At 74.1% G+C, this 57,671-nt stretch carries 26 protein-coding genes (1 of these 26 cut by a window edge); 10 read left to right on the top strand and 16 right to left on the bottom strand.

All coding sequences use genetic code 11. The features are described from left to right. Positions 1-24,230, top strand: partial view of an SDR family NAD(P)-dependent oxidoreductase gene (locus ACZ6Z8_RS11510; protein ID WP_465608532.1) — the 3' portion only. 6,601 nt of this gene lie to the left of the window's left edge; 24,230 of the gene's 30,831 nt are visible here — the last part of the coding sequence; the start codon falls outside the window, past its left edge; the stop codon is at positions 24,228-24,230. A gap of 425 nt (positions 24,231-24,655) precedes the next feature. Here ACZ6Z8_RS11510 and ACZ6Z8_RS11515 read toward each other — a convergent pair whose 3' ends face one another. Next, positions 24,656-25,519 (bottom strand): helix-turn-helix transcriptional regulator, encoded by an 864-nt coding sequence (locus tag ACZ6Z8_RS11515; protein WP_465608533.1) that lies wholly within the window; start codon positions 25,517-25,519, stop codon positions 24,656-24,658. A 103-nt stretch (positions 25,520-25,622) separates the two neighbouring features. On the opposite strand from ACZ6Z8_RS11515, the gene ACZ6Z8_RS11520 reads away from it, so the two are divergent. The 4 genes from ACZ6Z8_RS11520 to ACZ6Z8_RS11535 all read left to right on the top strand — a co-directional run bounded on the left by ACZ6Z8_RS11520 (position 25,623) and on the right by ACZ6Z8_RS11535 (position 29,347). Further along, entirely contained in the window at positions 25,623-26,054 is a 432-nt protein-coding gene (locus ACZ6Z8_RS11520) for a VOC family protein (protein ID WP_465608535.1), read from the top strand. A 4-nt stretch (positions 26,055-26,058) separates the two neighbouring features. After that, positions 26,059-27,162: a hypothetical protein gene (locus ACZ6Z8_RS11525; RefSeq protein WP_465608536.1), complete on the top strand. Its 1,104-nt coding sequence runs from the start codon at positions 26,059-26,061 to the stop codon at positions 27,160-27,162. Positions 27,163-27,388: 226 nt separating this feature from the next. Beyond that, positions 27,389-28,408, top strand: coding sequence for a recombinase family protein (locus ACZ6Z8_RS11530; RefSeq protein WP_465608538.1), 1,020 nt, complete (start codon positions 27,389-27,391; stop codon positions 28,406-28,408). A 78-nt stretch (positions 28,409-28,486) separates the two neighbouring features. Next, positions 28,487-29,347, top strand: coding sequence for a N5-glutamine methyltransferase family protein (locus ACZ6Z8_RS11535; RefSeq protein ID WP_465608540.1), 861 nt, complete (start codon positions 28,487-28,489; stop codon positions 29,345-29,347). Between the two features lie 100 nt (positions 29,348-29,447). Here ACZ6Z8_RS11535 and ACZ6Z8_RS11540 read toward each other — a convergent pair whose 3' ends face one another. The 10 genes from ACZ6Z8_RS11540 to ACZ6Z8_RS11585 form a co-directional block, all read right to left on the bottom strand. Continuing rightward, entirely contained in the window at positions 29,448-29,861 is a 414-nt protein-coding gene (locus ACZ6Z8_RS11540; RefSeq protein WP_465608542.1) for a GNAT family N-acetyltransferase, read from the bottom strand. Between the two features lie 124 nt (positions 29,862-29,985). Further along, positions 29,986-30,852, bottom strand: coding sequence for an ABC transporter permease (locus ACZ6Z8_RS11545; protein WP_465608544.1), 867 nt, complete (start codon positions 30,850-30,852; stop codon positions 29,986-29,988). Beyond that, on the bottom strand, positions 30,849-31,826 hold the full coding sequence (locus tag ACZ6Z8_RS11550; protein WP_465608546.1) for an ATP-binding cassette domain-containing protein: 978 nt from the start codon (positions 31,824-31,826) through the stop codon (positions 30,849-30,851). The genes ACZ6Z8_RS11545 and ACZ6Z8_RS11550 overlap by 4 nt, the downstream gene beginning before the upstream one ends. A 53-nt stretch (positions 31,827-31,879) precedes the next feature. Continuing rightward, the gene (locus tag ACZ6Z8_RS11555) at positions 31,880-37,432 is read right to left on the bottom strand and encodes a type I polyketide synthase (protein WP_465608548.1); all 5,553 of its coding nucleotides are present in this window, start codon (positions 37,430-37,432) and stop codon (positions 31,880-31,882) included. A gap of 33 nt (positions 37,433-37,465) precedes the next feature. After that, the gene (gene pabB / locus ACZ6Z8_RS11560) at positions 37,466-39,772 is read right to left on the bottom strand and encodes an aminodeoxychorismate synthase component I (protein WP_465608550.1); all 2,307 of its coding nucleotides are present in this window, start codon (positions 39,770-39,772) and stop codon (positions 37,466-37,468) included. 56 nt (positions 39,773-39,828) lie between these two features. Further along, the gene (locus ACZ6Z8_RS11565; RefSeq protein WP_465608552.1) at positions 39,829-40,578 is read right to left on the bottom strand and encodes a thioesterase II family protein; all 750 of its coding nucleotides are present in this window, start codon (positions 40,576-40,578) and stop codon (positions 39,829-39,831) included. A 26-nt stretch (positions 40,579-40,604) separates the two neighbouring features. Then, positions 40,605-40,799, bottom strand: a complete 195-nt coding sequence (locus ACZ6Z8_RS11570) for a ferredoxin (protein ID WP_465608554.1) — start codon at positions 40,797-40,799, stop codon at positions 40,605-40,607. 105 nt (positions 40,800-40,904) lie between these two features. Further along, the gene (locus tag ACZ6Z8_RS11575) at positions 40,905-42,083 is read right to left on the bottom strand and encodes a cytochrome P450 (RefSeq protein WP_402820663.1); all 1,179 of its coding nucleotides are present in this window, start codon (positions 42,081-42,083) and stop codon (positions 40,905-40,907) included. 66 nt (positions 42,084-42,149) lie between these two features. Continuing rightward, positions 42,150-43,208 carry a DegT/DnrJ/EryC1/StrS family aminotransferase gene (locus ACZ6Z8_RS11580; RefSeq protein ID WP_465608556.1) on the bottom strand — a complete coding sequence of 353 codons (1,059 nt, stop codon included), beginning with the start codon at positions 43,206-43,208 and terminating at the stop codon, positions 42,150-42,152. A 106-nt stretch (positions 43,209-43,314) separates the two neighbouring features. Then, the gene (locus tag ACZ6Z8_RS11585; RefSeq protein WP_465608558.1) at positions 43,315-44,718 is read right to left on the bottom strand and encodes a glycosyltransferase; all 1,404 of its coding nucleotides are present in this window, start codon (positions 44,716-44,718) and stop codon (positions 43,315-43,317) included. An 811-nt stretch (positions 44,719-45,529) separates the two neighbouring features. Here ACZ6Z8_RS11585 and ACZ6Z8_RS11590 point away from each other — a divergent pair. Both ACZ6Z8_RS11590 and ACZ6Z8_RS11595 read left to right on the top strand, forming a co-directional pair. Then, positions 45,530-46,225 (top strand): LuxR C-terminal-related transcriptional regulator, encoded by a 696-nt coding sequence (locus ACZ6Z8_RS11590; RefSeq protein ID WP_465608559.1) that lies wholly within the window; start codon positions 45,530-45,532, stop codon positions 46,223-46,225. 127 nt (positions 46,226-46,352) lie between these two features. Continuing rightward, on the top strand, positions 46,353-47,225 hold the full coding sequence (locus ACZ6Z8_RS11595) for a nucleoside hydrolase (RefSeq protein ID WP_465608561.1): 873 nt from the start codon (positions 46,353-46,355) through the stop codon (positions 47,223-47,225). 139 nt (positions 47,226-47,364) lie between these two features. On the opposite strand, the gene ACZ6Z8_RS11600 is transcribed toward ACZ6Z8_RS11595, so the two are convergent. From ACZ6Z8_RS11600 to ACZ6Z8_RS11610, 3 genes are all read right to left on the bottom strand, one after another. Further along, complete coding sequence (locus tag ACZ6Z8_RS11600; protein ID WP_465608563.1) at positions 47,365-48,864, bottom strand: phosphatase PAP2 family protein; 1,500 nt, start codon at positions 48,862-48,864, stop codon at positions 47,365-47,367. 117 nt (positions 48,865-48,981) lie between these two features. Further along, positions 48,982-50,082: a YihY/virulence factor BrkB family protein gene (locus ACZ6Z8_RS11605; protein ID WP_465608565.1), complete on the bottom strand. Its 1,101-nt coding sequence runs from the start codon at positions 50,080-50,082 to the stop codon at positions 48,982-48,984. A 103-nt stretch (positions 50,083-50,185) separates the two neighbouring features. After that, the gene (locus tag ACZ6Z8_RS11610) at positions 50,186-50,356 is read right to left on the bottom strand and encodes a hydrophobic protein (protein ID WP_465608567.1); all 171 of its coding nucleotides are present in this window, start codon (positions 50,354-50,356) and stop codon (positions 50,186-50,188) included. A 213-nt stretch (positions 50,357-50,569) separates the two neighbouring features. Between ACZ6Z8_RS11610 and ACZ6Z8_RS11615 the strand changes: the two genes are divergently transcribed. From ACZ6Z8_RS11615 to ACZ6Z8_RS11625, 3 genes are all read left to right on the top strand, one after another. After that, entirely contained in the window at positions 50,570-51,037 is a 468-nt protein-coding gene (locus tag ACZ6Z8_RS11615) for a MarR family winged helix-turn-helix transcriptional regulator (RefSeq protein WP_465608569.1), read from the top strand. Continuing rightward, a complete protein-coding gene (locus ACZ6Z8_RS11620; RefSeq protein ID WP_465608571.1) occupies positions 51,034-51,453 on the top strand; it encodes a hypothetical protein in 420 nt (139 codons plus the stop codon). Before ACZ6Z8_RS11615 ends, ACZ6Z8_RS11620 begins: the two co-directional genes overlap by 4 nt. A gap of 180 nt (positions 51,454-51,633) precedes the next feature. Beyond that, on the top strand, positions 51,634-52,107 hold the full coding sequence (locus tag ACZ6Z8_RS11625) for a hypothetical protein (RefSeq protein ID WP_465608573.1): 474 nt from the start codon (positions 51,634-51,636) through the stop codon (positions 52,105-52,107). A 65-nt stretch (positions 52,108-52,172) separates the two neighbouring features. Here ACZ6Z8_RS11625 and ACZ6Z8_RS11630 read toward each other — a convergent pair whose 3' ends face one another. Both ACZ6Z8_RS11630 and ACZ6Z8_RS11635 read right to left on the bottom strand, forming a co-directional pair. Next, positions 52,173-53,081, bottom strand: coding sequence for a hypothetical protein (locus tag ACZ6Z8_RS11630; protein WP_465608575.1), 909 nt, complete (start codon positions 53,079-53,081; stop codon positions 52,173-52,175). After that, positions 53,078-57,514, bottom strand: a complete 4,437-nt coding sequence (locus tag ACZ6Z8_RS11635; protein WP_465608577.1) for a hypothetical protein — start codon at positions 57,512-57,514, stop codon at positions 53,078-53,080. Before ACZ6Z8_RS11635 ends, ACZ6Z8_RS11630 begins: the two co-directional genes overlap by 4 nt. Between the last annotated feature and the right edge of the window lie 157 nt (positions 57,515-57,671).

Raw genomic sequence — 57,671 nt, forward strand, 5'->3', positions numbered from 1 at the left:
CCTCCGCTGATGTGGCGTTCACTCTGGCGGGCCGGTCGCGGTTCGCGCACCGGGCGGTGCTGGTGGACGGTGTGGAGGTGGCCCGGGGGGTGGCGTCGGAGGGCAAGCGTGCCTTCCTGTTCTCGGGTCAGGGGTCGCAGCGGTTGGGGATGGGGCGGGAGCTGTACGAGCGCTTCCCCGTGTTCGCGGAGGCCTTCGACGCGGTCTGTGCGGAGTTTGGGCTGCCGGTGCGGGAGGTGGTGTGGGGTGAGGACGCGGAGCTGTTGAACCGGACGGACTTCGCTCAGGCGGGGCTGTTCGCGGTGGAGGTGGCGTTGTTCCGGCTGGTCGAGTCACTCGGCGTGCGGCCGGAGTTCGTGGCCGGTCACTCGATCGGTGAGGTGGCCGCCGCGCACGTGGCCGGTGTGTTCTCGCTGGCGGACGCGTGTGCGCTGGTCGCCGCCCGTGGCCGGCTGATGCAGGCGCTTCCGGAGGGTGGCGCGATGCTTGCCGTGCAAGCCACCGAGGAGGAGGTCCGGCCGCTGTTGGGCGAGTCGGTGTCGATAGCCGCCGTGAACGGGCCCACCTCGGTGGTCGTTTCCGGCACGGAGGACGCCGTCTCGGCGATCGAGGCGCACTTCGCCGACCGGAAGACCAGCCGCCTGCGGGTCTCGCACGCCTTCCACTCGCCGCTGATGGACCCGATGCTGGACGAGTTCCGTACCGTTCTCCACGGGCTGACCTATCACGAGCCGTCGATCCCGCTGGTCTCCAACCTGACCGGCGAGCTGGTCACCGGCACGACCGACGCGGACTACTGGGTGCGCCACGTCCGGGAGACCGTCCGCTTCGCCGACGGCCTCCGCGCGCTGGAGACGGCCGGCGTCAGCCGCTTCCTGGAGTTCGGCCCGGACGGTGTGCTCACCGCGATGGCGGCCGACTCGCTCACCGGTGACGCCGTGACGGCCGCGCTCCTGCGCAAGGGCCGTCCCGAGGACACGAGCGTGCTGACCGCCCTGGCCCGTCTGCACGTCGCCGGAGCCGACGTCGATTGGGCGGCCCTGTTCACCGGGACCGCTGCCCGTACCGTCGAGCTGCCCACGTACGCCTTCCAGCACCGGCAGTACTGGCCGGCAGTCACCCTCACCCGCGGCGGGGACGTCCGGCTCGCCGGACTCGGCGCCGCCGAACACCCGCTGCTCGGCGCTGCCGTCGAGCTCGTGCACACCGACGGGTACGTCTTCACCGGCCGGCTGTCGGCCGGGACGCACGGGTGGCTGGCGGACCATGTGGTGCTGGGTTCGGTGCTGGTGCCGGGGACGGCGCTGGTGGAGCTGGCCGTCCGGGCCGGGGACCAGGTCGGCTGCGACCGGGTCGAGGAGCTGACCTTGGCGGCGCCGCTGGTCCTGCCCGAACGAGGCGGTGTCCTGGTCCAGGTGTGGGTCGGTGAGCCGGACGCGTCCGGGCGGCGCGCCGTCACCGTGCACGCCCGGCCGGAGGCGGAAGAGGGGACGGACTGGTCCCTGCACGCGAGCGGCATCCTGGGGACGGGTGCCGTGCCGGTGGCGTTCGATGCCTCGGTGTGGCCGCCGGCCGGTGCCGAGGCAGTGGATCTGAGCGGTCTGTACGAGGGGCTGGCCGAGGCCGGGTTCGGTTACGGTCCGGTGTTCCGGGGCCTGCGGGCGGCCTGGCGGCGCGGTGACGAGGTGTTCGCCGAGGTTGCGCTGCCCGAGGGCACCGAGGGTGCCGGTTTCGGCCTGCATCCGGCGCTGTTCGACGCCTGCCTGCACGGCTTCGCGCTGACCGGGTCCGAGGTTGAGGCCGGGGTGCCGTTCGCCTGGGAGGACGTGGCGCTGCACGCCGCGGGCGCGTCGGCGGTCCGGGTCCGGCTGACCCGGACGGCGGCCGGTGCGGTGTCGTTGGCGATCGCCGACACCGAGGGACGGCCGGTGGCCTCGGTCGGGTCGCTGGTCGTCCGCCCGGTGGCGCTGGGCGCGGTGGCCTCGGTCGACCGGAACGCGCTGTTCCGGGTGGACTGGGTGCCGGTGGAGCCAGTGGTGCCGGTTGTCGGGGCGTTTGTGGAGGTCGGGTCGCTGGCGGAGGTGCCGGCTGAGGTGCCGCCGGTGGTGGTGGTGCGGTCGGTGGCCGGTGGTGGGGTGCACGAGCGGTCGGCGTGGGCTCTGGAGTGGGTGCAGGGCTGGTTGGCGGAGGAGCGGTTCGCCGGTTCCCGGCTGGTGTTCGTGACGCGTGACGTGGTGTCGGGTGGTGACCTGGCGGGGGCGGCGCTCTGGGGTTTGGTGCGGTCGGCGGTTTCGGAGGAGCCGGGTCGGTTCGGTCTGGTGGATCTGGCGGGGGAGGAGGAGCTGCCGGCGTCGGCGCTGGGTGTGGATGAGCCGCAGTTGCTGGTGCGGGAGGGTGAGGTCCTTGCGGCCCGGCTGGTGCGGGCGGAGCCGGCGGTGGTGCCGGTGGTGTGGCCGGGTGAGGGCACGGTCCTGGTGACCGGGGGGACGGGTGGTCTGGGCCGGATCGTTGCCCGGCATCTGGCCCGTGAGCACGGCGTGCGGAGCCTGCTGTTGGTGAGCCGCCGGGGTGCGGAGGCCGAGGGTGTGGAGGCGCTGCTGGCGGAGCTGGAGACGCTGGGCGCGCGGGCGGTGGTCGAGGCCTGTGATGTGGCGGACGAGGTGGCGGTGGCGGGTCTGTTCGCCCGGCACGAGATCCGTGCGGTCGTGCACACGGCCGGGGTGATCGATGACGGGGTGGTCGGCTCGCTGACCCCGGACCGGGTCAGCGCCGTGCTCCGGCCGAAGGCGGACGCGGCGTGGAATCTGCACCGGGCGGCCGAAGGTGTGGATGTGTTCGTGCTGTTCTCGTCCATGGCTGGGGTGTTCGGCAGTGCGGGGCAGGCGGCGTATGCGGCGGGCAACGCCTGTCTGGACGCGTTGGCGGTGCACCGGCGTGCGCTGGGTCTGCCGGCGGTGTCGCTGGCCTGGGGTCCGTGGTCCGGGGTGGCGGGCATGACCGGCACCCTCACCGACGCCGAGTCCGACCGCATCGCCCGTCACGGCCTCCTGGCGATCTCCCCGGAACAGGGCACCGCACTCCTCGATGCGGCGCTCTCCACCGGGCACGCGGCCGTGCTGCCGGTCCGGCTCGACCCCGCGGCGGTGGCGGCGCACGGCGACGTGCCCGCGCTGCTGCGCGGCCTGGTACGGGGGCGGGTGCGGCGTGCGGTCGTGGCGCGGTCGGCCGTGACGGCGGGGCTGGCGCAACGCCTGGCCGCGCTGGGCGGTGACGAGCGGCGCGCGGTGGTGCTGGAGTTGGTGCGCGACCAGGTCGCGGTGGTGCTGGGGCACGAGGGCGGGTCGGTGGTCGATCCGTCGCGGGCGTTCCAGGACCTCGGGTTCGACTCGCTGACGGCGGTGGAGCTGCGGAACCGGTTGCGGTCCGTGACGGGTCTTCAGCTGCCGTCCACGGTGGTGTTCGACTACCCGACGGCGGCCGCGTTGGCCGGCTTCCTGCTGGAGGGCCTGTTCGGGGCTGAGAGCGCGGTCCATGCCCCGGAGGTCCTGCCGTCAGTGACGGACGACCCGGTCGTGATCGTGGGGATGGCCTGCCGCTACCCGGGCGGGGTGACGTCTCCGGAGGACCTGTGGCGGCTGGTCGCCGACGGGGTGGACGCGGTGTCGGACTTCCCGGCGGACCGCGGCTGGGACGTCGAGTCGCTGTACCACCCGGACCCGGACCACACCGGCACCTCCTACACGCGATCGGGCGGATTCCTGCACACCGCAGGGGAGTTCGACCCCGAGTTCTTCGGGATGAGTCCGCGGGAGGCCTTGGCGACGGATGCGCAGCAGCGGTTGCTGCTGGAGACGTCCTGGGAGGCGTTCGAGCGGGCGGGTATCGATCCGGTGTCGCTGCGGGGCAGCCGTACGGGTGTGTTCGCGGGCGTGATGTACGCCGACTACGCCGGCTTGCTCGGTGGTGGTGAGTTCGAGGGTTACCAGGGCAGCGGCAGCGCGGGGAGTGTGGCCTCGGGCCGGGTCTCCTACACGCTGGGCCTGGAGGGCCCGGCCGTCACCGTCGACACGGCGTGTTCCTCCTCGCTCGTGGCGATGCACCTGGCCGCCCAGGCGCTGCGCAGCGGTGAGTGCTCGTTGGCGCTGGCCGGTGGTGTGACGGTGATGTCGACCCCCAACACCTTCGTGGAGTTCTCGCGGCAGGGTGGGTTGTCGGCGGACGGGCGGTGCCGTTCGTTCGCGGAGGCGGCGGACGGGGTCGGCTGGGGTGAGGGCGTCGGTGTGGTGGTGCTGGAGCGTCTGTCGGACGCCCGGCGCAACGGTCACCGGGTGCTGGCGGTGCTGCGGGGCAGTGCGGTGAACCAGGACGGTGCGTCCAATGGTCTGACGGCGCCGAACGGTCCGTCGCAGCAGCGGGTGATCCGGCAGGCGCTGGCGAGCGCGGGTCTCGCACCCGCCGAGGTCGACGCGGTGGAGGCGCACGGGACCGGGACGACGCTGGGTGACCCGATCGAGGCGCAGGCGCTGCTGGCGACGTACGGGCAGGACCGTGAGCTGCCGCTGCTGCTCGGTTCGATCAAGTCGAACATCGGGCACGCCCAGGCGGCGGCCGGTGTCGCGGGTGTGATCAAGATGGTGCTGGCCATGCAGCACGGCACGCTGCCGAAGTCACTGCACATCGACGAGCCGTCCTCGCACGTGGACTGGACGGCGGGGGCGGTGGAGCTGTTGGCGGAGGGTGCCGAGTGGCCGGCCACCGGTCACCCGCGCCGGGCGGGCGTGTCGTCCTTCGGGATCAGTGGGACGAACGCCCACGTGATTCTGGAGCAGGGTGAACCCGAGGCCGTGCTACGCGGTTCGGTCGCCCCGGCCTCGATGCCCTGGGTGGTATCGGCCAAGTCCGCCGCCGCGCTCGACGCCCAGACCGCGCGACTCGTCCGGATGGACGGCCCGTCCGCCCTCGACGTGGGCCTGACGCTCGCCGGCCGGTCGCGGTTCGCGCACCGGGCGGTGCTGGTGGACGGCGTGGAGGTGGCCCGGGGGGTGGCTTCGGAGGGCAAGCGCGCCTTCCTGTTCTCGGGTCAGGGGTCGCAACGGCCCGGCATGGGGCGGGAGCTGTACGAGCGCTTCCCCGTGTTCGCGCAGGCTTTCGACGCGGTCTGCGCGGAGCTGGACCTGCCCCTGCGGGAGGTGGTGTGGGGCGAGGACGCGGAGCTGCTGAACCGGACGGACTTCGCCCAGGCCGGGCTGTTCGGGGTGGAGGTGGCGCTGTTCCGGCTGGTCGAATCACTCGGCGTGCGGCCGGAGTTCGTGGCCGGGCATTCGATCGGTGAGATCGCCGCCGCGCACGTGGCGGGAGTGTTCTCGTTGGCGGACGCGTGTGCGCTGGTCGCCGCCCGTGGTCGGCTGATGCAGGCGCTGCCCTCCGGTGGCGCGATGCTGGCGGTGCAGGCCACCGAGGACGAGGTCCGGCCGCTGCTCGGCGAGTCGGTGTCGATAGCCGCCGTGAACGGGCCCACCTCGGTGGTCGTTTCCGGCACGGACGACGCCGTCGCGGCGATCGAAGCGCACTTCGCGGACCGCCGCACGACCCGCCTGCGGGTGTCCCACGCCTTCCACTCCCCGCTGATGGACCCGATGCTGGACGACTTCCGGCAGGTCCTCGACGGCCTGACCTACCACGCGCCCTCGATCCCTCTCGTCTCCAACCTCACCGGCGAGCTGCTCACCCGCACCACCGACGCGGACTACTGGGTACGTCACGTCCGCGAGCCCGTCCGCTTCGCCGACGGCCTCCGCACCCTCCACGACCAGGGCGTCCGACGCTTCCTCGAACTGGGCCCCGACGCCGTCCTCACCGCCCTCACCGCGAACGCACTGCCCGAGGCCGACGACACCGTCGCGACCCCGGCCCTGCGCCGCAACCGCCCCGAGGAAGCGGCCTTCGTGGAAGCCCTCGCCCGACTCCACGTCCACGGCACCGACGTCGACTGGCGCGCCTTGTTCGCCGACACCGGCGCCCGGGGCGTGGACCTTCCGACGTACCCCTTCCAGCGGCGCCGTTTCTGGCCGGCCGTGCGCCCCGTACACAGCGGTGACGTCCGCTCCGCCGGCCTCGCGGCCACCACTCACCCGCTGCTGGCCGCAGCCGTCGACCTGGCCGACGAGGACGGGCTGGTGCTCACCGGTCGCCTGTCGACGGCCGCCTTCCCGTGGCTGGCCGATCACGTGGTCCAGGGCCGGGTCCTGCTGCCCGGTGCGGGCCTGCTCGAACTCGCTCTGCGTGCCGCGGGCGAGACGGGCTGCGGGCTGGTGGAGGAGCTGACGCTGGCCGCGCCGCTCGTGCTGCCGGAGCAGGGTGCCGTCCAGCTGCAGCTCAGGGTCGGAGCGCCCGATGCCGCCGGTCGTCGGGAGCTGGGGATCCACTCCCGGCCGGACGGTGATCCGGAGGCCGGCTGGGTGCAGCACGCGGCGGGTTCGCTGGCCGTTGCGGCGCCGCCCGGAGAGCCGTCCTTCGACGCCTCGGTCTGGCCGCCGGTGGGCGCGGAGAGCCTGTCGGTGGAGGGTGCGTACGAGCGGATGGCGGAGGCCGGGTTCGGTTACGGTCCTGCCTTCCGGGGGCTCCGCGCGGCCTGGCGCCGTGGCGACGAGCTGTTCGCGGACGTCGAACTCCCGGAGGGCGCCGCGCCCGACGGCTTCGGCGTCCACCCCGCCCTCCTGGACGCCGCCCTGCACGTCGCCATCGTGGACGCGGCGAGCGACGACACCGTGGTCCCGTTCGCGTGGACGGGTGCGACGCTCCGTGCCGTCGGTGCTTCGGCCGTGCGGGTGCGGATCGTCCGGCTGGACGGCGGCGGGCTGCGGCTCGACCTGGCCGACCCGGCGGGTGGCCCGGTGCTGACGGTGGAGGCCGTGCAGGGCCGGGCGGTGTCCGCGGAGCAACTGGGCTCGGCCGACCCGCTCTACGCGGTCGACTGGTCGGAACTGCCTGGTTCCCCGGACCAGGGCTCCGAGTGGACGGCCTGGGACGACCTGCCCGCCGAGGGCCCGGCTCCCGACACGGTCGTGCTGGACTGCTCGACCTTGTCCGCCCCTGCCGACGACCTCCCGGGCGCCGTCCGTGCGGTGACGCACGGCGTCCTGCGCGTGGTGCAGGAGTGGTTGGCGGAGGAGCGGTTCGCGGGTTCGCGCCTGGTGGTGGTGACGCGGGGTGCGGTGGCGGTTCGTGCGGGTGAGCCGGTGGGGGTGGCGCAGGCTCCGGTGTGGGGTCTGGTGCGGTCCGCGTCGGCGGAGAACCCGGGCCGGTTTGCGCTGGTGGACACGGACGGGGAGGTGGTGGTGTCGGCGGAGCCGGAGTCGGCGGTGCGTGCCGGGGCGGTCTTCGTGCCGCGGCTGGTGCGACTGCCGTTGCCGGACGGGCCGTTGTGTGTCGGTGGCGACGGCACGGTTCTGATCACCGGTGGTACGGGTGGTCTTGGTGCGGTGGTGGCCCGGTACCTGGCCGGTGAGTGCGGGGTGCGCAGGCTGCTGCTGACGAGTCGTCGTGGCCCGGCGGCCGCGGGTGCGGCCGAGTTGGTGGCGGAGCTGGCCGGGTTGGGTGCGGTGGCCGAGGTCCGGGCCTGTGACGTGTCCGACCGTGCCGCGGTGGCGGCGCTGGTCGAGGCGGTTCCGGACCTGTCCGCGGTGGTCCACGCCGCCGGGGTCGGTGACAACGGCCTGGTGGGTGCGTTGACGCCGGAGCGGATGGACGCGGTCCTGGCTCCGAAGGCCGATGGCGCCTGGTTCCTGCACGAGCTGACCCGCGAGCGCGACCTCGCTGCTTTCGTGCTGTTCTCTTCCGCCGGTGGCCTGGTGCTGACCGCCGGCCAGGGCAACTACGCTGCGGCGAACGTCTTCCTGGACGCTCTGGCCGCCCACCGCCACGCGCTCGGGCTGCCCGCCACCTCCCTGGCCTACGGCCTGTGGGACGTCGGCGCCGGCCTCGGCCGTGACCTCGCCGAGGTCGACCGCCACCGGATGGCCGTCCAGGGCGTCCCCGTCCTGGATCACGCCACGGGCCTCGCCCTGTTCGCGGCCGCCCTGCGCAGCGAGCGTGCGGCCGTCGTCCCGATCCGGGTCGACCGGGCGGCCCTGCGCACCCGCACCGACGAGCTCCCGGCGCTGCTGCGCGGCCTCGCCGTCCCGCGTGGCCGCTCAGCGCTCCCGGTGAGCGGCCGCGCCGCCGGCACCGGCCTCGCGCAGCGCCTCGCCGGGCTGGGGGAGACCGAGCGCCGCCGCCTGGCGCTGGAGATCGTGCGGACGGAGGTCGCGGCCGTGCTCGGTCACGCCTCCTCCGAGGAGGTCACACCCGAGCGCGCGTTCCAGGAACTCGGCTTCGACTCCCTCGCCGCGACGGACCTGCGCAACCGCCTCAACCAGCGCACCGGACTGCGGCTGCCCGCCACCCTCGCCTTCGACCACCCCAACGCGCGGGCCGTGGCGGCCCACCTCCTCGACCTGGCCGGGTCCGGTGGGACCCCGGCGCAGGCAGACGGCGCGCACCGCCGCCCGGACGCCTCCCCGGACACCTCCGGCGAACCGATCGCGATCGTCGGGATGGCCTGCCGCTACCCCGGCGGCGCGGCCTCGCCCGAGGCACTGTGGCAGCTCCTGACGGACGGCGTCGACACCGTGACCGAGTTGCCGGCCGACCGCGGCTGGGACCTCGGGAACCTCTACGACCCCGAGCCCGGGAAGGAAGGCCACAGCTACACCCGGCACGGGAGCTTCCTGCACGACGCCGGAGACTTCGACCCCGGCCTGTTCGGGATCTCCCCGCGCGAGGCGCTCTACATGGACCCGCAGCAGCGGCTGCTGCTGGAGACCTCGTGGGAGGCGCTGGAGCGGGCCGGCATCGACCCGCTGTCCCTGCGGGGCAGCCGGACCGGCGTCTTCGCCGGGGTCATGTACCACGACTACGCGCTCCACACGAACCCCTCCGGCACCAGCGGCGGCAGTGTGGTCTCGGGCCGGGTGTCCTACACGCTGGGCCTGGAGGGCCCGGCGGTGACGGTGGACACCGCCTGCTCGTCCTCGTTGGTCGCCCTGCACCTGGCCGTCCAGGCCCTGCGCAGCGGTGAGTGCTCGATGGCCCTCGCGGGCGGTGCCACCGTGATGTCCACGCCGGGCATGTTCATCGAGTTCTCCCGGCAGCGGGGGCTGTCGGCGGACGGCCGGTGCAAGGCGTTTGCGGGCGCGGCGGACGGAGTGGGCTGGTCCGAGGGCGTCGGGGTACTGCTCGTGGAGCGGTTGTCCGACGCGCAGCGTCACGGTCACCGGGTGCTGGCGGTGATCCGTGGCACGGCCGTGAACCAGGACGGCGCGTCCAACGGCTTCTCGGCGCCGAACGGGCCGTCGCAGCAGCGGGTGATCCGGCAGGCGCTGGCGAGTGCGGGGTTGTCGGCGGCCGAGGTCGACGCGGTGGAGGCGCACGGGACCGGGACGACGCTGGGTGACCCGATCGAGGCGCAGGCGCTGCTGGCGACGTACGGGCAGGACCGTGAGCTGCCGTTGCTGCTCGGTTCGATCAAGTCGAACATCGGGCACGCCCAGGCGGCGGCGGGTGTCGCGGGTGTGATCAAGATGGTGCTGGCCATGCAGCACGGCACGCTGCCGAAGTCGCTGCACATCGACCGGCCTTCGCCGCACGTGGAGTGGTCCGAGGGCGCTGTCGAACTGCTCGCCGAGGCCCGGGCCTGGCCGGAGACCGGCCGGCCCCGGCGCGCGGGCGTGTCCGCGTTCGGGATCAGCGGGACCAATGCGCACGTGATCGTCGAGCAGGGGCCCGCGCTCGCGCCCGCCCTCGTACCCGCGTCGGCGTCCGGACCCGCCGCCGAGCGGCCGGAGCCGGACACGACGGGACCGGACTCGCTGCCCTGGCTGCTCGCCGCAGCGACACCGGAGGCCTTGCGGGCCCAGGCCGGTCGGCTCGCGGCCTTCCTCGGCTCCCGTCCGGAACTCGATGTTTCCGACGTCGCACACTCGTTGGCGACCACGCGGGCGGCACTGGAGCACCGCGCGGTGGTGCTGGGTGCGGACCGTGCCGAGCTACTGGCCGGACTGGACGGGCTGGCCCGGGGCGAACTCCTCCCCGGTGTGGCGGTCTCCTCGGCCCGGGCCGGTGGGGCGACGGCGTTCCTGTTCTCGGGGCAGGGGTCGCAGCGGATCGGTATGGGGCGGGAGTTGTATGCCCGGTTCCCGGTGTTCGCGCAGGCTTTCGACGCGGTGTGCGCGGAGCTGGACCTGCCGGTGCGGGAAGTCGTCTGGGGTGAGGACGCGCAGCTGCTGAACCGGACGGACTTCGCCCAGGCGGGGCTGTTCGCGGTGGAGGTGGCGCTGTTCCGGCTGGTCGAATCACTCGGCGTGCGGCCGGAGTTCGTGGCCGGTCATTCGATCGGTGAGGTGGCCGCAGCGCATGTTGCCGGTGTGTTCTCGTTGGCAGACGCGTGTGCGCTGGTCGCCGCCCGTGGCCGGCTGATGCAAGCGCTGCCCTCCGGTGGCGCGATGCTGGCGGTGCAAGCCACTGAGGACGAGGTCCGGCCGCTGTTGGGCGAGTCGGTGTCGATAGCCGCCGTGAACGGGCTCACCTCGCTGGTCGTTTCGGGCGCGGAAGCTGCCGTCGCGGCGATCGAAGCGCACTTCGCCGACCGCCGTACGACCCGCCTGCGGGTCTCGCACGCCTTCCACTCCCCGCTGATGGACCCGATGCTGGACGAGTTCCGTACCGCCCTCAACGGTCTGACCTACCACGCGCCCTCGATTCCCCTCGTCTCCAACCTGACCGGCGACCTGCTCACCGGCATGACCGACGCGGACTACTGGGTGCGCCACGTCCGCGAGGCGGTCCGCTTCGCCGACGGCCTCCGCACCCTCCACGCCGCCGGCGTCCGCCGGTACCTCGAACTGGGCCCCGACGCCGTCCTCACCGGTCTCGCGCAGGGCGTCCTCGACGACCCGGATGCCACCGGAACCTGTGTCGTCCCCGCCCTGCGCGCGGACCGGGGCGAGTCGGCGTGCCTGGCGGCCGCGCTCGGCCGGCTGCACGCGGCCGGGGCGGAGGTGGACTGGTCCACCGTCTTCGCGGGCCGCGGCACCCGGACGGTCGAGCTGCCCACCTACGCGTTCCAGCACCGCCGTTTCTGGCTCGACGCGGCGGCCCCGCTCGCTGATCTGGGCGCGCTGGGCGTCGGCGCCGTCACCCACCCGCTGCTCGGGGCATCCGTCGACCTGTCGCACACGGACGGCTTCCTGCTCACCGGCCGGCTGTCGCTGGACTCGCACGCCTGGCTGGCGGACCACCAGGTCCTGGACACCGTCCTGGTGCCGGGCGCGGCGCTCGTCGAGCTCGCCCTGCGTGCCGCGGGCGAGACAGGCTGCGGGCTGGTGGAGGAGCTGACGCTGGCCGCGCCGCTCGTGCTGCCGGAGCAGGGTGCCGTCCAACTGCACGTCCGGGTCGGCGGGCCGGACGCCGCCGGTCGTCGGGAGTTGGGGATCCACTCCCGGCCGGACGGTGATCCGGAGGCCGGCTGGGTGCAGCACGCGGCCGGTTCGCTGGCCGTTGCGGCGCCGCCCGGAGAGCCGTCCTTCGACGCCTCGGTCTGGCCGCCGGTGGGCGCGGAGAGCCTGTCGGTGGAGGGTGCGTACGAGCGGATGGCGGAGGCCGGGTTCGGTTACGGTCCTGCCTTCCGGGGGCTCCGCGCGGCCTGGCGCCGTGGCGACGAGCTGTTCGCCGAGGTCGCGCTGCCGGAGGGTGTCGAGGCGGACGGCTTCGGGGTGCACCCGGCGCTGCTCGATGCGGCGATGCACGCCGCGATCCTGGTCGGGGGTGAGCGGGAGACGACGATCCCGTTCGCCTGGACCGGCGTGTCGCTGCGCGCCGTCGGCGCTTCGGCGGTGCGGGTGCGGATCGTCCGGCTGGACGGCGGCGGCCTGCGGCTCGACCTCGCCGACCCGACGGGAGGCCCGGTCCTGACCGTGGCCTCGATGGTGGGCCGGGCGGTGTCCGCGGAGCAACTGGGCTCGACCGACCCCTTGTACGGGGTCGACTGGTCGGAGCTGCCGGACTCGCCCGCCGCGTCGGACTCCTGGGCACGCTGGGAGGACGTCGTCGAATCCTCGGAGCCCGTGCCCGACGTGGTCGTCCTCGACTGCGGCGACCCCGGCCGGGCCGAGCTCGGGGCCGCTGCGGACGTCCCGGACGCGGTGCGCACGTACGTCCACACCGTGCTGGCCGCCGTCCAGTCCTGGTTGGCGGAGGAGCGGTTCGCGGGGTCGCGCCTGGTCGTGGTGACGCGGGGTGCGGTGGCGGTGCGCGCGGGTGAGCCGGTGGGGGTGGCGCAGGCTCCGGTGTGGGGTCTGGTGCGGTCCGCGTCGGCGGAGAACCCGGGCCGGTTCGCGCTGGTGGACACGGACGGTGAGGTGGTGGTGTCGGCCGAGCCGGAGTCGGCGGTGCGGGGCGGGGTCGTGCTGGTGCCGCGTCTGGTCCGGTTGCCGTCGCCGGAGGGACCGTCGGGTGTCGGTGCGGATGACACGGTGTTGGTCACGGGTGGCACGGGTGGTCTGGGTGCGGTGGTGGCCCGGTACCTGGCCGGTGAGTGCGGGGTGCGCAGGCTGGTGCTGACGAGTCGCCGTGGCCCGGCGGCCGGAGGTGCGGCGGAGCTGGTGGCGGAGCTGTCCGCGCTGGGGGCGGAGGCCGAGGTCCTGGCCTGTGACGTGTCCGACCGTGCCGCGGTGGCGGCGCTGGTTGACTCGATCCCGGACCTGTCGGTGGTGGTGCACGCGGCCGGAGTCGGTGACAACGGCCTGGTGGGGGCGTTGACGCCCGAGCGGATGGACGCCGTGCTGGCTCCGAAGGCCGACGGTGCCTGGTACCTGCACGAGCTGACCCGGGACCGGGGTTTGAGCGCGTTCGTGCTGTTCTCCTCGGCCGGCGGGCTGGTACTGACCGCGGGGCAGGGCAACTACGCGGCGGCGAACGTGTTCCTGGACGCCCTGGCCGCCCACCGTCACGCGCTCGGCCTGCCCGCGACGTCCCTGGCGTACGGCCTGTGGGACGTCGGCGCCGGCCTCGGCGAGCACCTCCGGGAGCTGAACCGCCACCGGATGGCCGCCCAGGGCGTTCCGCCGCTCACCCGCGAGGCCGGTCTGGCCCTGTTCTCCGCGGCTCTGCGCAGTGAGCGTGCGGCCGTCGTCCCGATCCGGGTCGACCGGTCGGCCCTGCGCACCCGTACCGACGAGCTCCCGGCGCTGCTGCGCGGCCTGGTCCCGACGGTCCGCCGGACGGCGGACCGCGCGGGCGCGCTGCCGGCCGCGCCGACCGGTCACCTCACGGCCCGGCTGGCCGGGCTGCCGGAGGCCGAGCGACGGCGGACGGTCCTCGAACTCGTCCGGGCCCGGGTGGCCGCCCTGCTGGGGCACGAGTCCGGCGACGCGATCGAACCGGACCGGGCGTTCCAGGAACTCGGCTTCGACTCCCTCGCCGCGACCGACCTGCGCAACCAGCTGAACGGCCTCACCAGGCTCCGGCTGCCCGCCACCCTCGCCTTCGACCACCCCAACGCGGAGGCGGTCACGGGCTTCATCCTCACGGAGCTGGGGGCGGCGACCGAAGCCGCGAACGGCGACGGACTCCGCGCAGAGGCCGAGGTGCGGGCCGCCCTGCAGTCGATCCCGACCCGCCGGCTCCGCGACGCGGGTCTGGTCGAGGCCCTGCTCGACCTCGCCGACGACCGGGTCCGCCCCGCGCTCCCGGCCACGGCCACGGTCACGACCGCCACGGAGACGGACACGGAGACGGAGACGGAGGCGACGGAGGCGACGGCGGGCGCCGTGACACCGAGCGCCGTCCGGCACGAGCCGATCGCGATCGTCGGCATGTCCTGCCGCTACCCGGGCGGAGTCAGCACCCCCGAGGACCTCTGGCGCCTGGTGACCTCCGGCGCGGACGCGATCTCGCCGTTCCCCGCCGACCGCGGCTGGGACCTCGCCGCCTTCCGCGCAGAGGACGCCGGCCACGCCCTGGAGGGCGGATTCCTGGACGGCGCCGCCGAGTTCGACCCCGAGTTTTTCGGGATCTCCCCGCGCGAGGCCCTCGCCATGGACCCGCAGCAGCGGCTCACGCTGGAGCTCTCCTGGGAGGCCCTGGAGCGCGCGGGCATCGACCCGACCGGCCTGCGCGGCAGCCGGACCGGGGTCTTCACCGGTGTGATGTACCACGACTACCCCGGCAGCGACGGCAACGGCAGCGTGGTGGCCGGCCGCGTCTCGTACAAGCTGGGCCTGGAGGGCCCGGCCGTCGCGGTGGACACCGCCTGCTCCTCCTCGCTGGTCGCGCTGCACCTGGCCGTCCAGGCGCTGCGGCAGGGCGACTGCTCGCTCGCGATCACCGGCGGTGTGACCGTGATGGCCACACCGGGGGTGTTCGCCGAGTTCGGCCGACAGGGCGCGCTCGCCCCCGACGGACGCTGCAAGTCCTTCGCCTCCGCCGCCGACGGCACCGGCTTCGCCGAGGGCGCCGGGTTCCTGGTCGTCGAACGGCTGTCGGACGCGCTGCGGCACGGGCACCCGGTGCTGGCACTGGTCCGCGGCAGCGCCGTCAACCAGGACGGCGCCTCCAACGGCCTCACCGCTCCCAACGGTCCCTCGCAGCAGCGGGTGATCCGGCAGGCCCTGGCCAACGCCCGCCTCGGCGCCGACCAGGTCGACGTGGTCGAGGCCCACGGCACCGGCACGCGGCTGGGCGACCCGATCGAGGCCCAGGCCCTGCTGGCGACCTACGGGCAGGACCGTGAACGGCCGCTGCTGCTCGGCTCGGTGAAGTCGAACATCGGTCACACCCAGGCCGCGGCCGGGGTGGCCAGCGTGATCAAGATGGTGCTGGCCATGCACCACGGCGAGCTGCCGTCGACGCTCCACGTCGACGAGCCGAGCGGACAGGTCGACTGGACAGCCGGATCCGTCCGGCTCCTGACCGAGCGCCGGCCGTGGACCCCGGGCGACCGGCCGCGCCGAGCGGGCGTGTCCTCCTTCGGCATCAGCGGGACCAACGCCCACGTGATCATCGAGGAGGCTCCGGCCGTACCGGTCGCCGACCCCGCCCCGGAAACCCCGGGCGGCCCCGGCACCGTTCCCTGGCTGCTTTCCGCCGCGGCCCCGGAGGCCCTGCGTGCGCAGGCCGAACGCCTGCTCCCGGCCGTGGGCGACGCCCGTCCGGTGGACGTCGCGTACTCCCTGGCGACGACCCGGGCCGCGCTGGAACACCGGGCGGCCGTGGTCGGCGACGACGCGGAACAGCTCCGGACCGGCCTGCGCGCGATCGCGGACGGCCAGGCGCCGACCGGTGTCGCCACGGGCGGGCGCAGCGCCTTCCTGTTCTCCGGTCAGGGGTCGCAGCGGCTCGGCATGGGGCGGGAGTTGTATGCCCGGTTCCCGGTGTTCGCGGAGGCGTTCGACGCGGTGTGCGCGGAGCTGGACCTGCCGCTGCGCGAGGTGGTGTGGGGTGAGGACGCGGAGCTGTTGAACCGGACGGACTTCGCCCAGGCGGGGCTGTTCGCGGTGGAGGTGGCGCTGTTCCGGCTGGTCGAGTCGCTGGGGGTGCGGCCGGAGTTCGTGGCGGGTCACTCGATCGGTGAGGTGGCCGCCGCGCATGTGGCGGGGGTGTTCTCGCTGGCGGACGCCTGCACCTTGGTTGCCGCCCGTGGTCGGCTGATGGAGGCGCTGCCCTCCGGGGGCGCGATGCTGGCGATGCAGGCGACGGAGGAGGAGGTCCGGCCGCTGCTGGGCGAGTCGGTATCGATAGCCGCCGTGAACGGCCCGTCTTCGGTGGTCGTTTCGGGCGCGGATGACGCCGTCGCGGCGGTCGAAGCGCGCTTCGCCGACCGGAAGACCAGCCGTCTGCGGGTGTCCCATGCCTTCCACTCGTCGCTGATGGACCCGATGCTGGACGAGTTCCGTGCCGTCCTCAACGGTCTGACGTACCACGCGCCGTCGATCCCGCTGGTCTCCAACCTGACCGGCGAGCTGGTCACCGGCACGACCGACGCGGACTACTGGGTGCGCCACGTCCGCGAGGCTGTCCGCTTCGCCGACGGCCTCCGCACCCTCCACGCCGCCGGCGTCCGACACTTCCTCGAAGTCGGCCCCGATGCCGTCCTGACCGCCCTGACTGCGAACGCGTTGCCCGACGGCGAGACCGAGCCGATCGCGACGCTCCGCCGCGGACACGAGGAGGAGCGGACCTTCGTCGGCGCCCTGGCGCGGCTCCACGTGCTCGGCACGTCGGTGAACTGGTCCGCCTTCCTCGCCGGGACGGGCGCCCGGCGGATCGACCTGCCGACGTACGCGTTCCAGCACCGCCGGTTCTGGACGGACGCCCCGGCCTTCCTCCCCACGGCGGAGTCCGCCGGGCTGGCGGACGCCGGGCACCCGCTGCTCACCGGCTCGCTCGAACTGGCCGACGCGGCCGGGATGGTGTTCACCGGCCGGTTGTCCGCCCGGTCGCAGGACTGGCTGGCGGACCATGTGGTGCTGGGTTCGGTGCTGGTGCCGGGGACGGCGCTGGTGGAGCTGGCCGTCCGGGCCGGGGACGAGGTCGGCTGCGACCGGGTCGAGGAACTGACCATGGCCGCGCCGCTGGTCCTGCCGGAGGAGGGATCGGTCCGCCTCCAGGTGAGGGTGGCCGAACCGGACGCGTCCGGCCGCCGCGCCGTCGGCATCCACTCCACGGCGGACAGCGGCCCGGCACCGGTGTGGTCCCTGCATGCGAGCGGCGTCCTGGGGACGGGTGCGGTGCCGGTGGCGTTCGATGCCTCGGTGTGGCCGCCGGCCGGTGCCGAGGCAGTGGATGTGAGCGGTCTGTACGAGGGGCTGGCCGAGGCCGGGTTCGGTTACGGTCCGGTGTTCCGGGGTCTGCGGGCGGCCTGGCGGCGTGGTGACGAGGTGTTCGCCGAGGTGGCTCTGCCCGAGGGCACCGAGGGCGCGGGCTTCGGCCTGCATCCGGCGCTGTTCGACGCCTGCCTGCACGGCTTCGCGCTGACCGGGTCCGAGGGGGAGGCCGGTTCTGAGGGCGGGGCCGGGGTGCCGTTCGCCTGGGAGGACGTGGCGCTGCACGCCGCGGGCGCGTCGGCGGTCCGGGTCCGGCTGACCCGGACGGCCACCGGTGTGCTGTCCCTCGCCGTGGCCGACACCGAGGGCAGGCCGGTCGCGTCGGTCGGTGCGTTGGCGGTGCGGCCGATCGCGGCCGAGCAGCTCACGGCTGCTCCGCGGGTGGGCCGTGACGAGCTCTTCCGGGTGGACTGGGTGCCGATGGTGCCGGTCGAGCCGGGTGTCGGGGCGTTTGTGGAGGTCGGGTCGCTGGCGGAGGTGCCGGCTGAGGTGCCGCCGGTGGTGGTGGTGCGGTCGATGGCCGGTGGTGGGGTGCACGAGCGGTCGGCGTGGGCTCTGGAGTGGGTGCAGGGCTGGTTGGCGGAGGAGCGGTTCGCCGGTTCCCGGCTGGTGTTCGTGACGCGTGGTGCGGTGAACGGTTCGGATCTTTCTGCTGCTGCGGTGTGGGGTTTGGTGCGGTCGGCGGTTTCGGAGGAGCCGGGTCGGTTCGGTCTGGTGGATCTGGCGGGGGAGGAGGAGCTGCCGGCGTCGGCGCTGGGTGTGGATGAGCCGCAGTTGCTGGTGCGGGAGGGTGAGGTCCTTGCGGCCCGGCTGGTGCGGGCGGAGCCGGCGGTGGTGCCGGTGGTGTGGCCGGGTGAGGGCACGGTCCTGGTGACCGGGGGGACGGGTGGTCTGGGCCGGATCGTTGCCCGGCATCTGGCCCGTGAGCACGGTGTGCGGAGCCTGCTGTTGGTGAGCCGCCGGGGTGCGGAGGCCGAGGGTGTGGGGGCGCTGCTGGCGGAGCTGGAGGCGCTGGGCGCGCGGGTGGTGGTCGAGGCCTGTGATGTGGCGGACGAGGTGGCGGTGGCGGGTCTGTTCGCCCGGCACGAGGTCCGTGCGGTCGTGCACACGGCCGGGGTGATCGATGACGGGGTGGTCGGCTCGCTGACGCCTGACCGGGTCAGCGCGGTGCTGCGTCCGAAGGCGGACGCGGCGTGGAATCTGCACCGGGCGGCCGAAGGTGTGGATGTGTTCGTGCTGTTCTCGTCCATGGCTGGGGTGTTCGGCAGTGCGGGGCAGGCGGCGTATGCGGCGGGCAACGCCTATCTGGACGCGTTGGCGGTGCACCGGCGTGCGCTGGGTCTGCCGGCGGTGTCGTTGGCGTGGGGGCCGTGGTCCGGGGTGGCGGGCATGACCGGCACCCTCACCGACGCCGAACGGGAGCGGATGACCCGCGCGGGAGTGCCGCCCTTCGACCCGGAGCACGGGCTGGCGCTGTTCGACGCGGCAGTCGGCGCGGCGGAAGCGGCCGTCCTGCCCGTCCGGCTCGACCTGCCCGCGGTCCGGGACCGGGGCGAGGTTCCCGCCCTGCTGCGCGGCCTGGTCCGGACACCGGTGCGCCGGGCGGCCTCGGCCCCCGCCGCGATCGACCTGACCCGGCGGCTCTCGGGCCTGGGCGCGGAGGACCGGCACGAAGCCGTCCTCGACCTGGTGCGTGACCAGATCGCGCTGGTGCTGGACCACCCGAGCCGGGCGACGGTCGACCCCTCCCGGGCGTTCCAGGACCTCGGGTTCGACTCACTGACCGCGGTGGAGCTGCGGAACCGGCTGCGGTCGGTCACCGGGCTCCAGCTGCCGGCCACCGTCGTCTTCGACTACCCGACCGCCCGTGCCCTGGCCGGCTTCCTGCTGGAAGGCCTGTTCGGCGCCGAGCGGACGGCGGAACTCCCGGCGGTGGTGCCCACGCCGTCCGACGACCCGATCGTGATCGTCGGCATGGCCTGCCGCTACCCCGGAGGCGTCGCCTCACCCGAGGACCTGTGGCGCCTGGTCGCCGACGGGGTGGACGCGGTGTCGGAGTTCCCGGCGGACCGCGGCTGGGACGTCGAGTCGCTGTACCACCCGGACCCGGACCACACCGGCACCTCCTACACCCGCACCGGCGGATTCCTGCGCGAGGCGGCCGCGTTCGACGCGGGCTTCTTCGGGATGAGTCCGCGGGAGGCGTTGGCGACGGATGCGCAGCAGCGCTTGCTGCTGGAGACGTCCTGGGAGGCGTTCGAGCGGGCGGGTATCGACCCGGTGTCGCTGCGGGGCAGCCGTACGGGTGTCTTCGCGGGCGTGATGTACGCCGACTACGCCGGCCTGCTCGGCGGCGGTGAGTTCGAAGGCCACCAGGGCAGCGGCAGCGCGGGGAGTGTGGCCTCGGGCCGGGTCTCCTACACGCTGGGCCTCGAAGGCCCGGCGGTGACGGTGGACACGGCTTGCTCCTCTTCGCTGGTGGCGATGCACCTGGCCGCCCAGGCGCTGCGCAGCGGTGAGTGCTCGTTGGCGCTGGCCGGCGGTGTGACGGTGATGTCCACCCCGGCGACGTTCGTCGAGTTCTCCCGGCAGCGCGGTCTGGCCGCCGACGGCCGCAGCAAGGCCTTCGCGGAGGCGGCGGACGGGGTCGGCTGGGGTGAGGGCGTCGGTGTGGTCGTGCTGGAGCGTCTCTCGGACGCCCGGCGCAACGGGCACGGCGTACTCGCTGTGCTGCGGGGCAGTGCGGTGAACCAGGACGGTGCGTCCAACGGTCTGACGGCACCGAACGGGCCGTCGCAGCAGCGGGTGATCCGGCAGGCACTGGCGAGCGCGGGTCTCGCACCCGCCGAGGTCGATGCGGTGGAGGCGCACGGGACCGGGACGACGCTGGGTGACCCGATCGAGGCGCAGGCGCTGCTGGCGACGTACGGGCAGGACCGTGAACTGCCGCTGCTGCTCGGTTCGATCAAGTCGAACATCGGGCACGCCCAGGCGGCGGCCGGTGTCGCAGGTGTGATCAAGATGGTGCTGGCCATGCAGCACGGCACGCTGCCGAAATCACTGCACATCGACCAGCCCTCCTCGCACGTGGACTGGACGGCGGGCGCGGTGGAACTGCTGGCCGAGCGCACGGAGTGGCCGGCCACCGGTCACCCGCGCCGGGCAGGCGTGTCGTCTTTCGGGATCAGCGGCACCAACGCCCACCTGATCCTGGAACAGCCCGAGCCGGTGGCGGACCCGGAGGCCACCGAGGCCGGTGGCCTGGTGCCGTGGGTGGTGTCCGCCAAGTCGGAGGCGGCGCTGGACCTCCAGCTGGCCCGGTGCGCCGGATCGGCTGAACTCCCGCCCACGGATGTGGCGTTCACTCTGGCGGGCCGGTCGCGGTTCGCGCACCGGGCGGTGCTGGTGGACGGTGTGGAAGTGGCCCGGGGAGTGGCGTCGGAGGGCAAGCGCGCCTTCCTGTTCTCCGGTCAGGGCTCGCAGCGGCTCGGCATGGGGCGGGAGCTGTACGAGCGCTTCCCCGTGTTCGCGGAGGCCTTCGACGCGGTCTGTGCGGAGCTGGACCTGCCCCTGCGGGAAGTCGTCTGGGGCGAGGACGCGGAGCTGCTGAACCGGACGGACTTCGCCCAGGCGGGGTTGTTCGCGGTGGAGGTGGCGCTGTTCCGGCTGGTCGAGTCGCTGGGGGTGCGGCCGGAGTTCGTGGCCGGGCACTCAATCGGTGAGATCGCCGCCGCACACGTGGCCGGTGTGTTCTCGCTGGCCGACGCGTGTGCGCTGGTCGCCGCCCGTGGCCGGCTGATGCAGGCGCTGCCCTCCGGTGGCGCAATGCTCGCCGTACAGGCCACCGAGGAGGAGGTCCGGCCGCTGCTGAACGACGCTGTCTCGATAGCCGCCGTGAACGGTCTGTCCTCGGTGGTCGTTTCCGGCACGGACGACGCCGTCGCGGCGATCGAGGCGCACTTCGCGGACCGCCGTACGACCCGCCTGCGGGTCTCGCACGCCTTCCACTCCCCGCTGATGGACCCGATGCTGGACGACTTCCGTACCGTCCTCAACGGGCTCACGTACAGCGCGCCCTCGATCCCGCTAGTCTCCAACCTCACCGGCGACCTGCTCACCGGCACGACCGACGCGGACTACTGGGTGCGCCACGTCCGTGAAGCGGTCCGCTTCGCCGACGGCCTCCGTACCCTCCACGCCGCCGGCGTCCGCCGGTACCTCGAACTGGGCCCCGACGGCGTCCTCACCGCCCTCACCGCGAACGCACTGCCCGAGGCCGACGACACCGTCACCACCCCGGCTCTGCGCCGCAACCGCCCCGAGGAAGCGGCCTTCGTGGAAGCCCTCGCCCGACTCCACGTCCACGGCACCGACGTCGACTGGCGCGCCCTGCTCGCCGGAGCCGGGCGGCACCTCGCGGAGCTCCCGACCTACGCCTTCGAGCACCGGGACTACTGGCCGACCGGGCTGCCCGCCGGCCGGGGCGCCGAGTCCGTCGGCCTCAGGACCGCCGAGCACCCGCTGCTCACCGGTTCGCTGGAGCTGGCCGACAGCGACAGCGTCCTGTTCACCGGCCGTCTGTCGACCCGCTCGCACCCCTGGGCCGGGGACCACGTCGTCCTGGGCTCCGTCCTGGTGCCAGGGACGGCGCTGGTGGAGCTGGCCGTCCGGGCGGGTGACGAGGTCGGCTGCGACCGGGTCGAGGAACTGACCCTCGCGGCGCCGCTGGTCCTTCCGGGGACGGGCGCCGTACAGCTCCAGCTCGCCGTCGGCGCGCCGGACGACGCGGGACGACGGCCCGTGACCGTGCACTCCCGTCCGGGCTCGGGCGATCTGCGGCCCTGGACCCTGCACGCGAGCGGCATCCTGGGGACGGGTGCGGCGCCGGTGGCGTTCGACACCTCGGTGTGGCCGCCGGCCGGTGCGCAGGAGATGGATCTGAGCGGTCTGTACGAGGGCCTGGCCGAGGCCGGGTTCGGCTACGGTCCGGCGTTCCGGGGCCTGCGGGCGGCCTGGCGGCGCGGTGACGAGGTGTTCGCCGAGGTCGCCCTGCCCGAGGGCACCGAGGGCGCGGGCTACGGCCTTCACCCGGCGCTGTTCGACGCCTGCCTGCACACGCTCGCCGCGGGTGGCGGGCAGGGCGAGGGCGGCGGGGCCGGGGTGCCGTTCGCCTGGGAGGACGTCGCGTTGCACGCCTCCGGTGCGTCGGCGCTCCGGGTCCGGCTGGCGCCGTCGGCGTCCGGCGGACTGGCGCTGGCCGCCGTCGACGCCGACGGGCGCCCGGTGACGTCGGTGGGCTCGCTCACGGTCCGGCCGGTCACCGCCGAGCAGCTGGGCGCCGTCGACCGCCCGGCCGGTCATGACGCGCTGTTCCGCGTCGACTGGGTGCCGGTGCCACTGCCGGCCGACGCAACCGGCACCGGCGCCGGCACCGCCGTCGCAACCGGCACCGCCGACGCAACCGGTTCCACCGGTGCGGCCGCCACCGCGGGCCGGACCGACCCGGACCCCCTCACCCCCTTCCTCTCGGTCGAGCCGACCGCAGAGGCGTTGGCCGCGCTCACCGGGCACCCCGGGGTGCCCGCCGTGGTGTTCACCGAACTCCCCGCCGGCGGCGCCGAGTCGGTGCACGACCGGGCGGCCGAGGTCCTGGACCTGGTGCGGACCTGGCTCGCGCACGACGAGTTCGCCGCCGCGCGGCTGGTCTTCGTGACGCGCGGCGCGGTGTCCGGTGACGATCTCGCCGCCGCCACCGCCTGGGGCCTGGTGCGATCGGCGGCCTCGGAGGAGCCGGGCCGGTTCGGCCTGCTCGACCTGGCCCCCGGCGAGACCGGCTTCCGGCCCGCCGTCGCAGCCGTCGCAGCCCTCGCAGCCGTCGATGAGCAACAACTCCTGCTTCGTGAGGGCGAGTTGTTCGCCGCCAGGCTGGTCCGGGAGGAGCTCGCGAGCACGCCGCCGAGCTGGCCCACCGAGGGCACCGTGCTGATCACCGGCGGCACCGGTGGCCTGGGCCGTCTGGTGGCCAGGCACCTCGCCGCCGAGCACGGTGTGCGCGGCCTGCTCCTGGTCAGCCGCAGCGGCGCCGCCGCCGACGGCGTGCCCGAGCTGGTCGCCGAGCTCGCCGGAATCGGCGCCGAAGCGGTGGTGGAGGCCTGCGACGTGGCCGACGAGGCCGCCGTCGCCGGCCTGTTCGCCCGGCACGACATCCGTGCGGTGGTGCACACCGCGGGCCTCCTGGACGACGGGACGATCGGCTCGCTCACGCCCGAGCGGATCTCCGGAGTCCTGCGCCCGAAGGCGGACGCCGCGTGGCACCTGCACCGCGCCACCGAGGGCCTGGACCTCACCGCCTTCGTCCTGTTCTCCTCGGCGGCCGGGACGCTCGGCAACCCGGGCCAGGCCAACTACGCCGCGGCCAACGCGTTCCTGGACGCGCTCGCCCGGCACCGGCGCTCCCTCGGCCTGCCCGCGGTCTCGCTGGCCTGGGGCCCGTGGACCGGTGATGGCGGCATGACCGGCGCCCTCACCGGGGCCGAGGCCGAACGCCTGGCCCGGGCCGGCCTGCCGCCGCTCACCCCGGACCTGGGACTGGCGCTCTTCGACGCCACCACGGCAGGCCCGGAGCCCGTCGTCCTGCCGCTGCGACTGGACCCGGCCGCCCTGCGGCAGCGCGGCGAGCTCCCGCCCCTGCTGCGCGGACTGGTCCGGATGCCGGTGCGGCGCGGTGCGGCCGCGGGTGCGGACGGTGTGCCGGGCGGCGGCGCCGCGTTCGTCCGGCAGCTGTCCGAACTGCCGGGCGCCGAGGGGGGCGAGGCCCTGCTGGAGGCGGTCCGCCGACAGGTGGCCGCCGTCCTCGGGCACACCGATCCGTCCGGGGTGGACCCGCAGCGGGCCTTCCAGGACCTCGGCCTGGACTCGCTGACGGCCGTCGAGCTGCGCAACCGCCTGGGCTCGCTGGTGGGCCTGCGACTGCCCGCCACCCTGGTCTTCGACCACCCGACGGTCGCGGACCTGGCCGACCACCTCTTCGACCGGCTCGGCCTGGCACCCGAACCGACCGCCGGACCGGCCGCGATCCTGGCCGAACTCGACCGTCTGGAAAAGGCGTTCGGCGCGGGCGAGGCCGAGGGAGCGGACCAGGAGCTGTTCGACCAGGTGGCCGCCCGCCTGGACGTGCTGCGCTCGAAGTGGATCGCCGCCGGGAGCGCCGCCGCGGCCGGGACCGCAGGCCCGGGGGCCTTCGACTTCGACACGGCCTCGGACGACGAGATGTTCGAGCTGCTGGACAACGAACTGGGCCTGTCCGACTGACCGGTCCGCCGCCCTTCCCGTCGCGGGAGCCCACTCGGTGGGCTCCCGCGGTCTCCGTTGGGCTCACGGCGGCCGACCGTCGGTCGGCGGTGGGCGCCACCGCGTCGTGCCCCGCCCTCGGGGAGTATCCGAACGGAAATTAGTTCGTCAGCCGCTTCGCGGCGGTCACAGCCGGTACGTGGCAGGTGTGTTTGCGCCGATCACGCCCTCACCCGGCTTGTGGTGCGCTTGACCTTCGCGCCCAGCGAGCGGTACTCGCGGGCCGCCGCCAGGGCCGCCTTCATTTCGGGGCGCTCGCGAACCCGGGTGGATCGGTTCCTGGAACAGCCGGTGTACACCGGAGGCTTCGGGGGCGTCGGCCCTTGCAACCGTCCTGATCAACGATCACAGCCCGCGCATGCAACCTGATCACCGGGTTGTTCCGCTCAGGCGTGAGCGGAGTTGGAAATGCCCGATACCACCGCCAGGCGGAGCTTGGTTTCGTCCTCGGTGTCGGGGGCTGCGGTGAGAACGACGATCTTGCGTTCCGCGTCGCCGTCGGTCAGGACGTCGCAGTCCACTGCGATCGGCCCGGTCGCCGGGTGCTGGACGATCTTGTGGTCTTCCCGGTGTGCGCCGACCGCGCCGGAGGCCCACAGTTCGGCGAAGCGCGGGCTGCCCGTCGTGAGGTCCCGGATCAGGCCGGCCAGGCGCTCGCTGTCCGGGAACCGCCCCGTGGCGCGGCGCAGGTCGGACACGACGGAAGCCTCGACCTCCGGCTGGCTGAGCGAGGTCACCGGCCAGTGCGACAGGCAGGGGGCGGACCCGTCGGCCGGGAAGGTGTCGCGAGCGAAGTTGCGCAGTGCCGACGGCGTTGAGGACGGGTCGCCCAGCAGCGCCGCCCAGCAACGGTTCCACCGGATGAGCTGCCAGTCCGCGGCGAACACGGCGGCTGCGGAGTCGCCGAGCCGGTTCAGCATGCGGTGCAGGCCGGGCGGGATGTGGTCCGAGATCTCCCCGCCGGCCGGAGGGGCAAGGCCGGCCAGCCGGTAGAGATGGTCCCGCTCGGCGTCGGTGAGCTGCAGGGCGCGTGCCAGCGCCGCGGTCACCTGCGCCGACGGGGTCACATGGCGTCCCTGCTCCAGGCGGATCACATAATCGACCGAGATCCCCGCGAGCTCGGCAAGGTCCTCCCGGCGCAGTCCCGTGACCCGGCGCCTGTGGCCGCTGGGCAGTCCCGCCGTGTCCGGCGAGACACGGCTGCGCCAGGTGCGCAGCATCGGGCCGAGTTTCGCGACGTCAGCGGTCATGAGACTGATTGTCGCACCCGGCGCCACCCCGAAGGTGGTAAGGGTTTTCCTACCGAATTCCTCTCTCTGGTTGCCGGCCCGGCGACCGATGATTCTTGTCGACATGACCTTGACGTTCTCCCACGACCACGTGGGCATCACCGTTACGCCAGAGGACCTCGACGCCACCATCGCGTGGTACTCGCGCAACCTCGGCTTCGCTGTCGAACAAAAGTTTGAGTCTCATGGCACGACGTTCGTCTTCCTCACCGCAGGCGACGTCAAGATCGAGCTCCTCGCCGGCGCGTCGAACCGGGGCGCGGCGCCGACCGACAACATCCTCACGAGCATGCACACGTCGCGCCTGCACCACTTCTGCCTGGCCGTAGCAGATCTCGACGGGGCACTGTCCCGGCTGCTCGAACTCGATGTGCCGCTGATCGGAGGCCCCATGGAGATACCGGAAACCGGCCAGCGCATCGCCTTCGTCACCGACAACGTCGGCACCATCATCGAGCTCAGCGACCCCGGCACATGGATCTCTGGCCGGAGGTAGGGGCATGAAGTCGATCCGCGCAGACTTCACCGGGCCCCAGGACGCCAGGCAGGCCCGCTGGCAGCCCGCCGAGGTGGCGAGCCCGCGTCTCGATCGTCGTATCCCGGTCATCGCCGCCAAGGACATCCCCTACATCCCCAACGCCAACCGGCTCCAGAACCTCAGCATTTACCTGCCGCGGACGCCGCAAACCGCCGCGCTCATCGGCACCCCCGTCACGTCCCTCCCAGGAACTGACTCCACGGCGAGGCACCCGCGGTACCTCGTGCACATCCACGGCGGTGCCTGGCGCGACCCGCGGCTCACCTCCGCCTCGATCGAACCCGCCGTCGCCCACGCTTTCTCCGTCGGCGTGCTCCCCGGTGAGGGGCCGACCCCGGTCACCGCCATCGCCTCCCTCAACTACACCGTCTCCCAGATCAACTACCCTGCTCCCACCGTCATGGCGGATCCCCCCGTTCCTTACGACGCGATCAAGGACAATCACACCGACCTGGCTCGCGAGGCCGTCCATCCGCAGCACGTCAGCGACGTGCTGCACGGCTTGGCCCTGCTCGGCGCCCTCGGCCTCGCCGACGGCTCCTACATCCTGTCCGGCCACAGCTGCGGCGCCTGCCTGGCGTTGCAGTCCGTCCTCCAGCCTCCGCGGCACTACGGTCTCGGCCACCTTCCCGAACCGCCCTGCCCTGCCGCGCTGCTCGGCCTCAACGGCCTGTACGACCTGCCCGCTCTCGCGGCGACGGACGGCCTGGGCGCCTTCCACGCCCACCTCCGCGACGACTACGAGAAGTTCTTGTCCAGGGCGTTCGGGACGGACAAGGACGCCTGGCCGGACGCAAGCCCGGCCGGCTTCGACCCGGCGTCCATTGCCGGACGGATCCGCGAAGGCAACGCGCCCCGTCTGGTCGTACTGGACCAGAGCACCGAGGACCAGCTCGTACCGATGAACCAGCAAGAGCGACTGACCGCCACCCTGGCCAAGGTCGCCGGGCTCCGACTCACCCAGGGACAGCGGCTCACCGGCAACCATGCGACCCCGTGGGAGGAGGGCATCATGATCTACCAGAGCCTCCTCGACACCCTCCAGCTCCTGCGGGAGGATCAATGAGCGCCGGCCTGGATCCCACACCGAGAAGTCCCGCGTGAGCGTTCGGACCGTTCTCCGCCTCCAGCCCTGTCGGTAAACGAACGTTTGGCGACAGGCGCCAGGCGCACCCAATGAACCCGGATGATTCAGGACGCGGGGACGGCGCCGATCCAATCGGGTCCGATGGTGATCGCTGACAGGGTTTGACGACAGACAGGGTCCTTCCTCCGCACGGAAGGGACCCTCGGTGGCGAACCTGGTCGACAAACGGGTGTCGACCGACCGGCAGTCGACCGCCCGGCAGAACCTCGTCCTGGACGAAGCCGGGATCGAGAATCCCATCGTCTTTGAGGAGGACCCGGGCACCTCCAGCCGCCCCCACCCCCTCCAGCGCCCGAAGTTCCGCGAACTGCTCACCTACGCGCGGCCCGGCGACATCGTGCACATCTCCGAGATGTTCCGCCTCGTACGCGGCACCGGGCACATCCTCGACGTGCTCGACGTCCTCCACCGCGACCGCCTCGCGCTGCGTATCCACGATGGCGCGTTCTCCGCGATGGACCTCACCGCCCGCCACCCGCGCACCGGCGAACTGCTGTCCACGGTGAAGTTCATGGTGCAGACCCTCGCCGCCGCCGGCGAACTCCGGCGCGACCTCCAACGCGAGCCGACCTACGACGGGCTGCGGGCCGCCGAGGCCAGGGGCAGCAAGGGCGGGCGCCGCCCCGCCGTGGCGGCCGACAGGACCGAGGCCGTGCGCGCCGCGTACCTGGAAGGCCGGCCCATCGCCGCCCTCGCCCGCGACCACGACGTCAGCCGCGGCGCCATCCGTACCGCCGTCGCCGACCTCCTGCCCGAGCACACCGCCGAGGGCCAGGAGGGCGTCCCGACCCCGGAGCTGCCGGTCACCCTCGACATGCCAGGCAAGGTCGCCGACTTCCTCCGCGCCACCGAGCTGGAGCCCGCCGAGTGCGCTGCGCTCGACCAGGGCGTCACCGTGCGGCGCGGCCAGGGCTACACCCTGCGCGTCAGCGCCGTCCCCGCCGTGCACCGAGGGCTCCTCGCCCGCTGCCAGCCGCTCGACGGCGGCCCTGGCGCCCCGCGGTTCCGGCCCAGCGCAAGGCCCGCCGCGAGTACGCGAACCGGGTCAGTGCCCTCATCCCGACTGGGCCATGATCCGGGTCAGCGGCTACCGCTAATTTCCGTTCGGATATTCCCCGAGGGCCTGCCCCGCCCGTCCGGACGCCAGTTCTGGGAGCTCACCTAGCGCCACCAGCCGCACAGTGGACGGCATCGGGCGGCGGCGGACGTCGCTCCACACGGCCGGGAGGCGACGATGGGACCGATGGTGCTCGGGGACCTGCTCGACGAGGCGGAGCCGGCCCTGCGGGGCGTGGCGCGGTCGGCGGCCCGGCGGGAGGTGGTGGAGCTGGCCGCGCGGGTGCTCGGGGCGGAGCCGGACGGGCTGGATCCGGCACGGCCGCTGGACGGCCGGGCGGTGCGCCGGATGCGCGAGCTGGTGCGCCGCAGAGCCGACGGTGTCCCGCTCGGCCATCTGACCGGGCGGGTGGTCTTCGCCGGCCTCGAACTCGCCGTCGGGCCGGGGGTGTTCGTACCCCGGGTGCACAGTGAGCTGGTGGTGGCGGCCGGCCGGAAGGCCGTCGAGGGCATCGCCGGGCCGACAGTGGTGGACCTGTGCGCCGGTTCCGGCGCGATCGGGCTGGCCCTCGCCCACGCGCGGCCGGACGCCCGGGTGCACGCGGTCGAGTTCGATCCCGTCGCCGTCGACTTCACCCGCCGCAACGCGGCCCGGCGGGCCGCGCTCGGGGACACCGAGGTCACCGTCCACGAGGGGGAGGCGGCCCGGGCGGGTGCCCTCACCGGGCTGGCGGCCGGGGCCGACCTGGTGCTCGCCAACCCGCCGTTCATGCCGGACGCGGCCGAGGTGCCGGACGAGTTCGGCCGCTACCAGCCCCGGCAGGCGGTGTTCGGCGGTGCCGACGGCCTGCGGGTGGTCCGGCAGGTGGTGGAGGCGGCGGCCGGTCTGCTGCGGCCGGGCGGTGTGCTGCTGGTCGAGCACGGCCACCTCCACGGCGCGACGGTCCCGAGCCTGTTGCGGGAGTCCGGCCGCTTCGCCGACGTGTCCTGCCGCCCCGACCACGACGGCTGGCCGCTCTACTCGTCCGCGGTCCGGACGGCCTCCTGAACCGGACCGGCGCCGGGGCCGCGGAGCCGTCCGGAGCCCTCCCGGGCGTCGGTCGGGACCGCCGGGGCCCGGGCCCCGCCGTCGGCGCCCGGGGTCCGGTTCAGAGCCGGAGGAGGCCGGCGGCGGTCGGCCGGAAGCCGCACTCGCCGTAGAAGGACTCCAGGTGCGGCTCGTAGTCGACGTGCAGCCACTCGGCGCCGCACGCCCTGGCCTCGTCGGTGGCCGCCCGTACCAGGCGCACCCCGAGCCCCCGCCGGCGCTCGTCCGGGTGCACGGTGGTGTCCAGGACGAAGGCGTGTGCGCCTCCGTCGCCGACGACGTTGACATAGCCGATCAGCCGGCCGGCCCGTCGTGCCGCGATCCAGGTCAGGCTGCGGGACAGCACCGGGGCGAAGGAGGTCGGCCGGTGGTCCGGCCAGGCCGCTCCGAACAGTTCGTTGAGCTCGGCGTCCGTCAGAGCGGGACGGACCGTCAGGACTTCGCCGCCGGTCGGCGACGCATCGTTGATCACCATGCGGGGCAGCCTGCCATGACCTCGCGGCGGCGGTCGCCCGGTTTCGGCCCCCCGGTGCCCATACACCCGCGCACGGGAAGTCGGCCGGTCCGACGTCTCGTGCGCGGGTATGGGCGGAGTGCCGTCAGCGCGGTGTGAGCGGCCGGCGGAAGCCGCGCGTCGCCAGCCAGGCGCCGAGCCCGGCCACGGCTGCGCCGAGCAGCAGGGCCGGCCCGGCGGAGCCGGTGCCGGGCAGTCCGAGGGCCAGGGCGCGGGTGGTGTCGATCGCGTAGGTGAGCGGGTTGACGTGGGCGACCGCGGCCAGCCAGCCGGGGAGGTCGGCGGTGGGGACGTAGGCGCTGGAGGCGAACATCAGCGGGAGCACCGCGATGACCGCCAGGTTCTGGATGGGTTCGGCCCGGCGCAGCCAGGCCGCCGCGGCGATGAAGAGCCAGCCGAGCGCCCAGCTCATGAAGAGGGTCAGCCCGATCGAGGCGGCGACGGCACCCGCCCCGCCGCGCGGGTGGTAGCCGAGCAGGACCGTGCCCAGCAGCAGGATGATCACGGCCTGCACCGCGGCGCGCACCAGGGTGGTGAGGCTGCGCGCGAGCAGGAGCGAGCCCGGGGCGACGGGCAGGCAGCGCAGCCGGGCGACGATGCCGTTCTGGAGGTCCTCGACGAGCCCGATCCCGGACTGGACGGCGGACTGCACCGCGTTGTCCACCAGGACGGCGGGCAGGACGAAGTCCAGGTACGTGACGTCGGGCGGGAAGTGCGGGGGCAGGCCCATCCGGCTGAACACCTGGGAGAGCACCACCAGGGTGATGACGGGTTGGAGCAGGCCGAACAGCAGCACGGCCGGGTCCGTGACGAGTGCGCGCAGCGACCGCCTGGTGAGGATGCGGACCTGGGTCGGCCGCGAACTGCCGCGCCAGGCCGGGGCGGTGGGCATCGGGGTGCGGGGCGGGCGGCCGGTGCCGAGGCTGGGGGCCGGGGTGGTCGGGGTGGTCACCGGGTGGGTCCTTCCGAGCGGTCGGGGCGGTGGGCCAGGGCGAGGTAGACGTCCTCCAGGCCGGGCTCGCCGAAGGTCAGTTCGGCGGCCTCGATCCCCACCCCGTCGAGCGCCCGGACCACCGCCGCGACCTCGCGGGTGGCCTCGATGGGGACGACCAGCGCGGCGCCCTCCCGGCCGGTGGCGGGCGCGAAGCCGGCCTCGCGCAGGGCCCGGACGGCGCGGTCCGGGTCGTCGGAGGGCTCCAGGACGAGGGTGACGGTGCGTCGCCCGATCCGGGCCTTGAGCTCGGCCGGGGTGCCGTCGGCGACGACGGTGCCGCCGGAGAGCACGGTGATGGAGTCGGCGAGCCGGTCGGCCTCGTCCAGGTACTGGGTGGTGAGCAGCACGGTGGTGCCCTCGGCGACCAGGCCCTCGACGATCTCCCACAGGCCGAGCCGGCTGACCGGGTCCAGCCCGGTGGTCGGCTCGTCGAGGAACACCACCTCGGGCCGCCCGACCAGGCTCGCGGCCAGGTCGAGGCGGCGGCGCAGGCCGCCCGAGTAGCCGCGGGCGGGCCGGTCGGCGACGTGTCCGAGGTCGAACAGGCCGAGCAGTTCGTCGGCCCGGGCCCGGCCGGCGCGGCGTCCGGCCCCGAGCAGCCCGGCGAGCAGCAGCAGGTTGTCGCGGCCGCTCAGCCGTCCGTCGACGGTGGCGTACTGGCCGGTGAGGCCGATCCGCCGGCGGACCTCGGCCGGCCGGTCGCGGACGTCGTACCCGGCGACGCTGGCCCGGCCGGTGGTGGGTGGCAGGGCGGTGGTGAGCACGTTGACCAGGGTGGTCTTGCCGGCCCCGTTGTGGCCGAGCAGGGCCAGCACGCTGCCCCGGGGGACGGTGAGGCTGACCGAGTCGAGGGCGCGGACGTCGCCGAAGGTCATGCCGACGTCGACCGCCTCGATCACGGGGTCGTCGGCGCCCGGGGGCGTGGGGGTCATGGCCGGTTCTCCATAGGGCGGTGGTAGTCGGAACAGGTCGGGTGAGCGGCTCGTCACGGGTGTCCGTCGAGGGCGTCCATGAGGCGGAACAGCTCGTCGTCGGTGGCCGTGCCGAGGTCGGTGCCGAGACCCTTACCGGAGCCGGAGCCGGAGCCGGAGCCGGAGCCGGAGCCGGTACCGGAGCCGGAGCCCGTACCGGAGCCGGAGCCGGTGTCCGGGCGCGCGGCCCCGCCGGCCGCCGTGCCGCGGCGGGCGAGCTCGCGCAGCCGGGTGGCGTCGCCCGGTTCGAGGGTCGCGCCGCTGGTGAGCAACTCGGCCAGCAGGTCGACCAGTTCACCCGTGGTGTGCGGCCGCCCGGGGCCTCCGTCGAGGTGGGCTCCGACGGCGCGGACCACGGCGTCCGGGGACGGGTGGTCGAAGACCAGGGTGGCCGGGAGCACGGTGCCGGTGGCCGCGGCGATCCGCTCGCGCAGTTCGATCGCCTTGACGGAGGTGACGCCGAGGGCGGCGAAGGGCTGGGCGGGGTCCAGTTCGGCGGGGGACCGGCCGAGCACGCCCGCGGTCTCGGCGAGGACGAGCCGGCGCAGCACGGCCTCGCGCTCGGCGGGGCCGCCCGCCGGCCGCTCGGGGAGCGCGGCCGGCGGACCGTCCGGCCCGGGCACCGCCACGGGCAGGGCCGACGGCGAGGGCGCCGACGGTGAGGGCGCCGACGGTGAGGGCGCCGACGGTGAGGGCGCCGACGGTGAGGGCGCTGCGGCCGCCAGCCAGTACGTCTGCCGCTGGAACGGGTACGTCGGCAGCGGCACCGGCCGGGCGCCGGGCAGCACGGCGTCCCAGTCCACCGGAACGCCGTGCAGGTGGAGCCGCCCGACGGCGGCCAGCAGCGAGCGGGTCTCGTCGGCCTGGTCCGCCGGCGCGGTCGTCAGTACGGCGGCGCCCGCGTCCCCGGTCGACCGCCCCGTGTCCCCGGCGGCCAGGCACTCGCCGAGCATCGGCGCCAGCGCGGCGCCCGCGGCGAGTTCGAGGTAGGCGTCGACACGTTCGGTGCGCAGCCGTTCGACGGCGTCCCGGAACCGGACGGGTCGGCGGGCCTGGGCGACCCAGTGGCCGGGATCGAGGGCCTGCTCCCGGGTCAGCGGCAGTCCGGTGACCCCGGAGACCAGGGGCACGGCGGGAGCGGCGAAGGCCAGGCCCTCGACCACGGCCCGGAACTCGGCCAGCATCGGTTCCAGCAGCGCGGAGTGGAAGGCGTGCGACACCCGCAGCCGGGTGGTCCTCCGGTCGGCGAACCGGGCCTCGATCGCCGCGACCGCGTCCTCGGTGCCCGAGACGACCACCGAGGACGGCCCGTTCACCGCTGCGAGCGAGACCGACTCGCCGAGCAGCGGCCGGACTTCGTCCTCGGTGGCCCGGACGGCGAGCATCGCGCCGCCGGCCGGGAGGGCCTGCATCAGCCGTCCGCGGGCGGCGACCAGCGTGCAGGCGTCCGGCAGCGACAGCACCCCCGCCACGTGCGCGGCGGCGATCTCGCCGACCGAGTGCCCGGCCAGCAGGTCGGGCCGGACGCCCCAGGAGTCCAGCAGCCGGTACAGCGCGACCTCGTGGGCGAACAGCGCGGGCTGGGCGAACTCCGTGCGGTCGAGCGACTCCGGTTCCTCCCACAGCACCGGGCGCAGCGGCCGGGCCAGCAGTGGGTCGAACAGGGCGCACACCTCGTCCAGCGCGGCCGCGAACCGGGGGTGGTCGGCTGACAGCTGCCTCCCCATGCCGGGCCGCTGGCTGCCCTGGCCGGCGAACACGAAGGCGAGCCGACCGCCGCCGTCCCGCCGGCCCGTCGCCGGTGCCACCGGACCGGGCTCGGCGGCGGCGAACTTCTCCAGTGCGTCGACGAGTTCGGTCCGGTCGGCGCCGACCAGCAGGGCCCGGTCCCGGTGCACGGCACGGGTGGTGGCCAGCGCATGGGCGAGGTCCGGCAGGGCGAGCCCGGGGTGGGCGGCGAGGTGCCCGGCCAGCCGCCCGGCCTGCTCCCGCAGGGCCCGCTCGCCGCGTGCGGAGAACGTCAACGGCACCGGTCGGCTCGCGCAGTCCCGCTCGGCCCGGTCGTCGGACGCGGTCCGGTCGTCGCACGCGGCCTGGTCGTCGCACGCGGTCCGGTCGTCGCACGCGGTCCGGTCGTCGCACGCGGTCCGGTCGTCGGACGCGGCCGGCACCGGGCCGCCGTCGGCCGCCGGCCCGGTGCGGTCCGGCCCGGGCGGCGCCTCCTCCAGCACCACATGGGCGTTGGTCCCGCTGATCCCGAACGAGGACACCCCGGCCCGCCGCACCCGGCCGGCCTCCCGGGGCCAGGGCCGGTCCCCGGTCAGCAGCCGGACCGCGCCCGAGGACCAGTCCACCCGGGTGGTCGGCTCGGTGACGTGCAGCGTCCTCGGCAGCAGGCCGTGCCGCAGCGCCTGCACCGTCTTGATCACCCCGGTCACCCCGGCCGCGGCCTGGGTGTGCCCGAGGTTGGACTTGACGGACCCCAGCCACAGCGGCCGGTCCGCCGGGCGCGCGCCGTCGTGGACGGCGAGCAGCGCCTGGGCCTCGATCGGGTCGCCCAGGGCCGTCCCGGTGCCGTGCGCCTCGACGACGTCCAGGTCGCCCGGCCCGAGCCCGGCGTCGGCGAGCGCGCGCCGGAGCACCCGTTGCTGCGCGGGGCCGTTGGGTGCGGTGATGCCGTTCGAGGCGCCGTCCTGGTTCACCGCGGAGCCGCGCACCAGGGCGAGCACCGGGTGTCCGTTGCGCCGGGCGTCGCTCAGCCGTTCCAGCACGAGCAGGCCGACGCCCTCGGCCCACGCGGCGCCGTCGGCGTCGTCCGAGAAGGACTTGCAGCGGCCGTCGGGGGAGAGCCCGCGCAGCCGGGAGAACTCGGTGAACGGGGCCGGGGTGGCCATCACCGCGACGCCGCCGGCCAGCGCGAGCGAGGACTCGCCGGAGCGCAGCGAGCGGCAGGCGAGGTGGAGCGCGACGAGCGAGGAGGAGCACGCGGTGTCGACGGTGAGCGCCGGGCCCTCCAGGCCGAAGGAGTACGAGATCCGCCCGGCCAGCGCGCTGCCGGCGGTGCCGATCCCGAGCAGCCCCTCCAGCTCGGCCGGGGCGCCGGCGCCGTAGTCGTGGTACATCGCGCCGGTGAACACCCCGGTGTGGCTGCCGCGCAGTCCGGTCGGGTCGATGCCGGCGTGCTCCAGCGCCTCCCAGGCCGTCTCCAGCAGCAGCCGCTGCTGGGGGTCGGCGGCGATCGCCTCGCGCGGGGAGAAGCCGAAGAAGGGGGCGTCGAACCGTCCCGCGCCGTCCAGGAACCCGCCCCGGCGGACGTAGGAGGTGCCGGGGTGCTCCGGGTCGTCGTGGAACAGGCCGTCGAGGTCCCAGCCGCGGTCGGCGGGGAACGCCGAGTCGGTGTGGGCGCCCTCGGCGAGGAGCGCCCACAGGTCGTCCGGGGAGGCGATGCCGCCGGGCAGCCGGCAGGCCATCCCGACGATCGCCACCGGTTCCTCGGAGGCCGCCCGGGGCTCCTCCTCCGCCCGCTCGGGGGCGGAGCCCGAGAGCAGCAGGGCGACGGCCGCCGGGGTGGGGTGGTCGAAGCCCAGGCTGACCGGCAGCGCCCGGCCGGTGGCCTCCACCAGCAGGTTGCGCAGCCGGATGGTGCGCACGGAGTCGAGTCCGTACGCGCGGAACGCGGTGTCCGGGCCGATCGGCGGGTCGGCCGGTCCACGGCCCGTCACCTCGGCGGCGCAGCCGCGGACGAGGTCGAGTGCCGCACCGTAGCCGAGCGGCGGCGCGCCCTCCGGCACGGCCCCGGCGGACGGCCGCGCCCCGGGTCCGGGCGCCCCAAAGCCGGGTGCCCCCGAGCCGGGCGCCCCAAAGCCGGGCGTCCCCGATCCGGGTGCCCCCGAGCCGGGCGCAACGGGCTCCTGCGGCGCCACCAACTGCTCCAGCCCGCGCCGGTGGACCTTCCCGGCCGGGGTGCGCGGAAGGTCGTCGACGGTCACCAGCTCCAGCGGGATCTTGTAGTCGGCGACCCCGCGCCCCTGCAGGTAGGCGGTCACGGCCCGCAGGCCGATCCCCGGGGCGGCCCGCCGGGTGAGCACCAGGCAGGGGATCTCGCCGAGCCGTTCGTCTGGCCGGGCGACGACGGCCAGTGGACCGATGCCCGGCATGGCGGCCAGCAGCTCCTGGACCTCGGTGGCGTCGAACTTCCGGCCGCCCACGTTGATCAGCTCCGCCGACCGGCCGTGGAAGGAGAGCCGGCCGTCCGGGCCGAGGCTCGCCCGGTCGCCGGTGCGCAGCCAGCCGTCCGCCGTGATCGCGGCGCGGGTCAGCTCGGGCTCCCGGTGGTAGCCGCGGAACATGCTCGGGCTGTGGTACTGGAGTTCACCGGCCTCGCCGGCCGGCAGTTCCGAGCCGTCCTCGCCGACGACCCGGAGCCGCGCGCCGGGGGTCGGCCGGCCGACCCCGCGCGCCGTGGCCGGGTCGCCCGGCGCGGTGCGGGTGCCGGTGCCCAGTTCGGACATGCCCCAGACCACCACCAGCTCGCCGCCGAGCGCCGTCCGGACGTCGGCGGCCAGCGCGGCCGGGATCGCCGCCCCGGCGGTGCGCACCTGCTGCGGCCGGAAGCCGGCCGGCCGCGCACCGCGGGCCAGCGCGGCGACGACGTCGTACAGCTGCGCCGGGACGGCGAAGACCGCGCTCGGCGCGGTGCGCCGGGCCAGGGCGAGGAAGCGCTCGGGGTCCCAGGAGCGCAGCAGCACCTGCCGGCAGGCCCGGAACAGCGCGGTGTGCAGTGACTGCAGGCCGAACAGGTGGGTGAGCGGACAGGCCGTCAGGATCGCCCCGGCGAAGGCCTCTCCGCCCTCCTCGGCGACGGGGGCGGTGTTGGAGAGCAGTCCGTCGTGGCTGTGCAGGCAGATCTTGGGCCGGGCCGACGTGGTGCCGGAGGAGGGCAGCAGGACCAGTGGCTGGTCCGGCCGGACCTCGACGGGGTGTGGCTCCCGCCCGGCCCGTTCGGCCGTCGCCCGGGCCAGCGAGTGCACCCCGGGCGGCAGCGCCGCCGGATGCCCCGCCGCCTCTCCCGCGCGGTCCTCCGTGCCCGTTCCCGTGCGGTCCTCCGCGACGTCCCCCGCGACCAGCACCGCCCGCAGCGAGGGGACGGCGGCCGCCAGCGCCTCGGCGGTGTCCGCGGCCTCCGGCGCGAGCAGGACGGCGGTCGGGTCCACCCGGCCCAGCAGCGCCCGTACGTCGGCGGCCCCGTAGCCGGCGTGCACCGGCAGCATGACCGCGCCGATCGTGGCCACGGCCAGGTGCGCGGTCTGGTACTCCCAGCAGTTGGGCAGCTGGACCGCGACCACGTCGCCCGGGCCGGTGCCCAGGTCCTGGAGCGCCCGGGCCAGCGCGGCGACCTCGGAGGACCACTGACGCCAGGTCAGTACCCGTTCGCCGTCCACCAGCGCGACGGCGTCGGGAGCGCGCCGTACGGCCGCGGCGAAGACCCCGGGCAGGGTGTGCCCGCCCAGGGCCTCGGGAGCCCCGGCAGCCGGATCGATCGCGTAGTCATCGCTGTGGACGGACACCTTCACTCCCGGGGTCGGTGGCTGCTGCGCCTGTCATCCTCGGCCGGTCGCCGCCGGGAATGCCCTAGAACCTTCCTGCGCGGTGGCAGTGGCAGTGGCCGCAGCCGCAGCCGCAGCCGCAGCCGCAGCGGCCGCGGAGTCGGCGTCGGAGCCGGACCAGGCTCCCGCCGCTGCCCCGGCGCCGGCCGACCCGGCCGACCCGGCGGACCCGGACGACCGGGCCACGGCCCCGTGCTGCGCCCGCGGGGACGTGGCCGGCTGCTCCCCGGGGAACGGGGCGTCCAGCAGCGCCAGCAGCGGCCGGGCCTTCACCACCGTCTCCTCGAACTCGGCCTCGGCGTCGGACAGCGCGATGATCGCGCCGCCGACCCCGTAGCGCAGCCGCCCGCCGCTCAGCACGGCGGTGCGGATCACGATGCTCAGGTCGGCGGCACCGGTCAGCGAGACATAGCCGATCGCGCCGGAGTAGATCCCGCGCGGGCCGTTCTCCAGCCGGTCGATGATCTGCATGGTGCGGATCTTCGGGGTGCCGGTCATGGAGCCGCCGGGGAAGGCGGCGCGGATCCCGTCGACCGCGCTGCGCCCGGAGCGCAGCCGGGCCCGGACGGTGCTGACCAGCTGGTGGACGGTGGCGTAGGTCTCGACGTCGAACAGCGGCTCGGCGACCACGGATCCGGTCTCGGCGCAGCTGCCGAGGTCGTGCCGGACCAGGTCGACCACCATCAGGTTCTCGGCGCGGTCCTTCTCGCTGGCCGCCAGGTCGGCGATCAGCACGGCGTCCTCGCCCGCGGTGGCGCCGCGCGGCCGGGTGCCCTTGATCGGCTTGGACTCCATCGTCCCGTCGGGGCCGATCCGCAGGAAGCGTTCGGGGGACGAGCTGAGCACGGACAGCCCGTCGAAGTCGAGGAAGGCGGCGAAGGGCGCGGGGCTGATCCTGCGCAGGGACCGGTAGGCCTGCCAGGGGTCGAAGGCGGCGGGGCCGTCGATCATGTTGGTGAGGCAGACCTCGTAGGTCTCGCCCGCGCCGATCTGGTCCTGGCAGGCGTCGATGAGGTCGAGGTAGGCGCGGCGGTGGTGGCGCAGCCGCAGCGGGGCGGCCTCGCCGGGGCGGACCGGGGCCGGGTCGGCGAGGACGGGCGCGGGCCCGGCCAGGGTGGCGGCGGTCGCGGCCAGCCAGGTGTCGGCCGGTCCGGTGCGGCCGTCCTCGGCGAGGGCGAGCAGGTGGACGGTGCCGGTGTCGTGGTCGAGCACCACCGCCCGGTCGGCGAACACCATGACCGCGTCCGGGTCGGGCGAGCGGTGGGCGCGGTCGCCGCCGCACTCGGCCTTGAGCTCGTAGCCCAGGCAGCCCACCCAGCCCAGCGCGAAGTGGAAGGGCAGCTCGGGCAGTTCGGTGCGCAGGGTGCGCAGGTCCGCGTCGAGCCAGTCCAGGAAGGCGCCGTGCACCACCTCGGCGGTGTCCCCGAAGCGCACCGTCACGGTGCCGCGGGAGACGTCGGCGGTGGCCACCCGGGCGAGCGGGCCGGAGGCGTCGCCCAGTACGGAGATCCGGCCGAGCCGGCCGCCGGGGAGGCTGCTGTCCAGCCAGTACGGGTGGCTCCCGGTGCGGAAGAGCCGGTCGAAGACGGTCTCCGCGTCCCACCGGGTGTCGACCGTGCGGCTCAGCACGGTCAGCCGCCGGGTGACCGGTGCGGCCGGGGCGTCCACCGGCGCGCGGCGCGGGGCGGGGACGTGCCGGGGGCCGGGCCGGTGCGTCCGGTTGAACTCCTCGGCGAGGTCCCGGAAGTTCGCGAGCAGCTGGTGCCCGGCCTCGGTGCCGATCGACTCGGGGTGGAACTGGACGCCCCACAGCGGGAGTTCGTCGTGCTGGAGGGCCATCACCACTCCGTCGTCGGTGGCCCAGGCGATCGGCTCCAGTCCGGGGGCGAGCGCGGTGACGGCCAGCGAGTGGTAGCGGACGACCTCCAGCGGGTTGGGCAGCCGGCGGAAGAGGCCGGTGCCGGTGTGCCGCACGGCGGAGGTCCGGCCGTGCCGGGGCTCGGGCGCCCGGCCGACGCAGGCGCCGTGGGCCAGGGCCAGGCCCTGGTGCCCGAGGCAGACGCCGAGCACCGGCAGGCGTCCGTCGCGGGCGATCCCCTCGCAGTGGCCGAAGTCGGCGGGGTTGTGCGGGGTGCCGGGGCCGGGGGAGAGGACGACGGCGTCGAAGCCGTCGAGCAGTGCGGGCCGCCAGGACGGGTCGTCGTTGCGGATCACCTCCGGCTCCCTGCCGTTGACCTCGGCGAGGTAGTGGAAGAGGTTGTAGGTGAAGGAGTCGTAGTTGTCGACCAGGAGAGTGCGCATCAGGGATCCTTGTCCTGCCGGTGCCGCCTGCGGGGCGTGGGTCGGCGGGCGGTTGGTCAGCGGAGCTCGGCGAGCTCGGTGGTGATCTCCCGCAGGACCGCCGCCTGCTGCTCGGCGAGGAAGAAGTGGCCGCCGGGGAGCACCCGGAGGCGGAAGCCGCCGTTGGTGTGCTCCTTCCAGGCCTCGGCCTCGGCGACGGTGGTGCGCGGGTCGGCGTCGCCGGTGAGCGCGGTGATCGGGCACCGCAGCACCCGGCCGGGCTCGCAGGTGTAGCGTTCGACGGCGCGGTAGTCGGCGCGGATCGCGGGCATCGACATCCGCAGGATCTCCTCATTCTCCAGGGCCCGGGCGTTGCTGCCGTCGAGCAGCCGGAGTTCGGCCAGGACGCCCGCGTCGTCGCGCTGGTGGACGGTCTCGGCCCGGCTGGTGGAGGGCGCCCGGCGGCCGGAGGCGATGATGCCGCGGGGTGCTGGGCCGCCCTTCTGCTCCAGCCGCCAGGCGGTCTCGAAGGCGAGGACGGCGCCCATGCTGTGGCCGAAGTACAGGGTCGGCCGGTCCTCCAGGGTCAGCAGTTCGTCGGTGATCCGGTCGGCCAGGGCGTCGATGGAGTCGAGGCAGGGTTCGGTGCGGCGGTCCTGGCGGCCGGGGTACTGCAGCGCGATCACCTCGGTGTCGGCGGACAGGGCCGCGGAGACCGGGTGGTAGTAGCTGGCGGAGCCGCCGGCGTGCGGGAAGCAGACGAGGCGTACCGGCCGGCCGTCCGCCGGATGGAAGCGGCGCAGCCACAGGGTGCTGGGACTGGTCATGTGGTCGGTCCTCTCAGGGGCGCGGGTCAGTCCCGGTGGACGGTGATCGCGGCGGACGGGCAGAGCGTGGCGGCCAGGGCGACGGCCTCCGGGTCGGCCGCGGCGGCCGTGGGGTCGTGGATCTCGACCACGCCGTCGTGGTCCTGGTCGAACACCGCGGGGGCGTTCAGCACGCACTGGCCCGCGCCGACGCAGCGGCCGGTGTCGACGGTGATGCGCATGATCGGTTCTCCTGGGGCGTGGTCGGGAGCGTGGGTGATGGCGTGCCGGGGCGTGCCGGGGCGTGCCGGGGCGTGCCCGTCACGGCCCGGCGGCGGCCGCCGCGGTCACCAGCGGACCGGCAGCGCGTGCAGCCCGCACAGCACGCCGTCGTACTTGTACGGGAGTTCCTCGGCCGGCACCGCCAGGCGCAGGCCCGGGATGCGTTCGAAGAGCCTGCGGTAGGCGATCTCCATCTCGACCCGGACGAGGTTCTGGCCCAGGCACTGGTGGACGCCGTAGCCGAAGGCCACGTGGTGGCGTTCGGTGCGGGCCGGGTCGAAGGCGTGCGGGCAGGCGAAGGCCCGCTCGTCGTGGTTGGCGGCGGCGACCAGGGCCACGATGCCCTCGCCGGCCCGGACCTGCTGGCCGGCGATCTCGACGTCCTCGACGGCGACCCGCAGCGAGACCAGGTCCGCCACCGAGTGGAAGCGCAGGGTCTCCTCGACCACCCGGGGGTCGCCGATCCACTCCGGGTGGGCGAGCAGCGTCACCACGCCGAGCGCGATGTTGTTGGCGGTGGTCTCGTGGCCGGCGATGAGCAGCAGCATCAGCACCCCGGACATCTCCCGGGGGTCGATCGCGCCGGTCGCCAGCAGCCGGCTGATCAGGTCGTCGCCCGGCCACTTCTGCTTGATGGCGACCAGGCGGTTGATGTAGCGCAGCAGTTCGCGCGAGGCGGTGTCGCGCTGCTGGTCGGTGGAGGAGCGGATGGCCACCAGCGTGCGGGTGCGGGACTCGAAGAAGTCCCGGTCCACCGGGGGAACGCCGAGCAGTGCGGAGATCACCAGGGAGGGGACGGGCAGGGCGAAGTCGGCGACCAGGTCGGCCTCGGTGCCCGCGGCCAGCAGGCCGTCGATGCACCGGTCCACGGTCTGCTCGACCGCGGGCCGCAGCTCGCGGACCCGGCGGACGGTGAACTCGGGGATCAGCGCCTTGCGGAAGCGGTCGTGCTCGGGCGAGTCCAGGCCGACGAACCAGCCGGGGATCTGCTCCTGGCGGGGCACGCCCATGGTCTGGCTGATGTTGGGGAATCCCGGGTGGTCGGGGTTGGAGCTGATCCGGCGGTCGGTCAGGACGGCCCGGACGTCCTCGTGCCGGGTGACCAGCCAGACCCGGTTGCCGTTGGGCAGGTGGCACACCACCAGGCCGCGCTCGCCGCGGTAGTCCTGGTAGTGGGGCGGTGGAAAGGCCTCGCCGGGCCGGCGCAGCGGGAAGTCGACCACCCGCGGTCCGGTGCTCGTCATGTCGTCGGGTCTCCCTCGGGGGCGGTGCGGATCCGGTGGCCCCGTGCGGGGGCCGGGGCGTACGGGTCAGGACGCGCCGTGGAAGGCGCGGACCCGGTCGATGACCCGGTCCTGGTCGGTCGGGGTCAGCGAGGTGTAGGTGGGCAGGTAGAGGCCGTCGGCGGCGAACCGGGTGGCGTTGAGGCCGGGCCAGGCCGGGTCGAGGTAGCCGGGCTGGCGGCTCATCGGCTGGAAGAACAGCCGGGTCTCGATGCCTTCGGCGGCGAGGAACTCGCGCAGCCCGTCGCGGCGTTCGGTCCGCAGGTCGTACATCCACAGCACGTCCCGGGGCGGCATCAGGGTGAGGCCGGGGACGTCCTTGAGGCCTTGGTCGTAGCGGCGCTCGATCTCCCGGCGGGCCGCGAGGATCTCGTCCAGCCGCTCGGTCTGGGCGAGCGCGACGGCGGCCTGCATCGCCGTCATCCGGAAGTTGTAGGCGAGCTTCTTGTGCAGGAAGCTGTGGTCGGCGGTGAACGCCATGGCCCGCAGGTGGGCCAGTTGACCGGCCAGGCGGGGGTCGTCGGTGAGGCAGACGCCGCCCTCCCCGGCCGTGATGATTTTGTTGGCGAACAGCGAGAAGCAGGCGATGTCGCCGGTCGGGCGGACGCCGTGGGCCTCGGCGGAGTCCTCGACCACCCGCAGGTTGTACTGGTGGGCGAGGTCCATGACCGCGGTCATGTCGCAGCGGCGGCCGTAGACGTGCACCGGCATGATCACCTTGGTGCGCGGGGTGATCCGCTCCTCGATCCGGGCGACGTCGATGTTCAGGTCGTCCGCGCAGTCGACGAAGACCGGGGTGGCGCCGGTGTAGGTGACCGCCCAGGCGGAGGCGATCATGGTGAACTCCGGCACGATCACCTCGTCCCCGGGGCCCACGCCGAGCGCGCGCAGCGCCAGGGTGAGCGCGGCCGTGCCCGAGGAGCAGGCGACGCCGTGGGCGGACCCGTTGTACTCGGCGAAGGCCTCCTCGAAGCGGCGGACGTACGGGCCCTGGGACGAGATCCAGCCGTCGCCGATCGTGCGGGTGACGTACTCCAGTTCCCGCCCGTCGAGGCTGGGGCGGGACACGGGGATGGTGAAGGGCATGGGTCCTCACTCTGGGACGTGACGTGGCGGGCCCCCGGCGTCGTCCACGGCCGGGGGCGGGCCGGGGGCGCCGGGCGGGCGGGGCGGTCAGGCGAGGGCGGGGCGGTCAGGCGAGGGCGGGCAGCCCGAGCAGCAGGTCGGCCGCGGCGGCCCGGCCGCCCGCCGTGCGCTGCGCGCTGCCGATGCTCTCGGCCCGGTCCCGGAAGGAGCGGTCGCCGAGCACCCGGGTGAGCTTGTCCACGACGTCGGCGGGGTCGAAGTCGCGCGGCCGGTCCAGGGTCAGGCTGATCCCGAAGTCCCGCCCGCGCACCGCCTGGTCGTAGCAGTCGACCCAGAGCGGGCGGATCACCAGCGGCTTCCCGAAGTACACGCCCTCGTGGAAGCCGTTGCCGCCGCCGTGGGTGAAGAACACGTCGACCCTGGGGTGGGCGAGCACGTCCAGCTGGGACGGCAGCCAGCTCTCCACCCGGAGGTTGCCGGGCAGTTCGGCGGTCGGCGGCAGCAGGTGCTGCTGCTCGGCGGGCAGCCGCCACAGCACCTGGTGCCGGCCGTCCAGCCGGCGGGCCACCTCCACCAGGTCCCGGACCTGTGGCGCGGTCAGCCGGGTGATGGTGCCGAAGCCCATGTAGACCACGGAGGACTGGGCGTCCAGCCAGTCCATCACGCCGCTGCTGTCGTCGGCCGGCGAGGACTCCGGCAGTGGCGGCACCATCGCCCCGACCAGCCGTACCTTCCCGGGCAGTTCGAACGGGTAGTCCAGCTCCGGAACGGAGTTGCAGAGCACCAGCTCCGCGCGGTCGATCCGGGTCATCGGGCTGGGCTTGGGCAGGCCCAGCTCCTTGCGCAGCCGGGCGTCCTCGGAGAGCACCTTGCCCATCGCCGGGTTGAGGAAGAGCGCGAGCGTGCGGAGCTTGAAGAGCCGGTTGCGCAGCCGCTGGCCGGCGGACATCGGGTAGGGCAGGCCCGAGTGCGGGACGGGGAAGTCCTTCGGCGTGTAGGACGGCCCGAACGGGCTGTGCGAGGTCAGCACGTTGCTCGGCAGGAACGGGACGCTCAGCACGAAGGGGATTCCCCGGGCCAGCGCCAGGTCGACGGCGAAGGAGCTGACGCAGTCGATCACCATCAGGGCCGGGTCGCACTTGTCCACCACGGCGGCGAGCCGGCGGAACTTCTCGGCCTGGAGGTCGGGCCGGTAGGACTGGCGGATCACCGCGCGGTGCGCCTTGAACCGCGACTCCTGGGTCACCTGGCGGTACACGTCGTCGCTCCAGCTGACCGCCGACAGCTCGGAGAACACGTCGCCGAGGGAGGCGAACTCCACCGCCGACCGGTCGGCGAGGGCCGTCACCTCGGCGCGCCGCGGTTCGTCCGTGGCGAACCAGAGATCGGGCACGCCCCGCCGGGCCAGCTCACCGGCCAGCACCAGCAGGGGGTTGAGCAGGCCGCTCTCCGGAAGGCTGACAAACAGGATCGGCCGGCGCGCGGCGCTCGGCCGGGGCGGGGTGCTCATCGGACTCCCTCGGGGGCGGGGTGGCGGCTGGATCTGTACCCCACCTTGGTCCCATGCCCGGTTCCGGGAATTCCTTAGTTCTGACCGCGCCCGGCCGGGAGCAGGGGTTGATCATCCGCTTGTGTCCTGTTTTGGGCGGCGGGCGGGGGCGAGGGACTCCGGCGCCTCCTCCGCGCAATTCCCCCGACACGTTCAACGGTTCGAACGCAGATGCGACTGCTGGCTGGATCACTCCCGTTGCGGACCGGGATCGTTCGGTTACTTGCTCACTTCTTGACGTGTCCCATATATTCTTGCTCAGAACTGGCCGGGTACGCTGATGCCCGGTCAGCCACTTTTGTGGTTCGCTCTCCGGGGCCGCCTCGGAATATCGGGTCCGTCTGCGCTTCGGAGGTGCAGGAGTACGTGTCGTCCGCATGGGGAATTCCCGCACCAGCCGTCGGTCCGGCGTCCGGGGGGACGGTGCCGGGAGGCCGACGGGCGCGCTCCGGGAGACCCGGTGGGCGGCGGTCCCCTGTCGTGAAACCGTCCCGCCGGGACTGACGACACCCGTACCGGCAGCCCTGAGCTGCGGAGAAACCGACTCCACCGACCGTCGACCGCCCTGGGGAGGGGCGGCGGTCCGTCCCAGCCCGCCCTGTTCCAGGCCAGGGCCGACCGGTGTCGTGCCTGTCGTGGCCGGCCGGTAATCCGGCCGATTCCTGGATTTCGCGCACAGTTCCATGTGCGGATGTGGGTCTCCCGTGCGAAGACCCGGGTAGTTCGAACACTTATCCATCCGCACTTTCGCCTCGAAGGGAACGGACTTTCCGTGGTGATTTCCCAGTCTGTCCAGCCGAATTCCGCCCGGACCGTCACGCCCGAGCGGGATCAAGTCGGCGGCGCGGCGGCGCGGCACCAGCAGTCGGTCGGCCAGGCCGGCCTGACCATGGCCCAGCTCGACCGGGCCCTCACCATCCGCCAGGCCAACGAGGCCTTCTTCTGGCAGTTCGGCCGCACCTCGGCCGACCTCTGCGGCCGGACCTTCAGCGAGCTCGTCCACCCGAGCGTCCAGCAGCCGCTGCTGCGCCAGTTCTCCGGGCTGATCGAGGGCCGGCGCGACCGCTTCGCCACCGACGTCATCGCGGTCGGCCCGGGGGACGAGACCTTCACGGTGCCGCTCACCGCCGTCATGGTGCGCGGCGGCCTGCCCGACGAGTCCTCGATCCTGGTCATGATGCCGGACGGTCGTCCGGAGCAGGGCGGGTCCGAGGTGGTGGCGGGCCGGAAGAAGCTGCTGAGCGACGTCGACGCCCGGATCCTGGAGGGCATAGCGGCGGGGATATCCACCGTCCCCCTGGCCGCCCGGCTCTACCTGAGCCGCCAGGGGGTCGAGTACCACGTCACCTGCCTGCTGCGGAAGTTGCGGGTCCCGAACCGCGCCGCGCTGGTCTCCCGGGCGTACTCCATGGGCGTCCTCAAGGTCGGGGTCTGGCCGCCCAAGGTCGTCGAGAGCTTCGTGAAGTAGCCGCGGCCGCCGTCCGCACGCCACGAACGAGCAGGGGGCGGCCGGTGTGCCGGAGCGCCGGCCGAGGCGGGCCGGGTCCGCCGAAATTCCGTTGGTGACGCTGCGTCGGATCGGTACGGTCGCGGGCATGGCGATCCCGATCGTGTTCGACATGGAGACCGGCGACCCCGACGACGTCTTCACCCTGTGTGCCCTCGCGACCCATCCGTGGGCACGCCTGGTGGCCGTGACGGTCATGCCCGGGTCGGATGAACAGGTCGGCATCGTCAAACACCTCCTCGGGCGCCTCGGGGTGCCCGTGCCGGTCGGCGCGTACCGGCCCGGCGCCGACGTGCGGCCGGTGTCGGGCTTCCACCGCCGATGGCTCGGGAAGGTTCCGGCGCGCGAACCCGACGCCGAGGCCTGGCAGTTGCTGCGGGACACCCTCGCCGGCGGGGACGCGACGCTGCTCACGGGGGCGCCGCCGAAGAATCCCGGCGTGCTCCTGGAGCGGGAACCGGAGGTGCGCATCGCCCGCTGGGTCGCACAGGGCGGCTTCGCCGGCGACTGCGTCGTCCCGCCCGAACACCGGCTCCCCAAGTTCGAGGGACGCGAGACCTGCCCGACGTTCAACTTCAACGGCGCTCCGGACGCCGCGTCGAGGCTGCTGGAATCGCCCCACGTCGGTGAGCGGGTGCTCGTCTCGAAGAACGTCTGCCACGGCGTCGTCTACGACGGCGCTATGCACGCCGCCCTGTCGGCGCGGCGGCTCACACCCGGGATGGCGCTCGTGCGGGCGGGCATGGCGGTCTACCTGGCCAGGCGCCGCGCCGGCAAGGCCTTCCACGACCCGCTCGCGGCGGCCGTGGCGCTCGACGAATCCGTCTGCGCGTTCCGCGAGGTCGAGGTGTACCGCGAGCGCGGCGCCTGGGGTGCGCGTCCGGCGGCCGGCACCCGGACGCGGATCTCGGTCTCGGTCGACCACGAGCGGTTCCTGGACGTCCTCACGGCCACCGGGTGACGGCCCGCGGTCCGAGCGACCGCACCGGGGCCGTCACCGCCCCGGACGAGCCTGCCGTGTGGCCCCGGCCGGACGCCGCGCACAGCTGCCAGGAGCCGCACGAGGGGCCGCGCCGGGCGGGGCCGCCGGGGGAAGGCGCTCAGGGGATGGCGGGACGTTCGGGCCGGTAGACGGTCAGCGCGGCGGTGGTCGTGGACAGGCGCAGCCGATCGGGGGCGGGGAGGGCCTCGCCGTCGACGGCGAGGTACCGGACCTCGCGGAGGTCGGTGAGGTCGAGCGCGGCCAGACGGGCCTCGCGGTAGACGCGCGAGGTGGCGAGGGTGCCGGTGAGGAAGGCGAGCAGGAGGCGGGTACGGGCGAAGGGGTGGCTGCCGTCGACGGCGCGGATGTCGAGCCGGCCGCTGTCCAGTGAGGTGCGGTGGGTGGGGGCGAAGCCGGACGGGTCGTAGGTGCCGTTGCCGGCGAAGAGCATCCAGAGCGTCCGCGGGACACCGGAGACGCTCAGCCGTACCGGCTCGGCGCCGGCCAGGACCCGGACGAGGGAGACGGCGAGGGCAGGCCACTTGCCCAGGCGCTTCTCCAGGCGTTCGCGGGCCCGGACGAGTTCGGGGTATATCCCGATGCTGAAGGTGTTGAGGAACAGCTGCCGGTCGCCGCGATCGCCGGTGGCCAGCGCGACGTCGACGGCACAGGCGCTACCGGCCTTGACGGCTTCGGCGGTGGCGCGCAGGGTGTGGGTGCCCAGGTCGACGGCGAAGTGGTTCAGTGTGCCGCCGGGGAACACCGCCAGCGGCAGGCCCTCCCGGGCCGCGACGGCCGCGGCCAGGTTGACGCTGCCGTCTCCGCCGCAGATGCCCAGCGCCCCGTCCGACTTGACGGCGAGTGCCGCGGCCTGGTCCAGCAGCGCGGCCAGGTCGTTGCTGTCCGCGCACAGCCGGATGTGGGCGTCGGGGAGTTCCCGGCGCAGTTCCTCGACCGACCGCTCCGGGCCGTCGGCCCCCGTGAGGGCTCCGGAGCCCGAGGCGCCGTTGACCACGACGTACAGGCCTGCGCCGGTGGGCAGGGCGGGCGCTTTCACCACCGGAGCGGCCGTGCTGGCCGGCTGGTCGCTGCGACGGGGCCACCAGCGCAGGGTGAGCGCGGCGGTCCCCGCTCCCAGAGCGGCCCCGGCCAGGACGTCGCCGGGGTAGTGGACGCCGACGTAGACGCGCGAGGCCATCACGGCGGCGGCCACAGGAGCGGCGACGGCGCCCAGCAGCGGCGATTCGATGGCGAGGGCGGTGGCGAAGGCCGCGGCCGAGGCGGAGTGCCCGGAGGGGAAGGAACTGGTGACGGGCTGCTTGAGCAGCCGCCGTACGACGGGCACGGGGTCGAGGGCGGGGCGGGGCCGGCGGCTGAGGCCCTTGGCGGCGACGTTGGCGAGGAAGGAGGCGAGCAGCAGGGAACCGGCTCCGCGCAGGGCGGCCCGCCGGGCGGTCCGGTTGCCGGTGGCGCCCAGCAGCGCCGCGCCGGTCATCCACAGCTTGCCGTGGTCGGCGGCGCGGGTCAGGTGGGACAGCCACGGGTCGCTGCCGCGCAGGCGACGGGAGGCCACCCTGACGAACAGCCGGGCGTCGAGGTCGTTCAGGGCTTTCCTCATGGGCAGCGGTCCTTCTGGTCGTGCGGTGGTGGGAGGGCGGATCGCTGGGATCCGCCCGGCGGTGGGTCAGGGACTGCCGGGTGCGCCGGGGGGCACTTCAGGGCACTTCAGGGCACCTCAGGGATCGACGGGTTCGCCCGGCGGCACGTCAGGAGCGGGCGCCGCCGCGGGGCCCGTCGGCTCGTGAGGCGCGGCGCGGTGGTCCGGCTTTCCTCCGGTAGGGCCGCCGTCACCCCGCTGCGCTCCGGGCGGCGCGAAGCGCACGCGGATCTCCTCGCCCGGCTTGTAGGCGGCGGCGGTGGCGTAGGAGGTGTAGGCCTGCCGGTCCGCCCGGGTCAGCGGGGCGTGGTCGGCGAAGGGCGCCGTGATTCCGCGGGGCCACAGCCGGCGGGTGCGCACCGCCGCGCTCTCCGCGCAGACGACGAGGGTGAGCGCGCCGAGGTAGATCCACGCCATCAGGCCGAGCACGATGCCGAACAGGCCGTACGTGGCCGTCGCCCCGCGCAGTTGGTGCCCCACGTAGTAGGTGCCGACCAGCAGCAGTGCCTGCCAGGTCAGCGAAGCCGCCAGGGCTTCGGGCCACAGCAGGCGCACCCGGAGCCGGCTGTTGGTCAGGAGCTTGAACCCGGCCAGCAGCAGGACGGTGCCGACCGCGACCGACAGCGGTACGGCCGCGACCCGCACGCACCGGTCGATCCAGGCGGGCCAGCCGTGCGCGGTGGCGGTGAGGGCGGCCAGAGCCGCGGAAGCCATGACCGCCGCGGCGAGGACGCCCAGCAGGGCCAGTCCGCGCAGTCGGGCGGTCAGCGCGTTCGGGCGGCTGTGCTGAGGAACGGCCCACACCGTGTTGAAGGCGTTCTGGAGCGCCTGCGCCACTCCCAGCGCGCCGTAGAGGCTGCCGGCGATGCCGACCGCGAGCGCGAAGCCGCTCCCCTGGAACGAACGGACGTTGTGCTCGATCTGGTCGCCGATCACCGGGAACTGGCTGAGCGCGGAATGCAGCACCTGCTGCTGCAACTGGGCATCGCCGTGCAGCGCGAACCCCAGCACGGCGAGGAGGAGCAGCAGCATCGGGAAGAGCGACAGGAAGCCGTAATACGTGATCAGGGCGGCCATGTAGGTGCCCTGATCGTCGATGAACTTGTACACCACCGCGATCGCGAGACCCGCCCAGCGGTGGCGCCGCTGGTAGTCGTCGAGTCCGTCGAGCACGCTCATGGACCACCCGTTTCGGACGGAGTGCGGGTGCACGGGGACCGTGCACCCGGGGAACAGGCACCGGGGGAACGTGCCGGGCCGCGAGCCCCGGGCGGTGCCGGCGTCACCACCGGTACCAGCGGCGCCGGCCGCCGGCATCGTCGACGGCGCGGACCACGAAACCGAGCAGCCACACCGCCAGGACGAACAGCGCCACCCACCACAGCACCTTCACCGCGAACCCGAGGCCGAAGAGCACCAGGGCGAGCAGCAGAACCAGCAGAAGTGCACCCATGGGTCCGTCATCTCCTTCGTCCGTCTACTGGGGACGTACATCTGGTGACCCGATCGGTGGGATGCATGCCTGCGAATCGGGCCCGCCCACGCGGTGACGTTCGACCGTCGACCACCCCGGGGCCCCCACGCATGTGATCGTTCCGCGCAGAGCGGGCGGGTTGTACGCTACCGTTGTCTTGACAACAGTTGTTCCGACATGCAGAGTGGAGGAGTGACAGCACCAACCAGCGGTCTGCGCGACCACCTCGGGTACTGGCTCCGCCGTCTCTCCGACGAGGTCCACGGCCGCTTCGAGAGGCAACTGGCCGAGCACGACGTGACCGTCTCCCAGTGGGCGGTCCTGATCACCGTCTACCGCGGCGACGCCACCACCACCCGTGAGGTGGCCCGCTACATCGACATCGACGTCGGCGCGGTCTCCCGCCTGGTCGACCGCCTGGTCGCCAAAGGGCTGATGTCCCGCGAGAGCGACCCCGACTCCCGGCGCATCCTGCGGCTGACCCTCACCGACGCCGGCCTCGACCTCACGCCGCGCCTGGCGGAGATCGCCGACCGCAACGACGCCCACTTCTTCGCCCACCTCGACCCGGCCCGGCGCCTCCAACTGGAGGACTGGATCCGCGGCCTGGTCGGCGACACCCATCCCGAAACCCCCGCCCCCGGAAGGGCCCCGTCATGAACACCACCCCCGCCACGGCCCGTTCGACGACCAAGACCGTCAGCATCCGGCGCCCCGTCGCCGAGGTCTTCGCCTTCCTCGCCGATCCCGCGAACTGGCCTGCCTGGGCCGTCGTCAACGTCAAGGCCATCGAGGCCACCGACGACCCCGACTGGTGGCTGATGAGCACTCCGCACGGCCCCGCCAGGCTCCGCATCCGCGGCAACGCCGAACTCGGCGTCCTCGACCACGACTACGTCGAGGAGCAGGCGTCCTGGCAGGTCCCCGCCCGCGTCGTCGCCAACGGCACGGGCACCGAATTCATGATGACCTTCTTCCAGCCGCCCACCTTCACCGACGCCTTCTTCGACGAGCAGATCGCTCTCGTCGACACCGAACTGGCCACCCTCAAGCGCATCCTGGAAGCCGGTGCGTGAGCCTGTCCCGAGGTCGGCCGGGCCCCGTCCCCGGCCGACGGGTCTTTGAACTGTCTTGGTCAATCCCGATGTTCGGAGCGCGTACCGCCCGGGAAGGGAACGGGTCGTCCAACCTCGGATGCACCGTCAGAGCAGTCCCAAGAGTCACATCGGATCACCGTACGAGACCGGAGGAACGTTTTGTCCAGCCTCTCGAAGCGCCCGCGGTTACGCCGCACGATCGCCCTGGCCGCCGCCGGCGTCTCACTCGCCGCCGGGATGACCTTCCTCGGCGCCGGGGCCGCCCACGCCGACGCCCAGCTCTGCGGGACCGTCAACCAGGGCGGCGCGGACGGCTCGCCCTGGAACCTGTGGAAGCTCACGCCCTGCATCGTCCAGGCCAATGACGGCGGGTTCTACACCACGACCTACCTGACCGGCGGCAGCACCGACGTCCGGGTCTACAGCGGCGTCTACGACTCCTGCAACGGCGTCACGTACGGCGTGAACGGCGACTCGAACGCCAACCACTTCTACCCGGGCCAGCCCGGCTGGTTCACCACCGGCGAGGTCTACGGACTGCACTGCTCGAAGGGCCTGTGGGCCATCTCGCGGGTGTTCAGCAACGGCAACGGCTCGCCCTGGGCCTGGTCGAACGGGATGGGCGCGTTGTAGCGGCTCGGGCTCGGTCCGGCGGGCCCGGCACCGAGGAGCGCGGACCGCGCGCCTCGGTGCACCCGTCAGATGCCCAGGTACGGGGCGACGGTGGCGGCGGTCGTTGCGCACTGCAGGTAGTTCGTGGCGTGGTGGAAGCGGAACAGGCCGCTGACGACGGTGGTGTGGTCGAGGTCGACACCGTCGAAGAACCTGCTGAGCAGCGGCGGGACGGCCACCGGGTCGCCCGGATCGGCGATGTTGACCCATCGCGTCCGGCCGGGCAGGCCGGTTCCCCGAGGCAGGCCGGTTCCGCGCGGCGTCCGGCCCTCCGCCCTCGGCGCGGGTACGAGCCGATCGAAGACCACGCGGGGCAGCGCGAGCGGCGAGCCCAGGGTCAGGAACAGCTCGGGACGCAGTTCCGGGTGAGCGTGCAGGGCCTCGTAGGCGACGACCGAGCCCAGGGAGTGCGCGATGACGATCCGGGGCCGATGGCGGGCGAGCCGCCCGGCGACCTCCTCCCGCGCGGCACGCCGCTGCGGGGCGTCCTCGGCCCGCAGGTAGGCGGCGACCTCACCGCACCACATGCGGAGGAACACCCGTAGCGGTCCCTCCGCGAGGTCGAACCGGCGGGCCACCCACGACGACAACGCCCGCAGCGGCACCGCCGCGTGACCGTGAGCCGCTTCGTCGGGAGCCCCCAGTTCCCTCGCCCACTCCTCCAGCATCAGCTGGGCCAGCGGATCGTCCAGGACGTCGTCGCTCCCCGCTCCCTGGGCGGCCGGGCCGGGGGCCAGCTTGTCCGCGTAGTACGCGAAGTCGAGATCGATCCGGTCCGGGGCGACACCGAGACCGCTGCTCAGGTGCCGTGCCCACAGCGCGGCCTTCCGGGCGCGGAGCTCCTCGGTGCGGGCGCGGGACAGACCGGCACCGAAGCTGTTGCCGATGCCGTGAACGGCGACGATGCGAAGAGCCGGGGCACTGGTGCTGGTCAACGGGGTCTCCCTCCCAGGGGTGTGAGACGTGCTGCGCGTCCGAGGCCGAGTGCGACGACCTCGTTGCCGGCCCCGACGACGACCGTGCCGTGATCGGCGACGGCGACGGCTCCGCAGGCGTCGGGAAGGCGGAAGACGGCGCGGCAGGACCCGGTCCCGAGGTCCCAGACCCGTACGGTCGCGTCGTCGCTGCCGGTGACCGCGTACGTGCGCCCCTCCCACTCGGCGACCGCCACCGCCCGCACCCCGTCGGTGTGGCCGTCGAGCACGAGGACGCAGGCGCCGGCGGCGAGGTCCCACACGCGTGCCGACCCGTCCGCGCTGCCGGTGACCGCGTGGGGACGACCCGCCAGGTCCGTGACGGTGACCGCGTACACCGAGCGGGTGTGGCCGGTCAGGGTGCGGACGTGGGTGGGACGCTCGGGAGTGAGGTCCCAGATCCGGAGGTCGCGCCCGTAGCTGCCGGTGACGGCGTGCGGGCGGCCCTCCAGTGTGGCGACCGCGATCGCGTGGATTCCGTAGTCGCCCATGAGGGCGGTGCGGGGGTGGCCGTCGGTGGTGAGGTCCCACACCGCCACCAGACCCTCGCTCTCCTCCCGGCCCCAGGTGCCGAGCACCGCGTGCGGGCGGCCCGCCACCGTCGTCGACGTCGCCGCCGCCGAGAAGGCCCAGCCGGGGGTGAGGGTGCGGTCGGCGGCACCGGTGCCCAGGTCCAGCACGGGCGCCCGGTTGTCCTGGCAGCCGACGATCACATGTGGGCGGCCCCGCAGTTCCGTCACCGCGACCGAGGTCACCTTGCGGTCGGGGCCGGGCAGGGAGCGGACGCACGTGCCGGCGGCGAGGTCCCACACCCGCAGCGACCCGTCCCCTTCGTCGGCACCGGTGATGACGTGCGGGCGGCCGTCGAGGTCCGTCACCGCCATCGCCGTCACCTGAGCGGTGTGGCCGGGCAGGGCGCGGCTGGGAGTGCCGGAGGCCAGGTCCCAGATCCGCGTGTGCCCGCTCCAGTCCGTGGTGACGGCGTGCGGGTGGCCGTCCAGCTGGACGACCGCCACCCCGTGCACCTGCCTGGTGTGGCCGGTCAGGGTGCGGACGCACGCGCCCGTGGTCAGGTCCCAGATCCGCACCTGCCGGTCCCGGCCCGTGGTGACGGCGTGCGGGCGGCCGTCCAGGCGCACCACCTCCGTCCTGCGCACCCGGCCGGTGTGGCCGGTCAGGGTGCGGACGCACGCGCCGGTGCTCAGGTCCCAGATCTGCACCTGCCCGTCCCGGCCCGTGGTGACGGCGTGCGGCAGGCCGTCCAGTTCGGCCACCGCCACCGCGTCCAGCTCCTCGGACTGGCCTGCCAGGGGATTGGTCGAATCACCGGTGGCCATGTCCCACACCCGCACCTCCCTTCTTCCGATGCCGAGTTCGACGACGGCGTACAGGCGGTCCGCCAGGACCGCCATCGCGGCTGCCCTGCCCCAGTCGCCCGTCAGGACGTGGGTGCGGACACCGGTGGCGAGGTCCCAGATCCGAATCTGGCTCGGCCCCGGATCACGTTCACCGCCGGCGAGCAGGTGCGGGCGACCCTCCAGCCCCACCACCGCCACCGCCTCCACCCATCCGCCCTGCCCGGCCAGAGGGCGGGCGCGTCCACCCGTCACCAGGTCCCACACGTCCACCGATCTGCCGTTGCTGATGACCACGTGGGGATGCCCGTTCAGCTGCGCCACCGCCATCGACCGCGCACCGTCGGTGTGGGGCAGGGTCCGGACGAGGGCGCCGGTGGTGGCGTCCCACACCCGCACCGGCCCGAGGTCGCAGCCGGCGATCACATGCGGCCGGCCGTCCAGCTCCGCCACCACCGCCGCTGCCGTGTACGTCGCGTCGTCGTGGACCAGCAGGGTGCGGACCAGGGCCGGTGAGACCTGGCCACCGGTCGCCCACCGGACCTGCCAGTCGGCGTCACCCGGCAGGTCGGCCTGCAAGCGCGTGTGGGCGAAGCGGGCTGCGTCCAGGGCCAGGAGCTGGCGGCGGGCACCCGCCGGCAGCGCGTGGTGCACGCCCCAGGAAGCCCGGTACACGGCGGCGTCCAGCCGGGCCCGGTCGGACCGGGCGTGGCCCGCGGCATCGGCGACGGAGCGCGGGTCGGCGTGGACGAGGAATTCGGCGTCGCCGACAAGTCCGTCGAACTTCCCGGCTTCCAGGGCGTGTTGGGCGATGTGCCGCAGCAGGTACGGAACGGCCCGGTCCCATCGCGTGCGGCCCGCTCCGTCGCGGTCCACACAGTCCGTCAGCCGCTCGTACAGCCGCTCGGCGCGGGGGAGGAGGAGGCCCTGACCGGCCGGGCCGGGGCGGCGCTCCTCGCGGGCCGGCCGGTCCGTCGGGGTGTCCCGCAGCCATTCGGCGAGTCCCTCGTGGAAGAGCCGGTAGAGCGTGGTGCCGTCCTCGTCGACCTCCCGGCGCAGGTAGAAGCGCGCCTCGCCGTCCAGGAGCTCCTGCAACTGCTTCCAGGGAACCGGGCCGACGCCGGAGGCGGTGAAGGCCGTCGCCGCGTGGGCGAGGACGCTCTCGGGCATGCCGCGCCCGTGCGCGAAGGCCAGCGCGGTCAGCACCGGGCGCAGGAGGGGGCTGACGGCGCGCCGTCCCAGGTCGAGTTCGAGGAGGGCGGGCAGGCTGCGGGGCACGGCCCGGCCCAGGGCGGCCGCCTCCTCGGCGGTGGCTCGGGGATCCTCGCCGGCCAGCAGGTAGTGGACGTAGAGCCCGGCGGTCAGGAACTCGCCCCACTGGAGGGCGCCGTCGCTCCCCGGCCCGTCCCGGCGGCCGTCGGCGGGGCCGGTGAGGTGCTCGGCGACGGCCCGCGCGAGGGCGTTGCGGGCCGGGCGCCGGGTGCCCTCGGAGTACGGGCTGCCGTCGGTGGCCAGGAGCCGGTTGACGTAGTCGGTGAGGCCGCGGCGGACGGCGACCGGGCTGGCGGCGCTCAGGTCGGTGTGGCCGGCGCGGTCGCGGGCGAGGGCCTGCAGTGCCGAGAAACGGGGGTCGTCGCGCGTGCCGACCAGCAGCCGCAGCCGGCCTCCCCCTTCTGCCTGCGACCGCTGGACGAGGGGGAGCAGGACGGTTTCGGCGATCTCCTCGGGCCGGACGGCCTCGTCGAGAGCGTCGATGATCAGGGTGACCGGGGGGCCGTCGTCGGGCAGCATGCCCAGCAGCAGGTCCGCGGGGCTCGGGTCCAGGCCGCCCTGCCTCCCGCCGGGTGCGGCCGCGCCGGCCCGGCCGCCCAACCCGCGCAGCTGGCGGCCGAGGGAGTCGACGACCTGCCCACGGTCCAGACGGCGGGCGTGGACCACCGCGATCCGCCCGTTGCGCCCCGGAGCCCGCTCGCCCAGCCCGCGCCACAGCGGCGCGGTGGGCTCGCGCAGCAGCGGATGCGCGGCACAGACCAGGACGCCCAGCAGGGCGGACTTCCCCGCACCCGGTTTGCCGGTGACCACGCGCAGCACCGGTTCGGCAGCGGGATCGTCGAGCCAGGTGGACAGCTCGTCCAACTCCTCGTCGCGGCCCGAGAAGTAGCCCTTGTCCCAGCCCCGGCCGACGGGTTCGCCGCCGCCAGCACGTCGCATGAAGTGCTCGGGATCGACATCGGCCCAGTCCGTGAGGCGGGCGATCTCCGGCGGCAGCCCGGCGACCGGGCCGCCGGCGGGGTCGTAGGAAGGGTTGGGGAAGAACGGGAGGTGGGACAGGTCGGCGTGCGAGGGCACCAGGCTGGTGCCGACCCGCTGCTCCAGGCCGTCGGCCTCCCGCCACAGGCGGTCCACCGCGTGCCCGATCTCCCGCCAGACGGCGGGCGCGGGGATGTACCGGACGGAGGGGTCGAACCGGACCCGGCCGGAGGCGTACCCGTCCAGTACGCTCACCAGGGCTCGGCTCAGCCGGTAGTCGTACGCCCGGTCGGCGGGGTCGGTAGCGGCCAGGACCCACGCGCGCCGCTTCGTCGTGTCCATCCGCGCGTGCCACGACAGCACCGCGGCCTGACCGGCATGGCACACGTCCAGGACGAACAAGGTCACGGGCCGGTGCTCGTCCGGGTGGTCCTCGACCATGTCGATCCACTCGCCCACCGGAGGCCGGATGCGCCTGCCGTCACGATCGAGCAGGTACAGCTGTTCGCTGCCGCCACCGGCCAGCTCGCCGTGCCCGACGATGTGCACGACCAGCACGTCGACGTCCGCGTCCGCCAGCGACGAGTCGACCACCGCCGGGAAGTCCGCGTCCGGGCCGAGCGAACCTCCGCTCGGGTCGTGCGCCTCGACCGGCGTGTAGCCGAAACTCCGGAAGGCCTGCGCGACATTCGCGGCGTGCCGCGGGGCATCCTCAAGCGGATCGAGGCCCGGCCTCGGTGAGTCGCCGTCCTCGGTGCGCTCCAGGGGCAGGCCGACGGACAGCACCACGTGTCGCAACGCACCGCCCCCACCCCGTGACCCGCTCGCCACGACCCCGCCCCTGCCCCGTCCATTCGTGTTCCGCCGCTTGCCCGACGATAGACATTCCGGGCCCTTCCGGCCAGCACAACGGCCGCATCCGGACACCCGGGCCGACCCTCCGGAT

The organism is Kitasatospora sp. NPDC101108 (genome assembly GCF_055584725.1).

Bases quoted from the DNA above. Each gene is read 5' to 3' on its own strand.
- ACZ6Z8_RS11620 (WP_465608571.1), top strand. From the start codon at position 51,034: ATGAACACCACCCCCGCCACGGCCCGTTCGACGACCAAGACCGTCAGC.
- ACZ6Z8_RS11600 (WP_465608563.1), bottom strand. From the start codon at position 48,864: ATGAGGAAAGCCCTGAACGACCTCGACGCCCGGCTGTTCGTCAGGGTG.
- ACZ6Z8_RS11540 (WP_465608542.1), bottom strand. From the start codon at position 29,861: ATGGTGATCAACGATGCGTCGCCGACCGGCGGCGAAGTCCTGACGGTC.
- ACZ6Z8_RS11575 (WP_402820663.1), bottom strand. From the start codon at position 42,083: ATGACGAGCACCGGACCGCGGGTGGTCGACTTCCCGCTGCGCCGGCCC.
- ACZ6Z8_RS11595 (WP_465608561.1), top strand. From the start codon at position 46,353: ATGGCGATCCCGATCGTGTTCGACATGGAGACCGGCGACCCCGACGAC.
- ACZ6Z8_RS11570 (WP_465608554.1), bottom strand. From the start codon at position 40,799: ATGCGCATCACCGTCGACACCGGCCGCTGCGTCGGCGCGGGCCAGTGC.
- ACZ6Z8_RS11550 (WP_465608546.1), bottom strand. From the start codon at position 31,826: ATGACCCCCACGCCCCCGGGCGCCGACGACCCCGTGATCGAGGCGGTC.
- ACZ6Z8_RS11610 (WP_465608567.1), bottom strand. From the start codon at position 50,356: ATGGGTGCACTTCTGCTGGTTCTGCTGCTCGCCCTGGTGCTCTTCGGC.
- ACZ6Z8_RS11535 (WP_465608540.1), top strand. From the start codon at position 28,487: ATGGTGCTCGGGGACCTGCTCGACGAGGCGGAGCCGGCCCTGCGGGGC.
- ACZ6Z8_RS11525 (WP_465608536.1), top strand. From the start codon at position 26,059: ATGAAGTCGATCCGCGCAGACTTCACCGGGCCCCAGGACGCCAGGCAG.
- ACZ6Z8_RS11605 (WP_465608565.1), bottom strand. From the start codon at position 50,082: ATGAGCGTGCTCGACGGACTCGACGACTACCAGCGGCGCCACCGCTGG.
- ACZ6Z8_RS11580 (WP_465608556.1), bottom strand. From the start codon at position 43,208: ATGCCCTTCACCATCCCCGTGTCCCGCCCCAGCCTCGACGGGCGGGAA.
- ACZ6Z8_RS11585 (WP_465608558.1), bottom strand. From the start codon at position 44,718: ATGAGCACCCCGCCCCGGCCGAGCGCCGCGCGCCGGCCGATCCTGTTT.
- ACZ6Z8_RS11565 (WP_465608552.1), bottom strand. From the start codon at position 40,578: ATGACCAGTCCCAGCACCCTGTGGCTGCGCCGCTTCCATCCGGCGGAC.
- ACZ6Z8_RS11520 (WP_465608535.1), top strand. From the start codon at position 25,623: ATGACCTTGACGTTCTCCCACGACCACGTGGGCATCACCGTTACGCCA.
- ACZ6Z8_RS11515 (WP_465608533.1), bottom strand. From the start codon at position 25,519: ATGACCGCTGACGTCGCGAAACTCGGCCCGATGCTGCGCACCTGGCGC.
- pabB (WP_465608550.1), bottom strand. From the start codon at position 39,772: ATGCGCACTCTCCTGGTCGACAACTACGACTCCTTCACCTACAACCTC.